Here is a 56,857-nt window from a genome sequence, read left to right on the forward strand (position 1 = left end):
AGGGCGTGGTCCGGGGAAAGACCGGGACCCTCACACAGCCCACGGGAGTCATCTCCCTGACCGGCACGCTCACCACAGCGGCCGGCAGGCAGCTGATCTTCTCGCTCATCAGCAACGGCCACACGACAGGTCCTGAGGCGGTGGAGACGGCGATGGACGAGGTCACCACGGCCGTGTCGCTGTGCGGCTGCTGATCGTTCGGTGCAATGGGGCTCCTCTCCGCCGTTGCATTCGGCTGGTTCCGATGATGCACCGGTGAACCTGAAGCCACGCTGAAGCCGCCTGAAGACGACTTCAGGAAGCGGAGCGGGAACGCTGCGGGAGACGTGAACAGGGCCCCGGGCATCAGCCCGGGGCCCTTTGCGCCGCTTGGGATCAGGCGGTGTTCCAGGTCTGCGTGAGGTCCAGGCAGCCGGTGGCGGGCACCGTGGCCGTCCGGTTGCCGATGGACTCCCACGTGTAAGCGCCGGAGGCCCGCACGATCACGTACTTGTACTGGAAAGTGGTGCCGGCGGGGACGCTGATCGTGCCCTTCCACACCGGGTACGACGCCCCCGACAGGTGCGCCGAACTGACGGCCGTCCAGTTGCCCAGCTGCGGGATCGAACCGACGACGTACACCTCGTCCCCCACGTTCGTCCCGGTCACCGTCGCGTTCACGGTGACGCAGTCCTTCGTCCCGCCGTTGCCGCCGCCCGAACCGTTGCCGACGTAGATCGCCAGCGCGGTCTTCGCTGCGACCGTGGCAGTGAAGGCGCCGCCGGAGACGGTGACGGTGCTGCCGGAGATGACGTCCGTGTACGAGCCGTTCGGCAGTGCGGTGGTGAAGGTCCGGGTGATGGCGGACGCGCCGGCGTTCACGACGACGTGGCCGGTGTCGCCGCGGCCGAAGGCGAGCGCGTCGCCCGAGCCCCAGGTGTTGACGACGGCGTCGCCGGCGGTGGCGGCGCGGAAGCCGGCCATGCCGCTCAGGTACGGGGAGCGGTGGAGGCACGTGAAGGCGCCGGGGCCGCAGACGGCGTCGGCGACGGTGCCGTCCGGGTTGAGCGGCGGGGCGGCGTGGTTGCTGGTGAACTCGTAGCCGGTGTAGGAGGCGGGGGTGCCGAAGGGGTGGGCGAGCATGAACGCCTCGGCGAGGAGGTAGTCCTGGCCGTACTGGTAGTTCATGGTCTGGGTGCCGCGTTCGGTGTCGTGGTTGGCGACGAAGACGCCTGCGGGTGCGGTGTAGCCCCAGCCGGTGCCGATGGTGGTGAGGTGGCGGGCTTCGGCGCCGCCGTTGATGTGGTTCTTGAGGTCGTAGGCGTAGCTGAACTCCTGGACGTCGCCGATGCCGGTGTACTCGGCTTCGGTGATGGGTTCGCCGGGGGCGCCGATGACTTCTTGGACGATGTAGGGGTCGCCGTCGACGAGGTCCATGATGGCGGCGAGGTCCGTGGCGGCCATGTGTTTCGCGGCGTCGACGCGGAAGCCGGCGACGCCGAGGCTCTGGAGGTCGCGGAGGTAGGCGGCGATGGTCTCGCGGACGTCGGCTTGGGAGGTGTCGAGGTCGTTGAGGCCGACGAGGTGGCAGTTCTGGACTTCGTTGCGGTCCTGGTAGTCGTCGATCTCGCAGTAGGCGCTGCCGGTGTTGTGGAAGTCGGAGGCGTCGTATCCGGCGGCGGGGTAGTCGAATTGGCGGTAGCTGCTGCCGGCCCAGCCGGTGCGTGCTTCGGTGGCGGAGCCGGCGGCCATGTGGTTGATGACGACGTCGGCGATGACGCCGATGCCGTTGGCCTGGCAGGTGGCGATCATGTGCTGGTATTCGGCGCGGGTGCCGAGGCGGGATTCGATCTTGTAGCTGACGGGCTGGTAGTGGATGTACCAGGCGTCTGCTTCGCCGGGGGTGGTGTCGTCGCCGCGGATGTGCTCGTTGGGCGGGGAGGTCTGGACGTAGGTGTAGCCGGAGTCGGCGAGGGGGCCTTCGCATTCGGCGGCGATGGAGTTCCAGTTCCATTCGAACATGTTGAGGATGGCGTCGCCGCCGGTGAGGGCGGCGGCGGGTGCTGCTTCCAGGGGTGCGGGGTGGTCGTCGGCTTGGGCGGTGGGGACAGCGGCGGCGATGAGGGCCGCGAGGGCGGTGGCGCCGAGGGCGGGCAGTGCGCGGCGGCGGAGGTGGTGAGGCATCGTTGCTTCCTTTGCAATTTCTGCCCGCAAATGCTGCAAGATGTTGCGGACTTGAGAAGAACGTAGCATCGGCGGTCCGATAATTTCAAGATGCTCGATATTTGAATTCATACGGTTACGCGGCGTGCGCCGCGGTGCGGGCGAACCGCCGCAAACCGATCCGGTGAACCGCACCGCCCACGCGGTGCCCGGCAACGCGGCAAACGCGCGCGCCCCTCCGGAAACCCCAGGTCCGGTACGCGGCGGTTCGCCCCACTTGCGCGGGACAGTGGCGCGGCCGTAGCGCTATGGATAGGCTTGGCCGATGGCGCCGCCCGCAGGAAACCCGATGCTGCCGTCAGTCGACTGGCAGACCGCCGCCTCCTGCTCCCGGGCCTTCAGCCGCGGCGGCCCCCGCATGAGCCCCGAAGGCGCCCTCGACGTCGTCGCCGACCTCCACCGCCACGCCCGCACCGCGATCGACCTGGTCACCGACTACACCGGCCTCGTGCCCGCCACGACCGTCTCCGTCGACGTGGTCGACCGCATCCGCTGGAGCCGGATCAACATCGCCGGGTTCCGCCGCCTCCTCGTCGAACTCGGCGCCGAGGACCCGGCGCCGACCGCCCCCGTCTCCGCCGCCGCCAAGCTCACCGGCGTCCAGACCGGCGCGGTCCTCGCGTTCCTCTCCTCCCGCGTGCTCGGCCAGTTCGAGACGTTCTCCACCGACGCCGGCCGGCTCCTCTTCGTCGCTCCCAACATCGTCGAGGTCGAACGCCGCCTGCGCCTGCCCTCGCGCGAGTTCCGCCTCTGGATCGCCGTCCACGAAGCCGCCCACCTCACCCAGTTCACCGCCGTCCCGTGGATGCGCGGGCACTTCCATCACCTCATCCACGCGTTCTTCGACGCCGCCGAACCCGACCGGTCGACCGCCTCCGGCCTCGCCCGCGCCGTGCGCCGCGCCCTCGCCACCGCCCGCGAGGAGGAGCAGCACGGCGGCCCGCGCGAGGAGATCCCCGGCACCGACGTCATGTCCGCGGTCACCAGTCCTGAACAGCGCGAAGCGATCTCGCAGATCCAAGCGCTCATGACCCTCCTGGAGGGCCACGCCGAAGCCGTCATGGACGGCGTCGGCCGCACCGCCATCAACCACGTCGCGCTCCTGCGCCGCCGCTTCGACCGCCGCCGCGCCAACCCGACGACGCTGCAGCGCTTCCTGCGCCAGCTCCTCGGCCTCGACGCGAAGATGCGCCAGTACGCCGCCGGCCGCCGCTTCGTCGACCAGGTCGTCGCCGAGCACGGCGTCACCGGCTTCAACCGCGTCTGGGAACGCCCCGAGCACCTGCCCACCGAAGCCGAGATCGACCGCCCGGAGCAGTGGATCGCCCGCGTGCTGCGAGGCCAGGACCTCGCGCCGCAGCGGCTCGGCGCCGGACGCGGCTGACCGGCATGGCGAAGCTGCCGCCGTCGGTGGCGCGCCTGCGCGTCGCCGTCCGCGACGCCCTCGCCGACCTCCCCACCGGATCGCTCGCACTCGCCGCGTGCTCCGGTGGACCCGACTCGCTCGCACTGGCCGACACCCTCGCGTTCTGCGCCCCCCGGATGGGGCTGCGCGCCGGCCTCATCACGGTCGATCACGGACTGCAAGCGGGTTCGCACGAACGCGCGGCCGAGGTCGTGGCGTGGGCCAGGAGCGCGGGACTCGAACCCGCGCTGTCAATCGTGGTCGCGGTCGGCGCGGCCGGCGGACCCGAAGCGGCCGCCCGGACCGCCCGGTACCAGGCCCTCGACGACGCCGCGCAGCACCACGGTGCCAGCGCGATCCTCCTGGGGCACACCAGGGACGACCAGGCCGAGACGGTCCTGCTCGCGCTCGCCCGCGGCGGCGGGCCGCGCGGCGTCGCCGGGATGCGCGCGGCGCGCGGGATCTACCGGCGTCCGCTGCTCGGCATCGCACGGACCGACACGCACGCGGCCTGCGCCGAGCGCGGCCTGAAGCCCTGGACCGACCCGCACAACACCGACCCCCGGTTCCTGCGCTCAGCGCTGCGCCCGGCGATGGACGTGCTGGTCGCGACCCTCGGCGAGGACGTGGTCGCGAACCTCGCGCAGACGGCGGCACTGGTCGGGGCGGACACGGACTACCTGGACGGCCTGGCGGGCGAGGCGCTGGAAGCGTGCCGGGCCGGGAGTGGGACGGTCGCTGACGGCGCGGTCGGCGACGGCGCAGCGGCCGGAACCGCGATCGACGGGGCCGATGCCGGCGGCGGTGCGGTTGCCGGGGCGATCGCGGACGGCGGCAAGGCGACCGGTCTCGGCGCACTGGACGCGAAGCGGGTGGCGGCGCTGGCCGGGCCGGTGCGGCAGCGGGTGCTGCGCGCGTGGGTGCTCGAGGCCGGAGTCGAGGGCGCGGAGCTGAACCACCGGCACCTCGACGCGGTGGACGCGCTCGTCGCGCACTGGCATGGCCAAGGTCCGACATTTCTGCCCGGCGGGATCGAAGTGCGGCGGAGCGGTGGTCGGCTCACGGCGCGGCCCGGCGACGGCTCGACCGGCTCCCCCGAAGCGCAACCACTGCAGAGCTAAGCGGCGGCACGGTCGGTCACGGCGCGGCCAGGCCCCGAACTCGCTCCTCTCAGAAGGAATCGAACGACGGCGGAACGGTAGGGCGGCTCACCGCGCGGCCCGGCGACGGCTCGACCGGCTCCCGCGAAGCGCAAGCACCGCAAGGATGACAGCCCCAGCGGGGCGCGGTCGGTCACGGCGCGGCTTGAACGGGGGCCGGCAGCCAGCGCCCGGCGCTCCCGGTCCCCGTGCGGCTCCGACAGGTCTGGGACGCTCCCGATCCGGGCGAACCTGCGGCCCGCCGCAGCGGCATCGGCGGGTCGGCCTGCCGCTTTCGGCTGTGCTGGTACGCAACGGGAGTCGCGGAAGCCGCGGGGGCCACGGTCGGCGCTCGAGTCGAGGTGGCTTCGGCGCGGCAAATTGGTCGGATCCGGCCCACAGATCGGTCGCGAGGACCACGTGCCGCGAACACCGTCGCAGTAGCGGTGGGGCGCGGTCCGCTCCGGTGAGGGTCGCGGGCCGCCGCTCGGACCGCTGCCCGAGATGAGCGGATCGCGGCCATCGCTGAACCGGGCGCCGCGGCGGCATCGGTGACGTGCTCAGCGCGCGGGTGGTTTGATGCGGGTCACGGCCGCCGATCGGGCCGGGCCCGGGAGGCCGGATCGCGGGCATCACTGAGCCTCAGGCGCCCGCGTTCTCGGCGCCCCCGGATCGAACCCTGACCGACGGGTCCGACAATCCACGGGCCCTGGCGATGCCGTTCCGCTTGTAGCGAAATAAACAAGGTGTGATGCGCGCAGAACTCGGCCTGGAACGAGGTGCTGGGCGGAGGAACTCAGCCGTGGAACAAGGGGCGGGGTACCGAAAACGACGTCCTGAAACTGGTGCGCGAGGCGGCGAAGAACGCCGCCCGGGACGCCCCGCACGGCGACGAAGACGGCCCGCGCATCGGCGCGGGCCGTCGGGGACGGGGGTTCGGGACTCGGGGTCCCGGGTGCTTATTTCTGGTAGACCGCCGGGTTGAGCACACCGATGAACGGCAGCTCCCGGTAGCGCTCGGCGTAGTCGAGGCCGTAGCCGACCACGAACTCGTTGGGGATGTCGAAGCCCAGGTACTTGACCGGGATGTCCACCCGCTGCACGCCCGGCTTGCGGAGCATCGAGACCACCGCGACCGAGGCCGGGTGCAGGCCCTCGAGGTACTTCAGCAGCCAGTCCAGGGTGAGACCGGAGTCGATGATGTCCTCCACGACCAGGATGTGCTTCCCGGCGACATCGGAGTCGATGTCCTTGAGGATGCGCACGGTCCCCGAGGAGGTCGTGGAGCTCCCGTACGAGGAGAGCGCCATGAACTCCATCTTCACCGGCACGCTCAGCGCTCTCGCGAAGTCGGCCATGAACATGACCGCCCCCTTGAACACGCCCACGAGCAGCAGCTCGTCGCCGCTGCCGAGCACGCCGTCGGCGTAGTCGGCCGAGACGCGCGCACCGAGCTCGGCGACCTTCGCCCGGATCTCGTCTTCGGTGATGATGGTGCGCTCGATCTCCTCGGCGTACCACGAATCAGGATCGAACACCGCGTCCCGCGCTGCAGCGGACGGGACTGAAGGTGGGCTGGCTAGCTCCGACGTCATGTAACAAGGGTGCCACCCGATCGCCGGCGGCGCTGGCTTGGGTGGGCGAACTCAACCCGCCCGTGGTACTAATTACGGTCTATCAGCGGGCGGGGTAAGGGCGGTATCCGTCGCGTAGGGCCAGGGGTGCTGACGCTGCGGGTCGTCGAACCTCCGCACCGTGTACGTTCGAGTTGTCTTCGCCCTGCAGCCCAGGAAACCCTGTGGGGCCACGGCGAACCACATCGCCGCGACAAGGACAGCATCGCTCTCGAAACGCGAATTACGCAGGAGGAAACGAGTGGTCGACGCCGGGAGACCCACACCTGAGCGGAAGCGGTTCTTCCGCAGGCCGCTCGTCTGGATCGTGCTCATCGCCCTCATCGCGGTCCTGATCGGCAGCTTCTGGTCCGGCGGCTCCGACTATGACGACGCGAAGACCTCCGAAGTCCTCAAGGACATCAACGACGGCAACGTCGAATCGGCGATCCTGCTCGACAAGGAGCAGCAGGTCCAGATCACCAAGGACAACGGCGACCAGGTCCAGGCCTTCGTCCCGACCGGGATGATGGAGCCGCTGGCCACCGAGCTGGAGACGGCCGGCGTCGAGTTCGACACCGAGGTCAACGAGACCTCCGTGTTCGTCTCGTTCCTGCTGAGCCTCCTGCCGATCGTGCTCATCGTCCTCCTGCTGCTGTTCTTCATGTCGCAGATGCAGGGCGGCGGCTCGCGGGTCCTCAACTTCGGCAAGTCCAAGGCCAAGATGGTGTCCAAGGACACCCCGAAGACCACGTTCGACGACGTGGCCGGCGCTGACGAGGCCGTCGAGGAGCTCCGCGAGATCAAGGACTTCCTCGAGGACCCGAAGAAGTACCAGGAGCTGGGCGCGAAGATCCCCAAGGGCGTCCTCCTGTTCGGCCCTCCCGGCACCGGCAAGACCCTCCTCGCGCGCGCCGTCGCCGGCGAGGCCGGGGTCCCGTTCTACTCGATCTCCGGCTCGGACTTCGTGGAGATGTTCGTCGGCGTCGGCGCCAGCCGCGTCCGCGACCTGTTCACCCAGGCCAAGGAGAACGCCCCCGCCATCGTGTTCGTCGACGAGATCGACGCCGTCGGCCGCCACCGCGGCGCCGGCATGGGCGGCGGCCACGACGAGCGCGAGCAGACCCTCAACCAGCTGCTCGTCGAGATGGACGGCTTCGACACCCGCGGCGGCGTCATCCTCATCGCCGCGACGAACCGCCCCGACATCCTCGACCCGGCCCTGCTGCGGCCCGGCCGCTTCGACCGCCAGATCCCCGTCGACGCCCCCGACAAGGAAGGGCGCCAGGCGATCCTCTCGGTCCACGCGAAAGGCAAGCCGTTCGTCCCGAACGTCGAGTTCGAGACCATCGCGCGCCGCACGCCGGGCTTCTCCGGCGCCGACCTCGAGAACGTCATCAACGAGGCCGCGCTCCTGACCGCCCGCCACAACCAGAAGGCGATCTCGGCCGACGCCCTCGAAGAGGCCATCGACCGCGTCATCGCCGGACCGGAGCGCAAGGGCCGCGTCATGGGCGACGCCGAGAAGAAGATGACCGCCTACCACGAGGCCGGCCACGCGCTCGTCGCCCACGCGCTGCCGCACGCCGCGCCCGTCCACAAGCTCACGATCCTCCCGCGCGGCCGCTCGCTCGGCCACACGCTCGTACTCCCCACCGAGGACAAGTACACGCAGACGCGCTCGGAGATGATCGACACGCTCGCGTACGCGCTCGGCGGCCGCGCCGCCGAGGAGCTGGTCTACCACGACCCGACCACCGGCGCCTCGAACGACATCGAGAAGGCCACCAAGGTCGCCCGCGCGATGGTCACCGAGTACGGCATGTCCGCCAAGCTCGGCGCCATCAAGTACGGCTCGGGCGGCTCCGAGCCGTTCCTCGGCCGCGAGTACGGCCACCAGAAGGACTACTCCGACGAGGTCGCCGCGCTGGTCGACGCCGAGATCCGGGCGCTCATCGAGATCGCCCACGACGAGGCGTACGCGATCGTCACCGAGTACCGCGACGTGCTCGACCAGATGGTCACCGAGCTGCTGGAGAAGGAGACCCTGAATCAGGAGGACCTCGCCCGCATCGCGACCCGCGTGGTCAAGCGCGCGCCGATGGCCCCGTTCAACGGCACCGCCTCCCGCCGACTCGGCGAGCCGCCCGTCTCCACCCCGAACGGCTCCAGGCCCGCCGAGGGACCCGAAGAGGGCATCGAGATCGGCCCCGCCACCGAAGGGCAGTCGCCGCAGCCGTAAGCGGACGTGAAACATTTCACGGGCCTTCCCACCTGCTGGTGGGGAGGCCCGTTTCGCGTCCGCGGAAGGGTCACGTGGTGGCGGAGCACACTGGGCGTGTCAGGGGGAAGCCGTAAGCTTGTGCGATGGCTGAACTCGACAACCTGGCCGCCCGACTCATCGACGGCCGCATCAACGGCAGCCCCGTCGAAGGCGCGGTGGACCTGGGCCGGATCGAAGCCGCCGTCAGGGAGATCCTGACGGCCATCGGCGACGACCCCGACCGCCCCGGCCTCCAGGAGACCCCTCGCCGCGTCGCCCGCGCCTACGCCGAACTCTTCGCCGGGCTGCGCGTCGACCCCGCCGAGGTCCTCAAGACCTCCTTCGACGAGAACCACAACGAACTGGTGCTCGTGCGCGACATCGACGTCCAGTCCTTCTGCGAGCACCACCTGCTGCCGTTCACCGGCGTCGCCCACGTCGGCTACATCCCCGGCCCGGCCGGGAAGATCGTCGGCCTCTCCAAACTCGCCCGGCTCGTCGAGGTGTACGCCCGCCGCCCGCAGGTGCAGGAGCGGTTCACCAGCCAGATCGCCGACCAGCTGTACGACTCCCTCGAAGCGAGCGGCGTCATCGTCGTCGTCGAATGCGAGCACACCTGCATGTCCATGCGCGGCATCAGGAAGCAGGGCTCAAGGACCATCACGTCGGCGGTGCGCGGCCTCATGCAGTCCGACGCGCGCACCCGCGCCGAGGCGATGGCGCTCCTGCGCGGCACCCACTGACAGGGCGACCGGAGCGCCGCGCCCGGACATGCGAAGAGGCCGGATGCGCTGCATCCGGCCTTCGCTATGAGGCGAGCGAGCCTAGGGGTGTCCAGGCATCGGAACGCTCGGTTGTTAGATGACCTGACCGGTCTGCGACTGGAAGGAGTCGCCCTCCGGCACGGCCTCGGTGTAGGCGGTGTCGAGGAAGCCGTCCTCGTTGCTGTCGCTGAGCACGGTGTCGGCGACGCCGTCCGCGTCCGAGTCGATCGAGACCTCGTCCACAAGGCCGTCGGCGTTGTAGTCGGTGATCACGGTGTCGGCGTAGCCGTCGTTGTTCGAGTCGGTGGCGACCGAGTCGATGTAGCCGTCCGAGTTGGAGTCGACCGAGACCTGGTCGGTGACGCCGTCGCCGTCGGTGTCCGACTCGAAGGTGTCGAGCATGCCGTCCTCGTTGGTGTCCGAGGCGAAGGACTCGATGGTGCCGTCGCCGTCGGCGTCCACCGACAGCTCGTCGGAGATGCCGTCGCCGTCGTAGTCCACGGCCATGCCCTCGGCGTCGCCGTCGCCGTCGGTGTCGATCAGCGTCACGCCGTCGGTGGTGATGGTCTCGTCGGCGATGCCGTCGCCGTCGACGTCGAAGGTCTCGGTGACCGTGGAGACGGAGGTGTCGTCCTCGGCGTAGAGGTCTTCCTCGGCGGTGTAGTCGGTGGTGGCCTCGTCGGTGTAGGTCTCCTCCTCGGCGGTGTAGTCCTCGGCGGCGACGTCTTCTTCGACCGTGGCGTCTTCGTACTCGCTCATAGCTCTTCCATCCTTAGTTCGAGAAGTGTTCCGTGCTTGTGAAGAGAACTCTACGATCCCCGCGAGGGCCGTGAATCCCCAGAGTGTGCCAACCCCCTATGCTTTCCTCCGGTCCCCCTGGCACCCGCACGTCACACCATGTCTGGAGTTCCCATTGGGCCTGTCCGGCAATGCCTTCGACGTCCCCGAGCCGCCTCCGTCCCTGGTCCCGGTGCCCGCGACGCGCGCGTTCGACCTCCACTCCTCCCGGGTGATCGCGGGCGCGGCGGGCTGCGGCTGGCAGTTCGACCTGCGGGCCGACGACCCGGTGACGCGCGACGGGACGCTGCTGGTGCCCTTGATCGCCGAGGCCGACTACTACCGGGCGGTCGACGGCGACGGCGACGCCTACGCGAGCCTCGTGCCGGCCGCCGACGTGTACGTGCAGAAGCCCGAACCCGGCACGGGCGCACCGCGACCGGGCTACCTGATCGAGCGCCTCACCGACCCGGACTCGCCCCCGATCCGCCGCCCGTACCCCGCCTCGGACGTGCCCGGCCTGATCGGGCAGCGGGTCTGGTACTGGACCGACAGCGGGTTCCGCGACGACTTCCGCTGCGTCTCAGAGGCATTCGAGCTCGACGGCGACTTCTGCGTGCGGGTCGTCGAGGAGCGCGCCTGGTACCGGTGGCAGCGCACCGGCACGGTCCCGAAAGCGCAGGACGCGTTCATCCAGCACCTGTGGACGCAGTGACTAGCTCTGCCAGAGCCTCGTCATCATCGCCTCGACCGCGATCCGGGGGCGGACGTTCGCTTCGATCGCCTTGCGGCACTCCAGGATCGCGTCGATGCGGCGCAGCAGGGACTCGGCGCTGAGCTTCGCGGCCGCCGCCCTGGTCGTGTCCGCCATGTCGATGTGGATCGGGTCGACGCGCGCGCCGAACCCGGCCGCGAGCGCGTCCCGGTAGAACGCCGCGAGGTCGACCAGGGCCCGGTCGAGCGAGTCGCGCTGCGCCCGCGTGTCGCGGGTCTTCTGGCGCTTCTCCAGCTCCTTCAGGGCCGACGCCGAGCCGCGCGCGGCCTTCGACGCGCCCTTCCCGGTGCCGCCCTTGCCGAGCGCGGTCTCCAGCGCTTCCTTCTCCGCCGCCGACTGGTCGGTGTAGACGCCCGAGGCCTCGGCCTCGGCGGCCTCGATCAGCTCGACCGCGGCCGTGAAGCACGCCCCGAGCCCGGTCAGGCGGCGCGGGATCTGCAGTACGTCGTGGCGTTTCGCCCGCGCCTCCGCGTCGGTGGCGAGCCGCCGCGCCCGGCCGACATGGCCCTGCGCCGCGGCGGCGTACAGCTCCGCTTCGCGCCTGTCGAGGCCGTCGCGGCTCACCAGGAGGTCGGCGATCGCCCCGGCGGGCGGCTGGCGCAGCCCCAGGACGCGGCAGCGGGACCGGATCGTCACCGAGACCTCGGCCGGGTTCGTCGAAGGCGCGCACAGCAGGAACACGGTCCGCTCCGGCGGCTCCTCGACCGCTTTCAGCAGCGCGTTCGCCGCGGCCTCGGTCAGGCGGTCGGCGTCTTCGACGATGAGGACCTGCCAGCGCCCCTGCGTGGGGGCGCGGCTCGCTTCGAGGATGAGGCGGCGGACCTGGTCGACGCCGAGGGTCAGGCCCTCCGGGATGACCCTGGTGACGTCGGCGTGCGTGCCGCCGAGGACCGTGTGGCAGGTGTGGCACTCGCCGCAGCCCCGGTCGGCGCATTGGAGTGCGGCGGCGAACGCGACGGCGGCGGTGGAGCGGCCGGAGCCGGGCGGGCCGGTGAAGAGCCAGGCGTGGGTCATGCCGACGCCGCGGGCGGCGTCGGCGAGGATCCGCTGGGCGTCGTCCTGCCCTACGAGCTCGCGGAAGACTCCGGCGACGGTGGCGTTCACGGGCGGCCGGCCTCCTCGGTGAGGGTGTCCCAGCCGTAGTCCTTGGTGGATTCGGCGGCGGGCCCGGCCTCGGGCTCGGCGGTGCCGTTCTGCACGGTGCCGTTGCCTGCTGCCGCAGTGCGTTCAGGGCCGGTGCGTTCGGTGTCGAGGCCGGGCCAGCCGGTCTCGGTGCGGGAGGTCTGGGTGCGGATGTCGAGGCGTTCGGCGACGGCGTCGCGCACGCGGGCGGCGATCTCGTCGGGGGTGCCGCCGGCTTCGATGACGAGGTACCGGCCGGGCTCGGCCGCGGCGAGCTGGAGGAAGGTCTCGCGGACCCGCTCGTGGTAGTCGAGCTGCTCCTGCTCGAGGCGGTCGCCGTCGCCGCCGGCCTTGGCGCGGTGGAGGCCGCTGGCGGGGTCGACGTCGAGGAGGACGGTGAGGTCGGGCTTGAGGCCGCCGGTGGCCCAGGTGGAGACCCACGCGACCTCGTCCTTGCCGAGGGCGCGGCCGGAGCCCTGGTAGGCGATCGAGGAGTCGATGTAGCGGTCGGAGACGACGACGGCGCCGCGTTCGAGGGCGGGGCGGATGACCTTCTCGACGTGCTGGGCGCGGTCGGCAGCGAACAGGAGCGCTTCGGCGCGGGGCGCGGGCGCGGAGTCGCCCCCGGAGTCCAGGACGAGGGAGCGGATGCGCATGCCGATGTCGGTGGCGCCGGGCTCGCGGGTGAGGACGGCCTCGTAGCCGCGGAGTTTGAGCCACGCGGCGAGCTTGACGGACTGCGTGGACTTGCCGGCGCCCTCGCCGCCTTCGAAGACGACGAAGAAGCCGGAGCCGGCGACCGGATCGGGGGCCGTGAGCGGGCGGCCGCGCAGGGAGGACCAGAGGTCGGCGAGGACGGGCACGCCGGGCTTGTCGTCCATGGACTTGAAGGCGGTGACGCCGAGCCAGACGACGAGGGCGGCGGCGACGAACAGGAGGATGCGGCTCATCGAGAGGGGCACTTCGGCGAAGCCGAGGTCGAGCCGCCGGGCGGCCTGCCAGCCGGCGAGCGGCGCGGCGATCGTCATGGAGAGCATGAGGATGACGCGCGCGGAGACGGCGATGAACGCGAACATGCGGCCGCGGATCTCGTCCTCGGTCTCGCGCTGGAGGAGCGTGATGCCGGCGAGGAACGCCATGCCGGCGCCGAGGCCGATGACGAGCGAGCCGATCACGGAGAACACCATGTGCGGGGCGACCGCGTCGAGCGCGAGGCCGCTGCCGGCGAGGACGATGCTCATGCCGAACCAGCGCAGCCGCGAGAGCTCGCCGATGAGCTTGGGCCCGAAGGCGATGCCGCCGCCGAGGCCGAGGAAGAGGAACACCGCGAGGGTGTAGAACGCGGCTTCGCCCGCGCCGAGGGTGGTGGCGTAGACGGTGCCGACGCCGATGAGGATGCCCGCGCCGCTGAACGCGCCGAGCATGCCGACGATGAGGCCGCGGACCCGCTCGGAGGTGCGCAGGTAGGACCAGCCTTCGACGAAGTCGTGCCAGACGCTGGTGGTGCTGCTGCCGACCTTGCCGATGCGGCCGGAGATCTGCGGGATGAAGAAGTAGACGGTGACGGCCAGGATCGCGAACATCGCGGCCGTGAGGTAGAGCGCGATGACCATCGGCTCGGCCCAGGTGCCGAGGTTCGACCAGACCGCGGAGCCGCGTTCGAGGATCGCGAGGACGGCGAACGCGAGCGGCGGGGCGATGCCGTACGTGGTGGCGAGGCTGAGCTGGTTGGCGGCCTCGTACTTCTCCGGCGGGAGGAGGTTCGGGACGGCCGCCTCCTTCGCGGGCGACCAGATGAGGACCGCGCCCTCGATGCACAGCTGGGCGATGGCCAGCCAGGCGACGGTGACGGCCGTGTTGTCGGTGATGAGGTACACCGTCGGGACGGAGGCGATGAGCACGAAGCGGGCGGTGTCGCAGGCGGCCATGGTCTTGCGCCGGTCGAACCGGTCGGCGAAGACGCCCGCGACCGGGCCGAGCACCAGGGACGGCAGGAGCCGCAGCACGATGGTGGCCGAGAACGCCGCGCCCTTGGCCGCGGGGTCGTCGAACAGGGACTGGGCGAATCCGGCGGTGGCGAAGATGGCCAGCCAGTCGCCGAAGGAGGCCAGTCCGAGGACGGTCCAGAGGCGTCTGAACGGGCGGATCCGCAGCACCGTCTGGATATCGCCAAGCGTGTTCGCCATGCTGCTCCTCGAAAGTCAGAGACCGCACCGGGTCGACTACGAGACTAGTCGGCCCAGTGCGGTCAGATGCCCCGGCGCGGTGGTTTGAGTGGCCTGGGACCCTCCTTACGGAAGGCGGCGTCCGAGGTAGTCGCAGACGACGTCGGCGGCTTCGGCGATCGAAGCGGAGCAGCCTTCGGGGTCGCGGCGGAAGGCCAGGCGGACCAGGGCCTGCCCGGTCTCGACGGCCACGGTGACGGTCTTGTTGAGCTCGTCGTCGCCGCCGATGCCGAAGCGCTGGGCGAGTCCGGCGAGGATCTGGTCGGCGATCACGTCGCCGCCGGTGGTGACGGCGTCGGCCCGGCCCGGGTCGATGGCGTCGGCCAGGTGGAGCACGCGGAAGCCGGGCGCGGTCCGGTACATCTGGACGTACTCGTCGATGGCGGCCTCGACCCCGCCGCGCCAGTCGGCGGGCGGTTCGGCGTCGAAGCGGGCGGCGAGGCGCTCGAAGTACAGGTCGATGTAGCGCTGGCTCAGTGCCTCGGCAAGCGAGCGCTTGTCCCCGAAGAACTGGTAGACCGAGCCGATGGCGACGTCGGCGCGCTGGGCGATGGCGGTGGTCGAGAGCCGGTCGTAGCCGACCTCTTCGATCAGGTCCGCGGCGGCGTCCAGCATCCGGCGCACGCGCGCGGCCGAACGCTCCTGGACCGGCAGGCGCCGCAGCGAATGCGTGGCACCGAACTTGGACACCGGTGACATCGTGGGCTGCCTTGCGGCCGGCACGGTAGCAGTGCTCATGGTGTTGTCTCCCCCCTGTGATGACAAGTATCCCCATCATGGACGACTTGCCCGGATTTGAGGCTCATTCCCGGTCGTGTCGCGAGGGAAATTCCAACTTCACCCCGCGAGCGACGATCAGGCGGTCTCGACCGTCATGTCGCGAAACGGCTTGACGAAATGCGGAGTTCATCACTCTCACGGTTGCGGCGGTTGTGCGTGAACACCCGGACACGGAAGGATTGCGAGGGTTTTGCGCGTTGCTTCAGGGGACAAGCAGGCGCAGGAGAGGACAACCAGATGCAGCAGCGGCGCACGCCGGCCTTCAGGGCACGATGCCGAAAGCAGAACGTCCGTCGCGTGGCGATGGTCTCGGTGCACACCTCGCCGCTCGCGCAGCCCGGCACGGGCGACGCGGGCGGCATGAACGTGTACGTCCTCAACACCGCCCGCGAACTCGCCCGCTCGGGCGTCGAAGTCGAGGTCTTCACCCGCGCCACCAGCTCCGACGAGCCCCCCACAGTGGAGGCGGCGCCCGGCGTTCTCGTCCACCACCTCCCCGCCGGGCCTTTCGAGGGCCTGTCCAAGAACGACCTCCCGACGCAGCTGTGCGCGTTCACCGGCGGGCTCCTGCGCGCCGAGGCCCACAACCGGCCCGGCCACTACGACCTCATCCACGCCCACTACTGGCTCTCCGGCCAGGCCGCGTGGGTCGCCGCCGACCGGTGGGGCGTGCCGCTCGTCCAGACCTTCCACACCCTCGCCAAAGTGAAGAACGCGCAGCTCGCCGCAGGGGACTCCCCCGAGCCGATCGGCCGCGTCGTCGGCGAGGAGCAGATCACCACCGAGGCCGACCTCCTCATCGCCAACACCGCCGCCGAAGCCGAAGAGCTGCACCGCTACTACGGCGCGGACGAGCGCCGCGTCGAGGTCATCCACCCCGGCGTCGACCTCGGCGTCTTCCGCCCCGGCGACCGGTACACCGCCCGCCAGGCCCTCGGCCTGCCCCAGGACGCCCTCGTCGTCGCGTTCGTCGGCCGCATCCAGCCCGCGAAAGCGCCGGACGTGCTCCTGCGCGGCCTCGCCCGCCTGCGCGAGACCGACCCGCAGCTCGCCGAGCGCATCGTGCCCGTCTTCGTCGGCGGGCCCTCCAACACCGACCTGTACTGGCTCCCCAAACTCGCCGGCGAGCTCGGCCTCGGCGACCGGGTCCAATGGCGCACCCCCCGCTCCGGCGAAGCGCTCGCCCAGGTCTACCGGGCCGCCGACGCCGTCGCCGTCCCCAGCTACAACGAGTCGTTCGGCCTCGTCGCCCTCGAGGCCCAAGCGGCGGGCACTCCAGTTCTCGCCGCGAAAGTCGGCGGCCTCACCACCGCCGTCAGCGACGACCGCTCAGGGCTCCTCGTCGACTCCCACTCCTCCGACGACTGGGCCGCCGCCCTCGGCCGCCTCATGGGCGACGGCGGCCTGCGCGAACGCCTCGCCGCCGGCGCCCGCGCCCACGCCGCGCGCTTCTCCTGGCAGTCCACCGCCGAAGGCCTCAGCGGCGCCTACCGCCGCGCCCTCCTCGCCCGCTCCCAGGCGATTACCCTGAACCGGTGATCGAACAGCTCCACGCCGCACTCGAGGCGATCGGCGCCGACTACCGCGCCGACACGCCCCGCTCGGTCGTCGTCAGCCTCCCCGGGCAGCGCAAGCTCACCATCACCTGCGGGCTCGTGCTCGAAGACCACGCCCTGCGCGTCGAGGCCTTCGTCGCCCGCAGGCCCGAGGAGCAGCACGAGCAGGTCTGGGCGGAACTCCTGCGCCGCAACGGGAAGCTGTACGCCGTGGCGTTCGCGGTCGACGAGGAGGAGGACATCCACCTCGTCGGCCGCCTCCCGTTCACCGCGATCACCGCCGCCGAGCTCGACCGCGTCCTCGGCCAGGTCCTCGAAGCCGCCGACACCGCGTTCAACGTCATCCTCGAACTCGGCTTCCGCACCTCCATCGAGGAGGAGTGGCGCTGGCGCCTCGCCCGCGGCGAGTCCACGAAGAACCTCGCGGCCTTCGAGCACCTCAAGCCCCGCGAGTTACAGGCGCCCGGCCGCCAGGATCTCCTGCGCCCGCACCTCCATGTCCTGCGCGCGCTGATGGAACGAGTAGAACGCCTCCTCGTTGCCGCTCACATAGGCGATCAAGTACTCCCAGAACACCGCGACCTGCACCTCCTCCAACCGCGACTCGGCATGGCACGCCGCGTCGTCCTCGGCCGTCGCCAGCACCTCCTCCGCCAGCGCCGCCTCGGCCTCCTCAAGGGACATCGAACCGTCGATCTGCCACGCGGCCTTGAGGTCCCCGGCCCTGGAGAACAGGGCGCTGCGCAGATGGATCGGCTCCCCGTAGTCGTGGCCGCGTGCGTCCATGCAGTCGGACCAGGCGTTGAGCGCCTCGGCCACCCGCTCGTCGGTCGCCCAGTCGGTGCCGCCGCGCGCGCCCGCGAGGCCGGCGTGGTTGAGGTAGTCGGGGTACGCGCCGTCGGCGAGGGCGTCCTCCGCTTCGCGCATGCACCCGCCGGCGGCGCGCTCCGATTCGCCGACGTCGGGCAGCAGCACGGTCTCGGCCGCCATGCCCGGCGAGCCGTAGTACGCCTCGAAGTAGGCGTCCTGGTCCGCTTGCGGCAGTGCGGTGAACGGGTCGGGCTCGGTGTACACGCCCTCCCCGTCCGGGCCCTCGTACATGAGGGTGATGGCGGGGTCGTCGACCCGGATGCCGTAGACCTCCTCGGGCGGCAGGGCGGGGTCGGGCGCGGAGTAGACCCAGGTGCCGAGCAGGTCGCGGATGCCGGCGGCCTCCTCGTACTCGGCCGCGACGGGGTGCACGGTGAAGCCGAGGTTCTCGACGCACAGCTTCGCGACCCGTTCGAGGGCCTGCTCGACCTGGTCGGCCGAGGCCATGTTGTCGGCGAGCACGGCTTCGGCGGTCGCGCGGTCGATCGGTTCGGGGGGTTCGGCGCAGCCGGTCAGGAGCGCCGCGGCGAGGAGGGCCGGGACGCCGAGGGCGGCCCGGCCGTGCAGGCGGTCAGGCATAGGTCCACTCGGCGTGGCAGCCTGAGCCGCAACCCGAGTGCCAGGCCTTGTCGACGCCGTTGCGGTAGTACCGCACCGTCACCGGGTTGCCCACCGTGGCCGAGCTGGTGGACCGCTTCTTGCCGGTGCTGCCGGCGCCGCTGGAGTTGGAGTAGTAGACGTTGACCCAGGCGTAGTGCTCGCCGCAGGACGTGAAGCGGGATTTCCAGCGCATCGTCTCGCCGTAGTCGTCGCCGTTGGTGGTCGACACGCCCGACCACCAGTCGTCGCAGGTCATCGTGTAGTTGACGCCGCCCGCGGTCGCCGGTGACGGCAGTGCGGCCGCGCCGGCGGCCACGAGGACGGCCATGGCGGCCGCCGCTCCGATCCGGCGCAGCACGCGGGCTAGAGTGGACCGAGGTCCCCTGTTCATTCGGACTCCTTCCAGTGCAGGGTGATTCACGGCGCGCGGTCATCTCGGTTGGCGCCTGTGACCGCGCGCTGACCAGACGCTATCGGCACCTGCAACAGTCCACAAGGCCCGGAAGTCGATATGGCACACCGTCCCACAACGTGGACCATCCGGTATCAACCGGCACAACGCGGCCGGCGGGCGTCGTCCGAGGCCGCGGGCGCGGTCCGGCCCCCGGACGGCGACGCCCGCCACACCCGTCCGCCGACCGGGCGGCAGGGCAGGGCGCGGCACGGCAGGATAGGGGCCATGACCTACACTCTCGTGCTGCTTCGCCACGGCGAAAGCGAATGGAATGCCAAGAACCTGTTCACCGGGTGGGTCGACGTCAAGCTGACCGAGGCGGGCGAGGACGAGGCCCGCCGGGGCGGCCGCCTGCTCGCCGAGGTCGAACTGCTGCCGGACGTCGTGCACACCTCACTGCTGCGCCGCGCCATCACCTCCGCCGAGCTCGCGCTCAACGAGGCGAACCGCGCGTGGGTCCCCGTCAAGCGGCACTGGCGGCTCAACGAGCGCCACTACGGCGCGCTCCAGGGCAAGGACAAGGCCGCGACGCTCGCCGAGTTCGGCGAGGAGCAGTTCATGACCTGGCGCCGCTCCTACGACACGCCGCCGCCCGCGATCGAGGCCGGCACGGAGTTCTCCCAGGACGGCGACCCGCGGTACGCCGACCTCGCCCCCGAGATCGTGCCGGCCACCGAGTGCCTCAAGGACGTCCTCGAGCGGATGCTCCCCTACTGGTACGACGGCATCGTCCCCGACCTCAGGGCCGGCAAGACCGTCCTGGTCGCCGCGCACGGCAACTCGCTGCGCGCCCTCGTCAAGCACCTCGACGGCGTCTCCGACGAGGAGATCGTCAAGCTGAACATCCCCACCGGCATGCCCCTGGTGTACGAGCTGGACGAGACCACGCTCAAGCCCGTGGTCCCGGGCGGCAAGTACCTCGACCCCGAGGCCGCCGCCGCCGCTGCCGCCGCGGTCGCCTCGCAGGGCCAGAAGCCCGAACCTGACGCCGCTGCCGCCGCCGCGGTCGCCGCGGAAGGCAAGAATTAAGCCCGAATGTGCACTCTGCGTTAACGCGGGGTGACATCGGTTACGGCCCGGCGTTCGACGCCGGGCCGTTTCGGTCCTAGTCTGGGGGGCGTGGCCCACAATGATTCGTCGCCGCCGCTCGCCGCCCTGCGCCAAAGCGCTGGTCGCGTCCTCACCGGTCTGGCCGCGGGAGCCGCTTTCGGCGCCGCCGCCTCCGCGCTCCTGCGCACCCGGCACCGCGGCACTCCCCGCCCTGAAGTCCGCACCGCCCCCGTCGCCGACTCCCGCCCCTGGGAGGCCGCGACCGACCTGCTGCGCACCGGCGTGTGCCTGGTCGACGACCACAACCGCGTCCTCTACACGAACCGGGCCGCCCGCGACCTGGGCCTGGTGGACGACCATGAGATCGTCTCGCTGACCTTGCGCGCGCTACTGGCCCAGGCCCGCCGCTCCGGCCGCTACCGGGACGCGGAGATCGAGGTTCCGAAGCAGGTCATGGGCGAGCCGAGCGCTGTGAGCGTGCGCATCACGCCGCTGCCCGACGGCGTGTCCGTGGCCGAGTTCCAGGACATCTCGGAGCTGCACCGCGTCGAGCGGGTGCGCCGGGACTTCGTCGCGAACATCAGCCACGAGCTGAAGACCCCGGTCGGGGCCATGCAGATCCTCGCCGAGGCGTTGAAGGACGCCGCGGAGGACCCGGACGCGTCGGCGCGGTTCGCCGCCCGCATCCAGTCCGAGTCCAAGCGGATGAACCACCTGGTCTCCGACCTTCTGGAGCTGTCGCGGCTGCAGGGCGCGGAGAAGCTGCCCGACCCGGAGCCGGTGGAGGTGGACCGGATCATCGCCGAGGCCTTCGACCAGACCCGCATCGCGGCCGAGGAGAAGGGCATCGAGCTCACGTACTCGGGGGTGCGCGGCGCGGAAGTGCTCGGTTCGGAGTCCCAACTGGTGACCGCGGTGAAGAACCTCGTGGGCAACGCCATCTCCTATTCACCTGAGCACACGGCCGTCGAGGTCGCCACCTCCATCGCCTCCCCCACGGGGCACCTGGCGGGGGTCAAGATGGTGTGCATCGCGGTGCGTGACCAGGGGATCGGCATTCCCGCGGAGGAGCTCGACCGCATCTTCGAACGCTTCTACCGCGTGGACGCGGCGCGCTCGCGTTCCACGGGCGGCACCGGCCTCGGCCTGGCGATCGTCAAGCATGTGGCGGTCAACCACGGGGGTAGGGTGGAAGTGTCCAGTATGCCCGAAGCCGGATCAGTGTTTACCTTGATGTTGCCTGCTCGTTCCCTTCCGTCCGACGCCACGGCACCGGAATCGGATGCAATCGGAACATCCCAGCAAGCCGGCCTGTAGAAAGGTTCACTCGTGACCCGCGTGCTCGTAGTTGAAGACGAGGAATCGTTCTCCGATGCCCTCTCCTACATGCTCCGCAAGGAGGGCTTCGAGGTGGCCGTCGCCGCCGATGGCGACGCCGCCATCAAGGAGTACGAGCGCGCCGGGGCCGACGTGGTCCTGCTCGACCTGATGCTGCCCGAGAAGTCGGGCACCGAAGTGTGCCGTGAGCTGCGGGCGAACTCGAACGTGCCGATCATCATGGTCACCGCCCGCGACTCCGAGGTCGACAAGGTGGTGGGTCTGGAGCTGGGCGCGGACGACTACATCACCAAGCCGTACTCCTCCCGCGAGCTCGTGGCCCGCATCCGCGCGGTGCTGCGCCGCTCCGCCGAGCCGGACGACCCGATCGTCACCGTGCTCGAGGCCGGCCCGGTGCGCATGGACGTCGACCGCCACACGGTCACCGTGAACAGCAGTGACGTGCAGCTGCCGCTCAAGGAGTTCGAGCTGCTGGAGATGCTGCTGCGCAACGCCGGGCGCGTGCTCACCCGCGGCCAGCTCATCGACCGCGTCTGGGGCGCGAACTACGTGGGCGACACGAAGACCCTCGACGTGCACGTCAAGCGGCTGCGCTCCAAGATCGAGCCCGAGCCGGGCAAGCCCCGCCACCTCGTCACCGTGCGCGGCCTCGGCTACAAGTTCGACCCCCACGCGTAGGCCCCCAGCGCGCTTCACCCGCCGTTCACCCCGCCCCGGATCCTATAGGATATATGGTATAGGCCTCTCGGTATGCGATTGCCGAGGCGGGTCGGCGGCACCGATGGATAGGCTGCACCAGTGACTTACCTTCCCGCGGACGACCGCTACGAGAAGACCATGCAGTACCGCCGCTCCGGCCGCAGCGGCCTGAAACTCCCCGCGATCTCCCTCGGCCTGTGGCAGAACTTCGGCCACACCCGGCCCCTGGAGACTCAGCGGGCCATCATTCGCCGCGCGTTCGACCTCGGTGTCACCCACTTCGACCTCGCCAACAACTACGGCCCGCCCGCCGGCAGCGCCGAGGAGAACTTCGGCCGCGTCCTCGCCGAGGACCTGCGCCCGTACCGCGACGAGCTCGTCATCTCCTCCAAGGCCGGCTACCACATGTGGAACGGCCCGTACGGCGACTGGGGCTCGCGCAAGTACCTCGTCTCCTCGCTCGACCAGTCCCTCGCCCGCATGGGACTGGACTATGTGGACATCTTCTACCACCACCGGCCCGACCCCGAGACGCCCCTCGAGGAGACCATGGGCGCGCTCGACGCGATCGTGCGCTCCGGCAAGGCGCTCTACGTCGGCGTCTCCAACTACAACGCCGAGCAGGTGCGCCGGGCCGCCGCGATCCTCAAGGACCTCGGCACGCCGCTGCTGATCGACCAGCCGTCGTACTCCATGTTCAACCGCTGGACCGAGCGCGACGGCCTCTTGGACGCGCTCGAGGAGGTCGGCGCGGGCTGCATCGTCTTCAGCCCCCTCGCCCAGGGCCTCCTCACCGACCGGTACCTCAAGGGCATCCCCGAGGACTCGCGCGTGCGCACCAGCGTCTTCCTCAACGAGGACGCGCTCGAGGAGACCAAGATGGCGCGCGTGCGCGCCCTCAACGACATCGCCGCCGGCCGCGGCCAGAGCCTCGCGCAGACCGCCCTCGCCTGGGCCCTCCGCGACGAGCGCATGACCAGCGTCATCATCGGCGCCAGCAGCGTCAAGCAGCTCGAGGACAACATCGGCGCGCTCGGGAACCTCGACTTCAGCGACGAGGAACTCGCCGCGATCGACGAGCACGCCATCGGATAACGGCGGCCGCAGGGCCGCCGCGAGCGCCGTTCGACGGCGTCTGTTCCGGCGGCCCTGCGGTACCCCGGTAGGACCCGGGCCGTGAAAGATCCGTCCCGAGTCGGAAGTCCGGTCCGTCACGGGAAACTACGATTCGGGGCATGACCACGTCAAGAACCATGCTGCGTCCGCCCCAGCACCAGTTCGACCCCCGCGTGATGCCCTGGTGGCGGGTCCAGCTCGCCATCGCCACCGCCGTGCTCGTCGCCCCGCTCACCGTGCTCGGCCTCCTCATCGCCCCCGCCCGCCCCTGGCTCCTCGGCCCCGCCGCCGCGATCGCCCTGATCGGCCTCGCCTCCCTTGCGGCCCTGCCGGTCTGGTGGCACCGCGTCCACCGCTGGGAGGTCACCGACACCGCCGTCTACACCCTCACCGGCTACTTCTGGCGCACCTGGCGCATCGCCCCGATGTCCCGCATCCAGACCGTCGACACCACGCAGGGCCCGCTCCAGCGCTCCTTCGGCCTGTCCACTCTGGTCGTGACGACCGCGTCCTCCGCCGGAGCGATCAAACTCGAAGGGCTCGAACAGGACCAGGCCGCCGCGCTCGCCGAACGCCTCACCGAGCTCACCGACGCCACCCCCGGGGACGCGACATGAGCGACCTCCCCGCAGGCGCCGGCAACGCCGCCGCAGAACCCGAGACCCCCTGGCTGCGCCTCCACCGCGACGGCCTCAAAGCCACCGCCCTCTACATGGCCGGCGTCATGGTCGGCGCCGGCACGCCCGCCGCGCTCGCCATCGCCTCGGGCACCTCCTGGCCGATCGCCCTCGCATGGGTCGTGCCCGGCGCCGCGCTGGTCATCGGCGCGGTCGTCGCGTTCGAGGCCGTGCGCCTGCGCACCACCCGCTACCGCGTCACCGGGTCCCGCGTCGAGATGCACACCGGCCTCCTCTTCAAACGCCGCCGCTCCCTTGCGCGCGAACGCATCCGCTCCGTCGACCTCGCCGCCAACCCGCTCGAGCGGGCCTTCGGGCTCACCAAGGTCAAGGTCGGCACCGGCGAGACCGGCAGCGGATCGGGCTCCACCACCGAGCAGACGCTCACGCTCGACTCCGTCCACCGCACCGAGGCCGACCGGCTCCGCCAGGAACTCCTCCGCCGCAGCGCCGCCGCCTCCGACCTCGACACCGAAGGGCGCCTCGCCACCTGGGAGCCCGGCTGGCTCAAGTACGCGCCGCTGTCGTTCCTCACCCCGATGCTCGCCGGCGTCGCGGTCGGCGCGGTCTTCCAGGTCGCCGACTGGTTCGGCAGGGGCGGCCTGCCCGTCGAGGTCACCGCCGACATGGTCGGGGCGTACGGCGCGTGGACCGTGCTCGGCGGCGGCCTCGCCGCGCTCCTGGTCCTCGGCGCCATCGCGAGCCTCGTGCTCCAAGGCGAGGCCTGGTGGAACCACCGCCTCGACCGCGAACCCGGCGGCACCCTGCGGGTGCGCCGCGGCCTCATGATCGCGCGCTCCTTGAGCCTCGAAGAGGAGCGCATCCGCGGCATCGAGATCGTCGAACCGCTCGGCGTGCGCACCGCGGGCGCCGGACGCCTCGACGTGGTCGCGATCGGCCTCAAGACCGACCAGGAGGGCTCCGACCTCAGCACGCTGGTTCCCGCTGCGCCCCTTGACAAGACGATCGCCGCCGCCGAAGCGGTGGTCGGCCCGCTCGCGACCGGCCTCACCGCGCACCCGAAGACCGCACTGCACCGGCGACTGCGCTGGGCGGCCGTGACCGTGCTGGTCGTCGCAGGACTGGCGACCGCGGCGCACCTGCTGTGGTCGATGCCCGCGCTGCTCAGCGCCGCCGTCGTCCTGGCCGCCGTCGCGACCTCGGCGTTCGCCGTCTGGACGGCCTTCGACGCGTACGCGTCCCTCGGCCACACCGCCGGCCCCCGCTACCTGGTGGCGCGGCGCGGCAGCACCCGCCGCGCCACCGTCCACCTCGACCGCGCCGGGATCATCGGCTGGCGCCTCCAGCAGTCGGTGTTCCAGCGGCGCATGGGCCTCATGACGCTGGACGCCACCACCGCCGCGGGCAAGGGCCACTACGCGGTCATCGACGCCGACGAGCACGAGATCCTCGACTTCGCCGACGCCGCCGTGCCGGACCTGCTGCGGCCCTTCCTGGTCAGGGACTCAGCGGAATGACTGCAGGTCAGCCGTGGTCGGCGGTTCGGGCGCGCGGATGATCGCCTCGATCTCGGCCATGCGGTCCCACGTGTTCACGGCCATGCCCGCGAGCACCCGCCCGGCCTTGGTCCAGAACGCCACGAACTCGAGCGACTCGAGGGAGCCGGAGACGACGACCTCGTCGTAGGCGTCCGGGCCGGCCACGAACCCGAGGTACTCCATGCCGAGGTCGTACTGGTCGGTGAAGAAGTACGGCAGCTTGTCGTAGGGCGCCTCGTCGCCGAGCATCGCCTTCGCGGCGTGCGGACCGGATTCGAGCGCGGTCTGCCAGTGCTCCACCCGGATCGGCCGTCCGTAGTGGACGGACGGGATGCTGGCGACGTCACCCGCGGCCCACACGTCCGGGCCGCTCGTGCGCAGCGTCCCGTCCACGGCGATCCCGCCGCCGAGCTCCTTGGGCCGCAGATTGATCCCGGCCTCGACGGCGAGCCCGGTGTTGGGCGTGGCCCCGACCGCGAGGAGCACGACGTCGGCCGCGACCGTGCGGCCGTCGTCGGTCGCGACACCGACCGCGCGACCGTCCTCGCCGAGGATCTTCGCGACCTGCGTGCGCCGCAGCAGCTCCACCCCGTGGTCGGTGTGCAGGCGGGCGAACACGAGCCCCATCTCCGGGCCGAGGACGCGTTCCAGCGGCTGCGCGCCGAGCCCGAACACGGTGACCTCGCGGCCCAGCTGCCGCGCCGAGGCGGCGACCTCCATGCCGATCCAGCCGTCGCCGACGATCGCGACGCGCTCGGCGTCCTTGATCGCGGCGTGCAGCAGGTCGGACTGCTCGACGGTGCGCAGCAGGTGCACGCCCTGGAGGTCCGCGCCGGGGATCGGCAGCGGCCGGGGGCTGGAGCCGGTGGCGATGAGCAGCTTCTTGTAGTCGAGGACGGACCCGTCGGCCAGGGTCAGCCGCCGCCGGGCGGGGTCGAGGCCGGTGGCCGGCTCGCCGGTGCGCAGCTCGGCGTTCTGGGCGTACCAGTCCTCGTCGACGGTGAACACGGACGAGCGGTCGGCCTCCCCGCGCAGGTAGTCCTTGGAGAGCGGCGGCCGCTCGTAGGGGCGGTGGGCCTCGCCGGTGACGACCACGAGATCGCCCTCGAACCCTTCATCGCGCAGTGTCTGCGCGGCCTTCGAGGCGGCCAGGCCGCCCCCGACGATGACGTACGGCGCATTACTCATTGACGTCTCCCCAAGTGTCGACGAGGCTCACGATCGCCTCCGGCTCGATAGGCGGCGGGTCGGCCCCATTCTCCCGCGTTCAGGCGCAGGCGGGCCCGTTCAGCGGATTCCCGCCGCCACCGCCCGCAATCCCCCGAACGAGCGAATCTCGCTCGCGCCCCGCACCGGTTCTTGGCAAGCTGGCCCCATGACCGAGCACCCGACCCACACCGAGCACGGCGACGCCGCGATCGCCCGCAGCGGCGAGATCCTGCGCACCGAGGTCGGCTCGGGCCTGCACGGCATCGCGATCGCCGGGACCGAGGACCACGACGAGATCGGCGTCTTCATCGAACCGCCCGAATGCGCCGTCGGCCTGCGCGCCCCGATGGACCACTACGTGTGGCGGACCCGGCCCGAGGGCCACCGCTCCGCGCACGGCGACACCGACCTGGTCATGTACTCGCTGCGGAAGTTCCTCAAGCTCGCCATCGCGGGGAACCCCACGATCCTGCTGCCGCTCTTCGCCCCCGAAGCGTCGGTCTACGTGCACACCGACCTGGGCGCGGAGCTGCGCGCGCTCGCGCCCGCGTTCCTCTCGCAGCGCGCGGTCGAGCGCTTCGTCGGCTACCTCGACGGCCAGACCGACCGCCTGCTCGGCCGGGGCCGCCAGGGCTCGCTGCCCAACCGTCCCGAACTGGTCGAGCGGTACGGCTACGACGTCAAGTACGCCTCGCACGCGCTCCGCCTCGGCCTGCAGGGCCTCGAGATCGCCGAGCACGCCCGGCTCACCCTGCCGATGCCCGACGCCGACCGCAAACGGGTGCTGCGCGTCAAGTCCGGCGGGGTGCCCGAACTCGACACGGTGCTCGCCGAGATCGACGCGGTCCGGGCCCGCATCGTCGCGCTCCTCGAAGCGGGCGCCACGGCGCTGCCCGCCGAGCCCGACACCGACCGCATCTCGGCCTGGTCGATCGACGCCCACCGCCGCCACTGGCGCGCGAACCACGGCTTCTAGCCCCTGGAAATCGCCCCGGGGGCTTACGAGAGGCCGAGGCATTCGCTCACGCGTCGGACCGAGGCCTCCTCATCGAGGGCCGCGTCAACGGTAAGCGCCTGCAGCCCGAGGTCGCGAGTCTCGTTGCGGAGCCGCTCGACGAAGTACCGCTCGCGGGCGGCGAGGTTGCGCATGGCGCGCTCGGGGTCGCTGGTCCGGTGGACGAACCCGGGCCGGTTCGTGGCCTCGGCCCGCTTGTCGACCGCGTACGCGCGGAAGTCCGGGCTCGGCAGCAGCCACACGGCCCGGCGGCGATCGGCGAGGAGCGGCGCGACGAGCGCCGGCAGCAGCCGGAACCCTTCGACGACGATCCCCTGCTCGGGCGGCATCGCCAGCAGGTCCTCGATGATGAGGTGGAAGCCTTCGCCCCTGAACCAGTGGAACGTCTCGAACATGGTCTCGGGCGAGCGGAGCAGCCAGCGCTCGTCCATGCTCATCGCCATGAACTCGTGCAGGTGCGGCGCTTCGGCGGCGGTGGTCCGCCGGGCGTGGTCCTGCATGGACGCGTCGGTGCCGTACAGCCTGAGCCCGTACCGTTCCGCCAGCGCCGCGGCGACAGTGGACTTCCCGGCCCCGCTGCCGCCCCCGATCCAGTAGACGTGCCGCAGCCGCTCCCGGATCTCGGCCTCACTCGCCATGTCGATACCGCCCGACCGCATCGGTGGAAAAGCTCCATGCTCTCAAGGCCTGCCCGCGGGCCGCAGTGGCACTGCGATCGTGGCGACGAGCAGCTGTTCGGTGGACTCCGGAGACCGGGCGCGGCCGCTAAGCTCGATGGCACCCTTCCCGACAACTGAAAGCGCTGCCCCATGGGAACCTCTCGACTCCTCCTGCCCCTGTGGCTTGCCGCGCTGGCGCTGCACGGCGTGGTCGGCCTGTACTGGTATTCGATCGGTCCTGGTGACTACCGGTTCCCGACGCCGGCGGCGTCGGCGCTGTTCGGGGCGGGTATCGCGGCGCTCGCGTGGTGGTGGGTCCGGGCGAGGGCGATGATGTCGGAGCGGGAACGGGAGCTGGTCTCGACCAGGGCGCAGGTTCGGTACCGGCGGCTGGTACTGCTCGTCTCGTACGCATTGGGTTGCGCCTCAGTGGCATTCGCGGCCGGTGTCCAGGGGGACGACGAGGCCTGGCAGCGGTTCACGGACGGCGACCCGCAGATCCACCGGGCGGTCGCGACCGAGATGACCGACTGGGAAGAGCACTCGGAGACGGGTTGGACCGCGTACTTCGACGGTTACGCCACGATCGACGGCGTGCGCTACCCGTTCCACTCCGAGCCGGTCGAGTTCGGCGACGACGAGGAGGTCGACACTGCGGTCGACATCGCCCTGGTCGAAGTGTGGGCCGTGTTCGATCCGGAGGATCTGGACGCCGGGATCGTCGTGCGGCACGCTCGCGACGACGCCGAGGCGCTGCTCGAGGAGCCGATGGTGCCGTTGCTGCCCTTCGTGCTCGTGATCGCGGCCTGCTGCTGGGCGGTGCACTGGCTCTGCGTGCGCCGCAGGAACTACGCCGAGCGGCACCTCGATCCCTTGCAGCGGACGTCCGACGGGTACACGTGGGTGCTGGTCGCGGTTCCCGTGCTCCTGTGGGCGGTCGGGATGGCCTGGGTCGCGTCGCTGTCCGGTGCCGACGAGTCCTACCAACCCGCCGGCGACCTGGGGGTGAACGGTCTGATCGTCCTGTGGATGATCCTCCTCGGGCCGGCCGCGCTCTGTTTCGGCCTGTGCTTCAACGAGCTCGCCGCGAAGCCCGTCACCCGCTTCGGCGGTCTGTGGAGCATCAGGAAGACCGTCGGCCGCTGAGACACCGCCATGCGGGGTTGCATCCTGCCGTCGAACGTGTCGGGCTCTAGGCGCTCGGCCGGGGATCCGGCGGAGGCCATGCTCGTGGCTTCGCGGCGGGCTTCGTCGGCGGACGCGAGGGTTGCGGCCACGGCATGGAGGACAGCGGCGTGAACGCTGCCGCGGTCGCGAACAGCGGCGCGGAGCAGCTCGAACCGGAGGTCCGCGGGGAACTGCAGTCCTTGGGCGGCAGCGTCTCCTGGCGAGAATGCAAGGACCACCGCCAGGTGGTCAGGGAGTTCACCGGACTCGAGGCGCCATCCGCAGGCCGCATTGATCTCCTTGATCCGGGCCAGCTCGTGGCCGCGTCGTCGTGTGTCGCCGGGCGCGGCCTCCATTCTGTTCGATCTCCGTGATCGGCAGAGGCCAGTTGGAGATTTTTGGACGGATATGTCCTGAAGGGGGTGCATCGGAGATATTGCGGCTGCGCTGGATTCGGCCGGGCCGGGATCCGATTACTCCTCGCGAAGGAACAGGGGCGGGCCGGTATCCCTCTCAAGGCGGATGAACGAGCCGAACAGGCGACCTAGGGTGAAGCCATGCTCGAAATCAAGGACCTCCACAAGCGGTTCGGCGACACCGTTGCCCTCGACGGCGTGTCGCTCACCGCAGCCCCCGGGGAAGTGGTCGGATTCGTCGGCGCGAACGGTGCCGGGAAGACCACCACCATGCGCATCGCCATGGGCGTGCTCGCCGCTGATTCCGGCCGGATCGTCTACAACGGTGCCCCGCTCGACGTCGAGGCGCGCCGCCGCTTCGGCTACATGCCCTCAGAACGCGGGCTGTATCCCAAGATGAAGACCGCCGAGCAGATCGCGTACTTCGGTGAGCTGCACGGCATGAGCCGCGCCGAGGCCAAGCGCTCCGCCGCCGCGCTCCTGGAGCAGCTGAACCTCACCGAGCGCTCCGGCGACTTCGTGCAGGACCTCTCGCTCGGCAACCAGCAGCGCGTCCAGCTCGCGGTCTCGCTCGTGCACGACCCCGAGGCGCTCATCCTCGACGAGCCGTTCTCCGGCCTCGACCCGCTCGCCGTCGACGTCATGGGCACCGCCCTCAAGGACCGCGCCGCCGACGGCGCGCCGGTGATCTTCTCGAGCCACCAGCTCGACCTCATCGAGCGTCTCTGCGACTCCGTGGTCATCATCGGCAACGGGAGGATCATCGCGGCCGGCTCCGTCGAGGAGCTGAAGGCCAAGGAGGTCAAGCAGCTGCGCGTGAGCGTGCAGACCGCCGAAGACCTCACCGGTGCGCTCCCCGGCACCGTCACCCGCGACGGCGACGACTACCTCGTGGAGGACGCCGACGACCAGGAGGTGCTGCGCATCGCCGCCGCCGCCGGGCGCGTCACCCACTTCGCCTACGACCAGCCCACCATCGCCGAGATCTTCCGAGAGGCCGTGACCCGATGAGCGCCCAGACTCCCGAAACTCGGGCCCCCGAGACCTCGCGGATGCGGGGCCTCATGCTCGTGGCCGGACGCGAGATCCGCGTCCGCGGCCTCTCCAAGGCCAACCTCGTCAGCCTCATCGTCACCGTCGTCATCGTCGGCGTGCTCGCCGCGCTGCCCACGATCCTCGGCGGCGGCGACGACGAAGCCGAGAAGATCGGCCTCGCCGGAACCAACGCGACCGCGATGGAGAGCCAGCTCAACGCCATGGGCGGCTTCGACATCACCATGTACGACTCCGCGGGCGAGGCCGAGCAGGCCGTCGAGGACGGCACCGTCGACACCGCTGTCGCCGACGGCACGCTCTACAGTGAGGAGAACCCCGACCAGGGCCTCCAGACGCAGCTCGAGGCCGCCTGGCAGGCCGCCACGGTGCAGACGAACCTCGCCGAGGCCGGACTCAGCGACGCCGAGATCGCCACCGCGCTCACGCCGCAGCCGTTGGAGACCGTCACGCTCGCCGAGGGCGAGAGCGACCCGGTCACCAGCTACTTCACCGGCCTCGTCATCTCCATCATCATGTTCATGATGCTCATGACCCCCGTCCAGTACATCGCCATGGGCGTGGTCGAGGAGAAGTCCAGCCGCATCGTCGAAATCCTCCTCACCAGCCTCAAGCCCTGGCAGCTGCTGGGCGGCAAGGTCATCGGCCTCGGCGTGATCTCCCTGGTGAACCTGGTCGCGATGGTCGCGGTCGGCCTCGGCGTCTCCGCCGCCACCGGCGTGCTCGCCGACCTGCCGCCGGGCACCGCCTCCGCGGCGGTCTCCACCATCGGCTGGTGGCTCATCGCCCTCGTCCTCTTCGGGACGCTCGCGGGCGGCGTCGGCTCGCTCGTCTCCCGCCAGGAGGAGTCCGGGTCGGTCCTGACCCCGCTCATCATGTCGCTCACCTTGAGCTACATCGGCGCGATCTTCACGCTGAACGCGCCCACGAGCACGTTCGCGCAGGTCCTCTCGATCGTGCCGCCGTTCTCGGCGATCACGATGCCCACCCGCATGGCCATCGCGACGGTGCCGACCTGGGAGATCCTCCTCTCGATCGGGCTCCTCGTGCTCGCCGCGGCCGGGGCGCTCGCGCTCGGCGCGCAGCTGTACAAGCGCAGCGTCCTGTACACCGGCTCGCGCCTCAAACTGACGGAGGCGCTGCGCCGCGCGGCGTAGCCTGACACGGCGAAAGGGCCCGGGGGGCGAACCCCCGGGCCCTTTTCGCTTGCCGCGCTTACTCGGTCAAGAAGAGGAAGTACCCGATCGAGGCGAGCATGAGGACCCACGCGATCGGGTGCACCTCGCGCCAGCGGCCCTTGGCGGCCATCATGACCGGGAAGAACACCAAGCCCAGGGCGATGCCGTTCGAGATCGAGTAGGTCAGCGGCATCACGGCGACGATGAGGAACGCCGGGATCGCGTACTCGAGCTCGTCCCAGGCGATCTTGCCCAGCGCCTTGGCCATGAGCACGCCGACGACGATGAGCGCCGGCGCCGTCACCTCGGGGTTGTTCGCGACCAGGCCGAACACCGGGAACGCCACCAGCGAGACGAGGAACCAGAAGCCGGTCGTCACGGCGGTGAGGCCGGTGCGGCCGCCGACCGAGACGCCCGCCGTGGACTCGATGTACGCCGTGGTGGTCGAGGTGCCGAGCACCGCGCCGGCCGAGGTCGCGATCGAGTCGGTCGCCAGGGCGCGGCCCGCGCGCGGCAGCTTCCCGTCCTCCTTGACGAGCCCGGCCTGCCCGGCCACCGCGAACAGCGTCCCGGCGGTGTCGAAGAAGTCCACGAACAGCATGGTCAGGATGACCGCGATCATGTGGACGGTGAACGCGTCCTCGAAGCCGGTGAAGGCCGCGCCGAACGAGTCGAGGTTCGGGGTGAAGCCCTCGGTGAGCTCCAGGTCGATGACGCCGGTGGCGATGCCGAGGCCGAGCGTGGCGAGCATCCCGTAGAAGACGCCGCCCTTCCAGCCGAGGACCATGAACACGGCGGTCACGATGAGGCCGAACACGGTGAGCAGCACGGGCCCGGAGGTGAAGTCGCCGATGGTGACGAGCGTGGCCGGGGAGTCGACGACGATGCCGCCGCCCTTGAGGCCGATGAACGCGATGAACAGGCCGATGCCCGCGCCGACCGCGAGCTTCAGCTGCGCCGGGATCGCGTTCACGATCGCCTCGCGGGCGCCGGTGACGGCGAGGATGAAGAAGAGCACGCCGGAGACGAGCGTGCCGGTGAGCGCGGTCTGCCACGGGATGCCGAGGGTGAGGACCACGGTGAACGCGAAGAACGCGTTCAGGCCCATGCCCGGTGCGGTGGCGATCGGGTAGCGGGCCCACAGGCCCATGACGAGGCAGCCGAGCGCGGAGGCCAGCGCGGTCGCGGTGAAGACCGCGCCCGGGTTGGGGGCGTCGACCCCGGCTGCGGAGAGACCGAAGCTGAGGATGCCGGGGTTGACGGCGAGGATGTACGCCATCGCGAGGAAGGTCGTGGTCCCGGCGAGGACCTCGCGCTTCCAGTTCGTCTTGTTCTCGGTCATGCCGAAGAACTTGTCGACGCCGCCGGGCTCCGGCGCGTCCTTCTTCTCTTCTGCTGTGGCTTCGGTGGCCATGTGGCGGGCACTCCTGTGCAGGCGTGGTGCGATGCCGGGCAGCTGGCACCTCGGGAAACAGGGTAACGGGGCGGGTCTGAACCTGCGGGTAATGTACCGGGTCCGCCACGGCGAAGACAGGGATCGGGGCCTGCGAATGTGAGTTTTACGCACCCGATATGAGCTGGAAAACAAGCGACGCCCCGGAGCCAAGGGGGGGACGGCTCCGGGGCGTCGACTCAGGGTCGGGCCCCCGGTGGCAGGATTCCGGGGGCCCGACAAGGACCGCACCGTCAAGCAGCGGGCGGTAGTCGCGGTGTCTCCTACCCGACGAATCGGGCGTCCTGTCCTGAGACAACTGCTAAACGCGATGGCGACACGGCCGGTTGCATAACGTTTCGATAACGGGCCGGATTTCGGTGCGGGAACCCGCGGGCCCCGCACCGACTCCCAGGTCAGGCGCCTTCGGCGTTCTCGGCGCGGCGGCGCTGCACCACGAGCAGGGCGATGCCCGCCGCGAGGAGCGCCCCTGCGCCGAGGGCGTAGGTCAGGGACGAACCCGTGGTGGGCAGCGAACTCCCGGCCGGGGAGGTCGAGGCCTGGCCGGGCGTGGAGCTCGACGGCGCACCTGACGACGGCGCCTGCGAGGACGGCGCCTCGGACGACGGCACCGCGGAGCTGGACTCGGCGGGGCTCGAAGGCTCCTCGGTGGGACTGGAGGGCTCCTCGGTGGGCGAGGAGGGTTCCTCAGTGGGCGAGGAAGGCTCCTCAGTCGGACTGGATGGCTCCTCCGTGGGCGAAGACGGTTCCTCGGTCGGCGAGGAAGGCTCCTCGGTAGGACTGGACGGTTCCTCAGTCGGGCTCGAAGGCTCTTCCGTGGGCGAGGAGGGCTCCTCGGTCGGGCTCGAGGGCTCCTCCGTGGGGCTCGACGGTTCCTCGGTCGGCGAGGAAGGCTCCTCCGTCGGGGTCTCCTCGCCCGGCGGCTGCTCCGTCGCGGGGCAGGTGTGGGTCAGGTTGAAGAACGGCTCCTTGCCTTTCCCGTCGTCCTCCTTGAGGGTCACCCGCGCTTCGGCGTCGATGAGGGTCAGCCCGGCGGGGGTGATGATGTACGCCTTGTTGTCCCCCGAGCCGGAGACGATCCCGCCGTCGTCCTCGGTGTTATAGCGGATGACGTTGCCGTCCTCCTCGAAGACCGCCTCGATGTACTCGAAGTTGCCTTCGGCGCCGGCCGACTTGGGCAGGACGAAGACCCAGCCGTCGAGCCAGTCGGCGGTGCCAGCGGGGATCTGGTCGCAGCTCGGGGGTTTGAAGTCGGCGGCGGTCGTGGGCACGTTGCCTTCGTTGATCGGGATGAGCGTGCTCGCGCCCGCGAGCGCGGGGACGGCGAAGGCGAGCGCGACGGCTCCCGCCAGGCCCGCGGCGACAGAGGCCCCCGCGATCTTGTGGCGGCGTGTGAGTTTCATGGGATTGCACTCCGTGATGGGTGGCCGGAGGAATCGAACGTGCCGGTTTCGATTACGCCTGTTGTTTCGTGAGTGACCGGTCCGGGCGGGCCGACTCGGGAACCGCTGGGCCCGGTGATGGGCAATGCATTCACGTCCATACCGGAGGCCGCGTTGCGTCGCATTCGGATGATCGTGGATCGGCCGAACGGCTGACCTGCGCAAACGGGGTGAACTCGGGCGGGCATGACGACGCCCCCGCAACGGGGGTCGCGGGGGCGTCGTCAAGGGCTGTCCCGGGTCGGCCTGTGGGGACCGGCCCGTCGTGACCCGTTGGCGGGCTCACGGATCGCGCGCCTGCCGTCGGTCCTCGAACGGCAGGCGCGAGGTCGTAAGGCCGCCGGTCGGACTACCAGTCCTGGGCTTCGCGGCGGCGGCGCATGATCATGAACAGCGCGGCGCCGCCCGCGGCGAGCGCGGCGGCCGAGACCAGGGCGATCGTCAGCGGGGTGCCGGTGGTCGGCAGGTTCCCGTTCCCGGCGGGGGAAGTGGCTTCCTCGCAGGGGGACTCGGAACCGGCCGGGGTGCTCGGGGACGCGCTCGCGGAGGCCTCAGGGCTGCTGGGCTCCTCGCACACCGGGCTCGACTCCTCGCCGGGGCTGCTGGGCTCTTCGCCGGGGGACGAGGGCTCCTCGCCGGGAGAGGACGGCTCTCCGGACGGGGTATCTTCGTGGTCCTCAGGGCAGGTGTGCGTCAAGTTGAAGAAGGCACCTTCGCTGGGGTTCTCCACTTCAGCGGTCGCTGCAACGAGAGTCAAACCCTCGCCAGTAACGATGTACGCCTTGTTGTTCCCCGATCCTTCGATGATTCCGCCATCGGGATCCACGGCCTCGTAGGTGTACTCGTTGCCTTCGGCATCCTTGAAGGTCGCCTCGACGGAGATGAAATTGCCGTCTGCACCCGCAGACGAGGGCAGGACGAACACCCAGCCCTCGAGCCCGTCGTTCGGGTGCGCGCCCATGGTGGGCACCTGGTCGCAGCTGTGGTTTTCGAAACCCGCGGCGGTCGTGGGGATGTTGCCGTCGTTGATGGCGATGGTAACGACCTCAGCTTGCGCCGCCGAGGCGATGGCGAGTGAGCCGGCCAGGCCCGCCGCGGCTGCGAGGCCGAGGAGGCCGGCTTGTTTGAAGGATTGCTTGAGTTCCACTTGGGGAGGCTCCGTTTTCCGTCTGCCAAAGGAAACGAATGTGCCGGATTCGTGATGGGCACTGCCATCACGCGCACGGGCGGTGCTCGGTTGCAGCGCGATCCGGTAACGGAGAAGAACCGGGGTCCGGGCCCGGACACGGCAGCGCCCCCGCGGGAACCCCGCGGGGGCGCTGCCGAGCTCGGCGCCGCTGAGGTGGTGGGCCTCGCGGTGCCGCGTGACGCTAACGCGGCGAAGGCATCCCGCCGCGCGGCTTGCCAGGGCAGGTGTGCGTCAGGTTGAAGAACGCGTCGTCGTCGGGGTCTTCGACCTCGGCTTCGGCGTCCACGAGCGTCCAGCCCGGGGGCGTGATGATGTAGGCCTTGTTGTCGCCCGATCCGGAGACGATGCCGCCGTGGTCGTCGGTGTTGCGGATGCGCTCGTCGCCGTTCGCGTTCTCGAAGGTCGCGGTCACGGAGATGAAGTTGCCTTCGGCTCCGGCGGACGCGGGGAGGACGAACACCCAGCCGTCCTCGGTCTTGGAGATGTCGTCCGGCGGAATGTTGTCGCAGGACTGGTCTTCGAAGCCCTTTGCGGTCGTGGGCACGTTGCCGTCGTTGATCGGGATCGTCTCGACCGCGGCCAGCGCGGGCGAGGCGAGCGCGAACGAGCCGGCGAGGACGCCGGCGCTGACGAGTGCGGATGCGGTCTTGCCGAAATGTTTCAATTTCATAACGGAGACCATAGATGTTCCATACGCGGCTCGGGCCGAATAGGACGGATTTGTCGGAGGATCGAGGATCCGCTGTCGACTTCGGGCGGTGCGACCCGCGGCGAGGAAGCGCCCCCGCGGTTGGACCGCGGGGGCAATGCAGTGGGTATCGCGGGCTAGGAGTCGGCTTGGGCCCGGCGTCGCAGGAACATGAACAGCACGACGCCGCCGGCGGCGAGGACCAGTCCGAGCCCGAGCATGATGCCGGTCGAGCCGCCGGTGGTCGGCAGGCCGTTCGCGGAGGTGGTCTGCTCACCAGGCGCCGAGGAGCTTCCCGGCGAGGTGGTGCCGTTGCCTGGCGTGGTGGTGCCGTTGCCCGGCGTGGTGGGCTCCTCTCCGGGCGTGGTGGGCTCCTCCCCCGGCGTTGTGGGCTCCTCTCCCGGCTTGCCGGGGCAGGCGTGCGTGAGGTTGAAGAACGCGTCCGGCTCGGGGTCCGTGACCTGGGCCTCGGCGTCGATGAGGGTCCAGCCCGCCGGTGTGATGATGTAGGCCTTGTTGTCGCCCGATCCGGAGACGATGCCGCCGTTCGCGCCGGTGGTGTACACGTGCTCGTCGCCGTTCTCGTCCTCGAAGGTCGCGGTCACCGAGATGAAGTTGCCTTCGACGCCGGCGGAATCCGGCAGGACGAACACCCAGCCGTCCTGGTCGTTGCCGATCTCGTCGGCAGGGATGTTGTCGCAGGAGATGGTGCCGGCGCCTCCGGCGGTCGTCGGCACGTTGCCCTCGTTGATAGGGATCGTCACTTCCGCGGCCAGCGCGGGCGAACCGATCGCCATCGATCCGATCAGCGCCGCAGTGACCGCGAGCGCGAATCCTGATGCCGTCTTGCTACTTGTATTCCACGTCATATCGGTGACCATAATTGTTCCGGCGGCGATCGGGAGTCATTGAAACCGATTCAATGTGGATATTTCCAATCGCCGCGGAGCAATGCCGAGGAAACGTCGCAATTGGGGTCGAGGGCGGCGGTCGACAAGCCCATCGACCTCCGACGCCTATATCCTATAGGATATAGGCATGGCAGTGGCATTGAAGCTCACGTACGACACCGCTCCCGGCGCCTGGCATGAAGGCCTTCCCATCGGGGAGGGCCGCATCGGCGCGATGCTGTGGGGTCCCCGCATCGAACTCAACGAGGACGGCTTCTGGGCGGGCGACGGCTCCTGGAGCGTCCCCGAAGGCGCCGAAGGCCTCGCCGCCCAAGCCGCCGAAGCGGTCCGGCGCGGCGACTACTTCGCCGCCGACCAGCTCGCGTCCGGCATGACGGGCAAGGAGCCCGACGCCTACCAGCCCGCCGGCGCCTTCGTCGTGACCCACTCCGGCGACACCGAGACGGACGCGGCGGAGAGCCGGCCATCGGCAGAGCGGCGCGAACTCGACCTGCGCGACGGCGTCGCCACGGTGACGCGCGGGCGCGTCGAGCACCAGGCCTTCGCCTCCGCCGCATACCAGGTCATCGCCCTGCGCTGGAGCGCCGCAGCACCGTTCGACCTCGAACTGCGCTTCGAGTGGCCCCACGAAGGCGGCACCGCCGCTTCGACCGCGACCGCGTTCGACTTCACCGGCTGCGCACCCGTCAGCGTCTACGGCGGCAACCCCGACTACTCCAGCACCGAAGGCGTGCGGCGGCTCGGCCTCGACGCCCAGCTGCGCTCCGACGGCGAGATCACCGAAACCGAAGGCGGCCACCGCATCAGCGGTGCCCGCAGCATCGAGGTCTACGTCGCGCTCCGCTCCGACTTCGACGAGCGGGCCGCGCTCGACACCGCCCAAGGCGAGGCCCTGCGGGCCGCCGCCGAAGGCTGGTCCGCAGTCAAGGACGCCCACGTCGCCGCGCACCGCGAGATCATGGACCGCGTCAGCCTCGACCTCCGTCCACAGACCCCTGTGGACAACGCCGCTGCGCCCGAGACGACGACCGCCGAACGCCTGCACCGCCGCGCCGCCGGCGGCAGCGACGAGGACCTCGCCGTGCTCGCCTTCCAGTTCGGCCGCTACCTCCTGGTCGGCTCCTCGCGGCCCGGCACGCAGGCCGCGAACCTCCAGGGCATCTGGAACCACCACGTCACCCCGCCGTGGAACAGCGACTACACCACGAACATCAACGTGGAGATGAACTACTGGCCCGCCGAGACCTGCGGCCTCCCCGAGTTCCACGAGCCCCTGTTCGACCTCGTCGGCGACCTCGCGCGCACCGGCGTCGAGACCGCGCGCCGCCTCTACGACGCGGGCGGCTGGTGCTGCCACCACAACACCGACTACTGGCGCACCACCGTCCCGGTGCAGGGGCGCGCGTGCTGGCAGAACTGGCCCATGGCCGGCCTATGGCTCTCGATGCACCTCGCCGAGCGCTGGCGCTTCAGCCGCGACGAGGAGTTCCTGGCCGAGCACCTGCCGGTCGCCTTGGGCGCGGCCCGGTTCGCGCTCGACCGCCTCTCCGAGGGCAAGGACGGCACGCTCGTCACCAACCCGGCCACCAGTCCCGAGAACGAGTTCGTCACCCCGCAGGGGAACTCGGCGGTCGACGAGTCCACCGGGATGGACGCGACCCTCGTGCGCGAGCTCTTCGCGTTCGTCCTCGAAGCGGCCGACGTGGTCGCCGAGACCCTCCACGGCGACGACCTCCACCTCGTCGCGGGCATCAAGGCGGCCGTGCCGCGCCTGGCCGGACCGAAGATCGGCGCCGACGGGCGCCTCCTCGAATGGGCCGAGGAGCGCGAGGAGGCCGAGCCGAACCACCGGCACGTCTCGCACCTGTACGGGGTCTACCCCGGCGGCTCCTTCGCGGACTCGCCCGAACTGCTCGACGCCGCCAGGAAGAGCCTCGAAGCGCGCGGCGACGCGGGCACCGGCTGGTCCCTGGCGTGGAAGACCGCGCTGTGGGCGCGCCTGCGCGACGGCGACCGCGCGCACCGCCTGCTCGGCGAGTTCCTCACGCCCGTGGGCTTCCGCGGCGACGGGGCGGAGTACGCGGACGGCGGGGTCTACGCCTCGCTGCTGTGCGCGCACCCCCCGTTCCAGATCGACGGGAACTTCGGCACGACCGCGGCGATCGCGGAGATGCTCGTGCAGTCGCACCGCACCGAGGACGGCGCTCCGGTGATCGAACTGCTGCCCGCGCTCCCGAGCGCCTGGCCCGAAGGCGAGGTCCGCGGCCTGCGGGCCCGCGGCGGTGTCACCGTCGAGCGGCTCGTCTGGAGCGGCGGCGAGGTGACCGAGGCGACGCTGGTGTCCACATGCGACACCGTGGTGCGGGTCCGAGGCGAGGCGGTCCGCCTGTCACGCGGCCAGAGCTTGACCCTCAAGTACTAAGGGACGCAGGGGAGCGGCCGGAGCCATGAGGCTCCGGCCGCTTGGGTATGAAGAGCGGACCGCCGGTCAGCAGTCGAACGACTCCAAGGTCGCTCCGACGGCGACGCCGCAGACCGACCAGTGGAACGCTCCGGTCGCGTCCGCGTTGACCAGCGCGATCCCGCTGTCGGATCCCACCGGCGTTCTCGGGCCCTGGATCGAGTTGTCGCACTCGGCGGCCTCGGCCGAGGCCGCCACCGCGATGCCGCAGACCTGCCACTTGGCGAAGTCCCGCATGTCCGCGTTGACGACGGTCGGCATGCCCCCGTGGTCCCACGGGGCCTCCGGCAGCGGATACCCGTAGGTCTCCGCCTCGTGCGCGGTGTCGGCGCTGAGCAGTGTCGCGCAGGCCGTGTCCACGAGCGGACCGGTCTGGTCCCTCTCGCACAGCACGGGCAGCATCGAATCGTGCTCGGTCTCCACCGTGGCGATCGTCAGCCAGTCGGGAGTCGAGGCCGAAGCCGCTCCTCCTGAGAGCGCCGCTGCGGCGACAGCGGCGGCCGAGACCGCGGCCATGGAGGTGTTGCCCATTGTTCTCTACCTTTTCTCGACCTGGCCCGAGCGTGCGGCGGGCTAGTAGTCGCCCTGGTCGTGGCCCTTGTCCGGGTACCCGTCCTCGTCGTCGATGTGGTCGGTGTTGTCGCAGACCTGGCCGAAGGACTGGGTCAGGACGTTCTGGCCGCAGATCTGCCAGTGGAGCGCGCTCGAGAGGTCCGCGTTGACGCCCGAGACGTCGCCGGCCCAGACGCCGGACTGCGGGCCGTCGCCGATGTGGTCGCGGTTGTCGCACACCTGGCCGTAGGACTGGGCCAGGACGTTCTGGCCGCAGATCTGCCAGTGGGCGAGCGAGGACGCGTCGAGGTTGACGAGGCTCACGTCGCCGGCGTGGACGCCCGAGTTCTGGGCCATCGCGGGCGAGGCGGCGGCACCGAGGACGGCGACACCAGCTGCAGCGAACGCGGCGGTTGCGGTGATCTTGCGCATTGCGTGTGTTCCTTTCGAGTTCGGAAGGGCGGGCCCGTCGGGCCCGCCCCGTGATCGACCTACTGCGCCGTGTTGGGCATGTGGTCGTAGTTCAGGCACTGCTGGTCCAGCGACGGCGAGACGCCGATGTTCTGGCCGCAGATCTGCCAGTGAGCCGCATCCGAGATGTCCAGGTTGGCCAGGGACGTGTCGCCGGCCCAGACGCCGGACTGCGGGCCCTCGCCGATGTGGTCGCGGTTGTCGCACACCTGGCCGAAGGACTGCACGAGGACGTTCTGACCGCAGATCTGCCAGTGGGCGGCGCTCGACGCGTCGATGTTCAGCAGGCTGGTGTCGCCGGCGGTGACGCCGGAGTTCTCGGCCATGGCCGGCGAGGCGACGGCGCCGATGGCGGCGACGCCCGCAGCGGCGGCGATGACGTAGGTGGACTTGCGCATTGGAGTTCCCCCGAATCGTTGTATTTCGAAACCGTCGGGGCGGGACCTGGCCCGCCCCGACGGGACTTGCTCGACCGCGCCGTTACTGGGCGTCGGCCGACAGGTGGTCGTAGTTCAGGCACTGCTGGTGCAGCGACGGCGAGACGGCGATGTTCTGGCCGCAGATCTGCCAGTGCAGCGCGCTCGAGACGTCGCCGTTGACCAGCGAGGTGGCGCCGGCGTCGACGCCGGACTGCGGGCCCTCGCCGATGTGGTCGCGGTTGTCGCAGACCTGGCCGAACGACTGGGTCAGGACGTTCTGGCCGCAGATCTGCCAGTGGGCCAGGCTCGAGGCGTCCAGGTTCACCAGGGAGACGTCCCCGGCGGTGACTCCGGAGTTGTTGCCACCGGCCATGGCGGGAGCGGCGGAGAGAGCGGCGGCGCCGGCGGCGACGGCGGCAACAGTGAGAACCTTGCGCATGAGTTGCGTTTTCCTTCTAGGTTGTGCGCCCGGAAGGCCCGGGCGGCTTTGGGTTCGTCTTCCCGCCCCGTTCGGGGGCGGTGGTGCGAGTGACTTCCGCGCGTCGGAGCGCCGGAGGGCGTGGGATGCGAGACCCCAAGCACTGCAACCGGAGGGAGAGTTTGAAGGCGGACTTCAAGTTCCCCGCGCACCGACGCGCGGAGGCCCTAGTCTGGGGCGACGGACAGCTCGGCGGCGCGGTCCAGCGGCCGCCCCAATTCCCCGATCACCGTGCGGGAGAGTGACACCTCTTCCCCCGCGGCGGACGGGGAGGCGCAGACAGCGGTGTGGCCGCTGTCGACGCTGACACCTACGGTCGAGCCTGTGGCTCCACCGGGGATGATCTTCAGGTCAGGCAGTCCGGGGCCGTCGTACAGCCACGGCCTGGCCGAGGTGCGCGGCACGCCGCGCACGTCCTCGACAGTGGATCGTTCCGTCCCCCGCTCGTGTTCGGCGGAGCACTCGGCGGCGGCGGCCGGCCGGCCGCTGTTCGCTCCGTGGAGCGACGCCGCCACCTCGTTGGAGGCCTGATTCGCCGTAAGCATGGTGAAGCTCGGTTGTCCTGCGGCACCGACGGGGACGCTCCCGGGCGTCGTCCCGTCGCCGAGGCGCAGGCCATCGGTCACCAGTCGCGCCAGTACATCGACCGGTTCGGTCGAGGGCGCGACAGTCTCGTAGACACCGGGCACCGCGGAGGCCGGGCCGTCCGCAATGGAGGCCGTTCCCTTCACCAGGTTTCCTACCAGCGGTGCCACTACTTCGGCAGTGCGGTCTCCGACGGACTCGTCGTCCAAGTCGAGTAGGCCAGGCACGGCATCGCCCTGCAACACAGTGCGTACGGCCCCGCCCGTCTCGACCACCAGGGAGTCCACCGGCTCGTCAAGGCCCGACACCAGCCCCGAGACCTCCCCCTGCCCCGCCGTCGCCCGATGTCCCAGCTGGTTCTGCGGGACCAGTCGCGCGGCCAGGCGCGACATGTCGGACACCTCTGCGGAGAGGGGGTCGGTCATCGCGGCAAGGCCCTGCGATGCTGCGGAATCGTCTGATGCCCAAGCGGATGCGGCCAACGCGAAGGCCCCCAAGAGCAGGGACCCGAATGCGGTGAGCGCGGCGCCGAGGAGGAATCGGACCACGCTGAAGCGGCGAGTGACCTCGCTGCCTCCGGCGATGCGTCCCATCGTCTCCCCCGTCGTCCTGAACCTGAGCGCGAGCGTTCTCGCCGCTCGCAACTGTTAGAACGAAACGGGACGGATCAGGGATACGGGGTGAAGGATATTTTATCGCCGGAAATAGGGTGAGTCGGACTCATGGCGCCTGGTCTCACTTACCGCCGACAACAGGACGCACAGCGCATCCCTGCTCACCCACAGCAGCGGTTAACAGACTGTTTACACGACTTCAACGAACGAGAAATTGCCCTTTGGGAGCGTGGCAGCACAGCTTCACGGCTCGCGGCTCACCTTTCACGGCGCGGTTCGGGCGAAGCTGCACCCGCGTCACCGTTCGAAGGGCTCCTACCTGATGGCTATCAAGGCCGAGTACATCTGGATCGACGGCACCGAGCCGACGGCCAAGCTGCGTTCCAAGACCAAGATCCTCGACGAGGGCCAGGAGCCCCCGATCTGGGGCTTCGACGGCTCCAGCACCAACCAGGCCGAGGGCCACTCCTCCGACTGCGTGCTGCGCCCGGTCAAGGTCACCCCGGACCCGATCCGCGGCGGCGACTCGATCCTGGTCCTGTGCGAGGTCCTCGACACCGACTTCACCCCCCACCCCACCAACACCCGCGCCAAGACCGCCGAGCTCGCCGAGCAGTACGCGGGCCAGGAGTCCTGGTTCGGCATCGAGCAGGAGTACACCTTCATGGTGGGCTCGCGCCCGCTCGGCTTCCCCGAGAACGGCTTCCCGGCCCCCCAGGGCGGCTACTACTGCGGCGTCGGCGCCGACGAGATCTTCGGCCGCGAGATCGTCGAGAAGCACCTCGACAACTGCCTCGCCGCCGGCCTGCCGATCTCCGGCATCAACGCCGAGGTCATGCCCGGCCAGTGGGAGTTCCAGGTCGGCCCGGCCTCCGCGCTCGAGGTCTCCGACGCCCTGTGGCTGGCCCGCTGGCTGCTCTACCGCACCGCCGAGGAGTGGAACGTCTCCGCCACGATCGACCCGAAGCCCGCCAAGGGCGACTGGAACGGCGCCGGCTGCCACACCAACTTCTCCACCAAGGCCATGCGCGAGGACTACGAGCCCATCATCGCCGCGTGCGAGGCCCTGGGCCAGGACGACAAGCCCGCCGAGCACATCGCCGTCTACGGCGACGGCATCGCGGACCGCCTCACCGGCGCCCACGAGACCGCCCACTTCACCCAGTTCTCCTACGGCGTCTCCAACCGCGGCGCCTCGATCCGCATCCCGTGGCAGGTCGAGAAGGACAAGAAGGGCTACCTGGAGGACCGTCGCCCCAACGCGAACATGGACCCCTACCTGGTGACCGGCAAGATCGTCGACACCGTCTGCTCCGCCCTGGAGAAGAAGGGCCTCGTCTAACCCCGAGGACCGCAAGAGCGAGCAAGGGCGCCGCGCTTCCGCGCGGCGCCCTTCGCCGTGCCCGGACCAGTCGTCGAAATCACCTGGAGCAGCCCGTTATCGCAGCTCAAACCCCTGGAAGCCGACGTATATAATGGCCGGGCCACTCCCCCGGAACCCCATGCAGAACGGTCAAATGCGCATCGACAACCCAGCCGCGACCTCGGAGATGACCCGGCGCGCGCTCGCATCAGGAAAACCCGCCTCCATCGGGCGCATCTACGAGTGGGGCCTCTACCACCGGTCGAAGCTGGCCGTCGACGTCCTCGCGCGACTCGCGCACCCCGACGACCCCGGCGTCTTCCGCGACCTGCCCGCGGGCGCCGACCGGATCGACCGCGACCGCTGCAACCTCAGGGCCGTGACCGCCCTGGGCGCCTACCTCACGCTCATGGCCCGCGACAAGGACGAGTACGCGTGGGCCCTCGAAGTCTTCGAGCTCGCGCGCCGGCTCGGCCCCCGCCGCCTCCCGGTCGAGCACCACGACATGTACGTGATCGCCGCCCATCGGGCCGGGCGGCCCGAGCGGGCGCTCGAGCTGCTGAACGAGCTCAGCGGCGTCGGCAACCCCCTGCGCCGCGGCCTCCCCGTCCTCGCGGCCCATCCCGAGCACGGCGGCTCACCCCAGGAGTACCTGCGCCGGTTCAAGCAGTTCACCGGCTGGTCGGACCTCCTCGACCTCCCCGAGGGCGAACCGCTCGGCATCGAGGCGCTGCAGACCGCTCCCGTCAAACCGGTCGAGCACGGCCCGCTCATCTCGGTCGTCATGTCCTGCTACAAGCCCGGCCCCGCCCTGCTCAGTGCCGTGCGGTCCGTCATCGCGCAGAGCTGGCAGCAGTGGGAGCTCCTGCTCGTCGACGACGGCTCCGGCCCCGAGTACGAGGCGCTGCTGCTCGAGGCGGTAGGCCTCGACCCGCGGGTGAAGCTCCTCGTCCAGCCCGAGAACGCCGGGACCTACCAGGCCCGGAACCGCGCCATGGCGGTCGCCGCAGGCGAGTTCCTCACCGGCCTCGACTCCGACGACTGGGCGCACCCGCTGCGGCTCGAACGCCAAGTGGCCGCCATGCTCGACAACCCCCGCGTCGTCATGGTCGAGTCCCGCAGCCTCGCCGTCCGCGACGACCTCGCGCTCATGGTCGACCCCGAGGTCGCGCTCATCGCCTCCCGCTCCACGCTCGTCATGGTGCGCACCGAGGCGATCAGGGAGCACATCGGCTTCTACGACGAGGTGCGCAAGACCGCCGACTCCGAATTCCGGATGCGCGTCAAGGAGCACTTCGGCCCGCGCTCCTGGAAGCGCATGAAGGGCGAGCCGCTCACCCTGGTCCGCTACAGCGGCACCACGCTCTCCAGCGGCGAGGTCGGCCGGTACTGGATGACCACCAGCCGCCTCGCCTACCACTCCGGGTTCACGCACTGGCACCACCGCATCCGCAGCGGGCAGGCCCCCGCGTTCCTGCACTCCTACCCCCGGCCGCGGCCGTTCCCCGTGTGCGAGGACATCACCCTCCCGAACTCGCAGCTGAAGAGCACCGTGCACGACCGGGTCTACGCCGCCGACTGGTGCCGGCTCGACACCGCGCGCTCCGCCCTGCTCGACGCCGCGGCGGCCGACGCCGACGCCGGACTCCGGATCGGCTTGGCGCACTGCCCAGAATGGCAGCAGGTGGACGGCGAACGCGGCCTCATCCACCCCGCCGTGCTCGAGACCGCCGCCGCCAAGGGCCTGCGGTTCACCGACGACACCGGCACCTCCCCGGTGGTCGTCCCCACCGACGCCTACCGGGAGCTCTACCTGTTCGAGCGCCCCGAGACCGACCCGGCGCTGGTGCAGTCCGCCGGGCACGCCGAAGCGCCCGCCCCCGACCACCCCGTCGTCCCCCGCGCCCGCTTCGACCGCGCGGCGCCCCTGCGTGAGGCCGTGCGCCGCCGCGACCTCGCCGCCGCCGCGCTCGGCCTCGGCGCCGTCGCCGCGGAAGCGGCGGTGACCTGGGCCGTCGCCCCCGCCCTGACACCCTGGGCGGTCGCCGCGGGCGCCGCCGTCTGGATCGGCGCCTCATGCGCGGTCCTCACCTGGAAGACCGCCGGCGCCCTCCGCCCGTGAACGTCCACTCGAACCGCTCCCCTGGGAAGACACGAATCCGCGCATCATGAGATTGATCCGAACGTTCAAGAAGGCGCTCCGCCAGCCCCTGTGGCTGGCCGCGGCGGTACTGCCGCTGGCCCCGCTGCTGGTGCTGCCGTTCGGCGGCGGCGCCCCGGCGATGCTCGCCATCGCCGCCGCGGGCCTCGTCCCGCTCGGGTCGCTCACCGCGCTCACCGTCTGGCACACCGGGCGGCGCATCCGCGAGCAGACCGCGCGCCCCACGCTCAGCCCCGCCGTCAGGACGGGCACCACGAGGCTGCCGCGGCCCCGCCAGCGGGAGCTGGACCGGTGGCGGGCCCGGCTCGACGGCGGATGGGCGATCACCGCCGGCGCCGAGCTGCTGCGCGCCGCCGAGGACGAGGAAGAGCACTCCGAGTACCGGGTGCGGGCGCTGACGGCCCTCGCCGAACACCACGCCGCCAGGCGCCGCGAGGCGAGGGCGCCCCGCCACCACGACCTCGACATCGTGATCGTCTCCGCCATGAACCTGCTGGGCGGCACCACCTCCGCGAACGAAGCCGAGATCCTCGCCTACCGCGGCGCCGGCCTGCGCGTCGGCGTCGTGCACCACCCGGTGTACGACCGGGCGCTGGACCGGCCCGTGCACGACAAGATCCGCTCGCTCATCGACGACGAACGGGTCGTCGAGGTGCGCCCGCACGACTCGGTGCGGTGCGACCTGCTGATCGTCAGGTTCCCCACGGCGATGGAGCGGCTCATGGACGAGCTGCCGCAGATCGACGCCGGCCGGTCCGTGCTGCTGGTGAACCAGACCCCGCACGAGGAGTACGGTCCGGCGGGCGGATACGGCACGTCCTGGAACATCCGCGACGTGCACGCGAACCTCACCAAATGGATCGGCCCGCACACCTGGTACGCGATCGGGCCCGCCGTGCGCGACGTCCTGCGGACCCACCACGCCCACGACATGGCGGACATCGACCTCGCGGCCGACTTCTGGTACGAGACGATCGACCTCGCCGAGTGGACCCCCGCAAACCGGCGGGTGCGGGGCCCGAACGACCCCGTGCGGGTGGGGCGGCACAGCCGCGACCACGTGACGAAGTTCCCGAACATGGCGAAGCAGCTCCTGGACGCCTACCCGGCCCGCGACGACATCGAGATCCACGTCCTGGGCGGTGAGCACGCGCTGCGCCGCATCGTCGGCGGGCCGCCCGCCGGATGGGTGTCGCACCCGTTCGGCGCGATCACGCCCGTGGAGTTCCTCGGCGGGATCGACGTGCACTCCTACTTCATCGACCACCAGTACATCGAGGCGTTCGGCCGCTCGCCGCTGGAGGCTATGGCCGCGCGCGTGCCGTGCATCCTCCCGCCGAGCTTCGCGGAGCTGTTCGGCGAGGGTGCGGTCTACTGCGAGCCCGCGGAAGTCGAGGCCCATGTCAGGCGGATCGCGGACGACCCCGCGTACCGGGCGGCCCGCATCGAGGCGGGCCTGCGGGTCATCGAAGAGCGGTTCTCCCCCGCGGCCCTGATCCGCCGCGTGCGGGGGCTGGGCGCCACCGGCGTCCGGCCGTCAGTCCCGACCGACACCGAGCAGATCGTGAGCGCAGCCTAGTGAACCTCTCCGTGACGTCCCTGATCGGGCGCGTGCGCCGCTCGAAGCGGCTGAGCGCCGCGGGCGGCGGTGCCGTGCTCGCGACGCTGGCCGCCGCCGCGCTGGTCCTCCTGGTCCCGCCGTGGGCGGGGCTGGTGCTGACCGCGCTCGTGCTCGCCGTGCTGGCGACCGGGGCGGTCGCGGGGACGCGCCTGCTGCTCAGGCTGCACCGCGACCGCGACGCCGAGACGCTCATCGGCGACGACGCCGCACCCGACCTCGCCGGCGGCACGGCCGCCCGGCGCGCCGCGAAAGCGCGCGAAGCGCTCGCCGGGGGCTTCCCCGACAGCGCGCTCGAGATCGCCAAGGAGACCGCCGCCGACGCGGGCGTACCCGTCGACCGGCGCATCGAGCTGATGCGGACGGTCCTGGACTGGTACCGCGACGACGAGCGGGCGCGCCGCGAGGGGCCGCGCCGGTCGCGGCTGGACGTGGTGGTGGTGTCGCATTTCGGCCTGCCGGGCGGGAACACCTCCGCGATCACCGCTGACATCCAGGCGTACCTGGAGCTGGGACTCAGCGTCGGCCTCGTGCACCACCCGGTGTTCGACTGGCGGATCGACGCACCGATCAGCGAGCGCGTGCTGCAGCTCGTGGACGGTGAGCGGGTGCGCCTGCTCGGCGCCCACGACGAAGTCGAGTGCGAGCTGGCGGTGGTGCGGCTCCCGACGGTGCTCGCGAAGCCGCTCGAGTCGCGGCCCGCGGTGATCGCGCGGTCCACTGTAGTGATCGCCAATCAGACCCCCTACCGGTTCTACGGGCCCGACGGCCCCCGCGAGCAGGCCTGGAACATCGCCGATGTCGAAGCGAGCGTGAGGGATTGGCTCGGCCCGCACACGTGGTACGCAGGGGGTCCGGCCGTGCAGCGGATCCTCGAGCGCCATCACGCGGAGGCGTTCTCGGGGCTGGAGCTCGCCGACGAGCCGTGGAACGAGTGCATCGACCCCGCCCACTGGCGGCAGGAGAAGCGCCGCGCCGGCGACGGCCGCATCCGGATCGGCAGGCACTCCCGCGACCACCGGGTCAAGTGGCCCGAGCACGCGTCGGTGCTCCGCCAGTGCTACCCGGAGGCCGACGGCTTCGAGATCCACGTCCTCGGGGGCGCCGAGACGCCCCGCCGGATGCTCGGCAGGCTCCCGTCGAACTGGACCGTCCACCAGTTCGGCGCGGTCGCCTCCAGCGAGTTCCTGGCGGGCATCGACGTCTTCTCGTACTACATCGCGAGCGACGGCGCCGAGGCGTTCGGCCGCGCCCCGCTCGAGGCGATGGCCGCGGGCGTGCCGGTGATCATGGACCAGGTGTTCGAGCCGACGTTCGCCGACGCGGCGCTGTACCGCGCCCCGGAGGACGTCGCGTCGACGGCCCGGCGCCTCATGGACGACCCCGACTGGTACGCGTCGCGGCAGCAGGCGGCCTGGGCGTTCGTGGACGAGCACTGCTCGCCGCGCTCCCTGGCCGAGCGGCTGTCCCGCCACGGCGTCGGAGCGCTCAGCGCCTGAGCCCAGGGGGCGGATATACGCTTTCCTCACCGCGGTCCGCGCACCCCTGCACGCGGAACCCCGCCGCGCTGATGAGAGGAACATGATGAGTCAGCCCCGGGAGCAGGGCCGCCATGCGGCGCAGCGCCTGCCGAACGACACGGCCGAACGGGAGTTCGACGTGGTGATCGTCTCCGATCTCACCCTGCCGGGAGGGACGACCGCCAGCAATATCAGCGAGGTGCGGCTGCTCGCGGCCGGCGGGCTGACCGTCGGGCTGTTCCACCATCCGCGCCGCGACTACGACCCGCCGCGCTCGATCAATCCCAAGGTCCTCGAACTCGTGGACGGCCTCGGGGTGTCGCTCGTCGAACCGGAGGCGAAGGTCCGCTGCGGCCTGCTGCTCATGCGGTTCCCGCCGTTCGCCTCCAACCTGGGGCCCGGGCTCCCCGCCATCGAGGCGAAGCGGAAGCTGCTGGTCGTCAACCAGACGCCGGTGACGCACTACGGCGGGGCCGAACCCGGTGCCGACGTCTGGGACGTCGCCGGCGTCCACGCGAACCTGCGCGCCTGGATCGGCGATCACGAGTGGATCGCCGCGGGGCCGCGGGTCAGGGAGGCGCTCCTGGCCCATCACGGCGCTGCGATGCGGGACGTCGCCCTGGAGGACTGGTACTGGTACCCGATCATCGAGACCGGCGATGCCCCCGCGCGGACCGGCCGTCCCGTCTCCCGCCCCGTGCGGATCGGGCGCCACTCGCGGGACGACATCACCAAATGGCCGGCCTCGGCGGCACTGCTGCGAGCCTGCTACCCCGACGACGACGCCTTCGAGGTGCACGTCCTCGGCGGTGCGGTCGCGCCGCGGCGCATCCTCGGGCAGCTGCCCGAGAACTGGACGGTGCACCAGTTCGACGCGATCGCGCCGGGCGAGTTCCTCGCCGGCCTGGACTTCTTCGTGTACTACCCGGACCCGTCGATGCTCGAGGCCTTCGGCATGGCCCCGGCCGAGGCGATGGCCGCGGGCGTTCCCACCGTGCTGCCACCGATCTTCGAGCCGCTCTTCGGCGCGGGCGCCGTGTACGCCGAGCCCGACCGGGTCCGCGACGTGCTCCTCGAATTGGCGGACGACCCGGCGCGGTACGCCGAGCTGCGGCGCGAAGGGCCGGCCGTCGTCCGCGAGCGGTTCGGGACCGCCGCCCACCGGGCGCGGTTCGCTGCGGTGGGCGTGCCGCTCTGACCGGAACCGGGGGCAGGCGTCCCCGGCGGTGACGCCGGCCTCGAGCGGGCCGGGACCGAGCATTGTGGCCTGCATGGCAGCAGCCGAACCGGGTACGCTGGATCGACGCCCGATCGAGGAGACTCGAAAGGCCGCACCCCGCGATCGCGACACCCTGCCCCCGTCGCCGACGCTCCCTCGGAAGGACGACATGCCCACCACCGACGACCCCTCGGACCGTGAGGAGGTGCTCCGGTCCAACCTGCGCCAGTTCCGGCGCGGCGGCGTCAGCAACCGCGCCGTCATCGCCTCCATCCTCAGGTCGGGCTCCCGCGAGGCCCGCGACCTCCTGGCCTTCCGCGCGGTGCACCCGCGGCTGCCGCTCGAGGCGATCGCCGCCGCCGCCGCCGACGACCCGGCCGCGTTCACCGGCCACCGGATCGACCTCAACTGGATGTCGGCGCTCGCCAGGGTCCACCTCCTCGGCAACACCTCCCGCGAGGACCAGCTGCTCGGCCTGCGGCTCTACGACCTCCTGCTGGCGCACTGCCCCGCGGAGAAGATCGCCAAGCGGGACAAGGAGGTCCACCTCCAGGCCAGTGCCGCGCTCGGTGCGCCCGAGAGGGCCGCGGACCTGCTGCGGCAGTACCCCGACGTGCACCCCGAGGTCGCGTACGGCGTGCGCGCGGACCTCGCCAACCCGTGGACGGGCATCACCCCGTCCGAGGACTGGCTGCCCGAATTCGCGGCGCTCTTCCCCGGGCCGCCGATCCGCTTCACCGACGACGCCGGGGCGGCCCCGTTCGACCGCATCACCGCCGACCCGCTCCCGCCGGTCGACGCCGGGCCGACGATCGCGGTGATGGTCACCTGCTTCCGGCCCGACGAGACGATCCTGACCGCGATCCGCTCGATCCTCGCCCAGACCTGGCGGAACCTCGAACTGCTCCTCGTCGACGACGGCTCCGGCGACGAGTACGCGGAGCTGCTCGAGCGGTGCGCCGGCCTCGACAGCCGCGTCACGCTCATCCGCTCCCCCGAGAACCGCGGCACCTACCACTGCCGGAACCTCGCCCTCGACGCGACGAGCGCCGCCTTCGTCACCACCCACGACTCCGACGACTGGATGCACCCGCAGCGGCTCGAGCTCCAAGTCGCCCCGATGCTCGCGGACGATGCGATCACGGGCACCAGCTCCGACTGCGTCTTCACCACCGACCGCCTGGAACTCAACCGGGTCGGCCGCCTCCACCGCTCGCTGTGCACCGCGGCGCTGATGTACCGCCGCCCCCGGGTGCTGGAACGCCTCGGCTACATGGACGCGGTGCGCAAAGCCGCCGACACCGAGTACTTCCGGCGCATGAGGGCGGTGTTCGGCGCGGACGCCTTCGTGCACCTGCCCCAGAACCTCACCCTGGTGCGCACCAGGGCCGACTCCCTGTCGGGCGGCGACTTCCGCGCCGGGTGGATCCACCCGGCCCGTGCGGTCTACCGCTCCTCGTACGAGGAGTGGCACCGCGCGATCGCCGCGCAGGACGCCTCGCCGTACCTGCCGCGCGGCGAGCGGGGCCCGTTCTACGCCCCCCGCCAGTTCCGGCTGGCGCCGCCCGACCCCGAAGCCCTCGACGTCGTGTTCGCCGCCGACCTCACCTCGACCGGCACGCCGCGGCTCTCGTTCCTGAACGATCTGCGGGCCTGCGTCGAAAGCGGGCTGCGCGTGGGCGTCATGCACCTGCCGACGCTGCGCTTCGCCGACATCCGCCGCCAGCCGCTGCTCGCTCCGGTCCAGGCGCTCGTGAACGCCGGCAAGGTCGCCCACGTGCTCTTGGAGGACCAGGTCGACATCGGCGTCCTCGTCGTGCGCAACCCCTCCGCGGTCCAGTACCCGCCGCACGCGGTCAGCCGGGCGCGCATCGGCCGCCTCGCACTGCTCGCGGGTTCCTCGCCCGCCGCGCCGTTCGGCGAGCTCCACTACGACCCGTCCCGGTGCGAGGCGCTCGCCGAGCGGCTCTTCGGGCTCGCCCCGGTGTGGGTGTGCCGGAACGAGTCCGTCCGCGAATCGCTGCCGTTCCTCGGTGCCGCCGCCGACCGCGTCGCCGACGCGCTCCTGCCGGAGGTGGCGCGCCGCGACGGCCCCGTACTGCCCCGCTCGGGCTTCCGCGGCGACCTCCCGGTGCTGGGCCGGTTCGACTACTCCGAGGGGCACCGCTCCTGGCCGTCCACTCCCGAGACCCTGCTCGGCGCGTACCCGGCCGACCCGCGCGTGGACGTGCGGCTCATGGGGAACCTCCGCGTGCCGCTCGAGCGCCTCGGGCGCACGCGGCTGCCGGCGAACTGGACGCGGTACGACTTCGACCCCGCCGCCGTGCGCAGCTTCCTGCACCAGATCGACTTCTTCGCCTGCTTCCCGCACGAGGACGTGTCCTCGATCCCGGCCGCGGAGGTGCTGGAGGCGCTCGCCGCCGGATGCGTGGTGCTCATGCCGGAGCGGCTGCGCGGCGTGTTCGGCGAAGGCCCGGTGTACTGCGAGCCCGCCGAGGTCCTCGACGTGGTCGCCGAATTCCGCGCGGACCCGCCGCGGTTCGCGGAGTACTCCCGCAAGACCCAGCAGGCCGCGCTCGAGCGGCACGGCCCGGCGGACCTCGCCGCGGGCCTCCTCCGGCTCGTTCCGACCCCGCACCACTGACTTCTGAGGAGATTTCCATGTCGCAGCCCCGCAAGGGCCCCGGTCGGACGGCGCGTCGAACGGCCGGACTGCTCGCCGCCCTCCTCGTCGCGGGCGGAGCCGCCGCAGCCCTGCTCGGCCGCAGCGAACTCGCCCTGACCGCGCTGGTCGTCGCGAACGGGCTGGTCCTCGCCGGCCTGATGCGCCTCGACCGGAGCGCCGTGCGGCGCGGGGAGCTCGCTGCGCTCGCCGCGCAGGTCCGTGAGACCACCGATGCCGCGGGGCGGGTCGAGCAGGACCTGGACGCGCTGCGTGAACGCGCCGAATTCGCCGACCAGCGGCTGCTCGCCCTCGTCGAGCGCGAGCGCCTGGTCGCCGAGGAGCGCCACCACGAGCTGATGCGCTCGCTCGGCGGCGCCGCGAACAGCGACGCCGCGCCCTCGGACGAACCGGTGCGCGGCGTGCGTTGAGCTCTGCGGTAAGCCCTAGGCGCCCCAGGTCTCGGGGACCGGCAGCGACTCGGTCAGCGACATGCAGGCGGTCTGCACGGCCTGGCCGCCGCCGCCCGCACCCCACTGGCAGGAGATCTGGATGAGGTGGCGGCCCGAGAACAGGTAGTAGTAGTGCCCTTCGCGGAATCCTTCCGCGTCTTCGGCGTAGAAGTACCGGTGCAGGCCCTGCTCGCGGTGGACCAGGGCGTCACGGTAGTTGTCGGCCCGCGAGGTGTTCCCCAGTTCGGCGTCGTGCGGCTGGACCAGCGCGATCTGCCCGGCGCGGTCGGCCGTCCCGGCGTCCTCGGGCAGGTAGTAGGAGCTGACGATGATGAGCTCCGATTCGGTGCCGCCCGTGAGCTGGAAGACCCAGTCGCGGTACTCCGGAGTCACGTGGGCGGGGCGCTCGGCGCCGTCGAGGGCTTCAAAGCCCGTGGGCGCCGCGAGTTCGAGTTCGTACGGCGCCTCGGGGGCCGCCTCGGCGGCGGGCGTCTCGGTGCCGTCGCCGGCGCCATCGTTCGACGCGGTGCAGCCGGCTGCAAAGGCGAGCACTCCGGCCAGCGCGATCAATCGCTTCATTGTGAACTCAGGTCTCCGTGTGTGTTCCGACTTCGGGGGTCGCTCGGGGCCGTTCCATCGTATAGCACCCCCGCTGCGGCCGGTGCCCGCGAAGCGGCCCGCGGGCGCCGTCAGAGCTGCGGCAGGGCCGCTCCGAGCACGTCCGCAAGGGACGTGGCGTAGGGCGTGGTCATGTGGTGCTTGTCGCGGTACACGAGCAGGTTCCCGACGACGACCGGGCACTGGTCGTCGACGCAGAACCAGGCGCTCGAGTCGATGACCGTGGCGCCCATGCCCTGCTGCACCTCGACGCCGGTCTCGCGCCGCTCGGTGAACTCGATGCCGTAGTCGTCGTTGCACTCCGTCAGCGGGTTGATCGAGACGCAGTCGGCCGCGGCGTCGCCGAAGCTCCACGGGGTGTCGGTGAGCGTGGCGACCTTGGTGGCGTCGGGCATCTCCTCCAAGGTGTCGGTCCAGCCGTTGCGCCACCGGCCGAGCCCGCCGCCTTCGCTCGCGTCGATCACCGACGCGGCGTCCGAGCCCGCGATCAGCACCAGGGCGGGCTGGACGGTCGCCAGTTCCTCGAACACCTTGTCGCGCCAGTCGGCGCATTCGGTGTACTCGCGGTCGAGCGAGGAGTTGTCGACCGCGACGGTGACGGGGGTGCAGGCGCTCTTGGTGCGCGGCACGAGCTTCCAGCCGTTCTCGACGGCGAGGGCTTCCATGGCCGGGAACCATTGGGCGGCATGGGAGTCGCCGAAGAGGTAGACGGTGGTGTCGGAGTCGGGGTCACCGTAGACGCAGCCGCTGGGGAGGTCGATGCCGTCGGTGCCGACGTGGCAGCCGTCGGCGTAGATCACCGGCTCGTCCTTCACGATGTCGGCGAGCGGCGGGGTGAGGTCCGCGGGGGCCTCGGTCAGTGCCAGTGCGGCGGTGAGCTGCTCCGTGACCTGGTCGTCGTCCTCGACCTGCTCGACGGCGCCGAGGTCCACGGGATCCTGGTCCTCGGGGACCTTCGAGTAGACCGTGGTGAACGCCAGGAGCACCGCGAGGCCGGTGAGGGAGCAGACCACGCCGGCGCCGATGCCGGGGAGCGGTCGCGCCATCAGCTTGGCCTTGCGGAACGGCTCTTCGACGTACTGGTACGAGAACTGCGCGACCGCCACCGCGCCGAGGAGGAGCGTCGAGTTGAGCAGGATGCCCGATTCGGCGCCGACGGCGAGCGGTATGAGGATGAGGATCGGCCAGTGCCACAGGTAGAGGCTGTAGGAGATCTTGCCGACGAACTGGAACGGGCCGGTGCCGAGCAGTGAGGACGCGGGGTTCGTGCCCTTCGCCGAGCCCGCGATGATCACCATCGCCGTGCCGGCGACGGGCAGCAGCGCCGTGTAGCCGGGGAACGAGGTGGACTCGGTGTAGAAGGCGCCCGCGGCGATGATCGCGGCGAGGCCCGCGATGCCGAGCCCCCAGGCCAGGTACTTCGGGGTGCGCTTCAATGCGGGGAGGGACAGCGCGAGGAGCGCGCCGCCCGCGAGCTCCCAGGCCCGGGTGTGCGCGCCGTAGTAGGCGACGGGCTCGGACTGCTGGGTGACGTACACCGACAGGACCAGGCTGATCGCGAAGATGCCGCACGCGAAGGCGGTCGCGGTCGCGACGAAGCGGTCCGGGCGGCGCTTGATGAGCATGAGCAGGCCCACCAGGAGCAGGGGCCAGACGAGGTAGAACTGCTCTTCGACGGCGAGGGACCAGAACTGCTGGAACGGCGACGGCATCTGGTCGGCGTTGAGGTACTCGGTCTCCTGCGCGATGAAGCGGTAGTTCACCACGTAGACGATCACGGTGAAGGCGTCCTGGAGGACCGCTTCGAGCCTGGTGATGGGGAACCACAGCCACGCGCCGATGATGGTGGCGATCGTGACGACGCTCGCGGCGGGCAGGATGCGGCGGGCGCGGCGGGCGTAGAAGCCCGAGATGGAGATGCCGCCGGTGTCGTGGACCTCTTTCACCAGCAGCGAGGTGATGAGGAAGCCGGATACGACGAAGAACACGTCCACGCCCACGTAACCGCCTGCGGCGAAGCCGAATCCGGCGTGGGAGAGGAGTACCAGGACGACCGCGATGGCGCGCAGGCCCTGGATGTCGGGCCGGAATCCCATGCCCTCCCAGCGTTTGACGGTCGGCGGGGCGGCCGGGACCGGGGCCGGGCGGGGCGGGGTGCCGGCGGCGGGCGGCGGCGGCATCGGGGGGCGGAACGCCGGGCGGGGCGCGTAAGGGCTGGGCGCGGTGCGCGGGGGCGCGGTCGCGGCCGTGATGGTGGGCAGGTGGAGCGTCTCCTCGTTGACACCGTTCCCGGCTGCGGCTCGGGGCTGTGGCCCGGGGGGCTGGGGCGAGGTCATGGTGCAGGATTCTCCGTCTAGGGG

At 71.0% G+C, this 56,857-nt stretch carries 48 protein-coding genes and 1 pseudogene (1 of these 49 running past the window's edge); 27 read left to right on the forward strand and 22 right to left on the reverse strand.

Annotation, left to right across the window (positions count from 1 at the left end; all coding sequences use genetic code 11):
- A protein-coding gene (dacB, locus tag AB0I03_RS07900; protein ID WP_360408296.1) for a D-alanyl-D-alanine carboxypeptidase/D-alanyl-D-alanine-endopeptidase crosses the window boundary here: on the forward strand, positions 1 to 194 show its 3' end. Its footprint begins 1,246 nt before the window's first position; only the last 194 of its 1,440 coding nucleotides appear in the window; the start codon falls outside the window, past its left edge; it ends in the stop codon at positions 192 to 194.
- Positions 195 to 375: 181 nt separating this feature from the next.
- Here the strand turns inward: dacB and AB0I03_RS07905 are convergent, their stop codons facing one another.
- Positions 376 to 2,163, reverse strand: a complete 1,788-nt coding sequence (locus AB0I03_RS07905) for a carbohydrate-binding module family 20 domain-containing protein (RefSeq protein ID WP_360408299.1) — start codon at positions 2,161 to 2,163, stop codon at positions 376 to 378.
- Positions 2,164 to 2,491: 328 nt separating this feature from the next.
- On the opposite strand from AB0I03_RS07905, the gene AB0I03_RS07910 reads away from it, so the two are divergent.
- Together AB0I03_RS07910 and tilS are read left to right on the forward strand one after the other, a co-directional pair.
- Positions 2,492 to 3,586 carry a zinc-dependent metalloprotease gene (locus tag AB0I03_RS07910; protein ID WP_360408302.1) on the forward strand — a complete coding sequence of 365 codons (1,095 nt, stop codon included), beginning with the start codon at positions 2,492 to 2,494 and terminating at the stop codon, positions 3,584 to 3,586.
- Positions 3,587 to 3,591: 5 nt separating this feature from the next.
- Positions 3,592 to 4,728, forward strand: a complete 1,137-nt coding sequence (tilS, locus tag AB0I03_RS07915) for a tRNA lysidine(34) synthetase TilS (protein ID WP_360408305.1) — start codon at positions 3,592 to 3,594, stop codon at positions 4,726 to 4,728.
- 977 nt (positions 4,729 to 5,705) lie between these two features.
- Here tilS and hpt read toward each other — a convergent pair.
- Positions 5,706 to 6,284, reverse strand: a complete 579-nt coding sequence (gene hpt / locus AB0I03_RS07920; protein WP_360408308.1) for a hypoxanthine phosphoribosyltransferase — start codon at positions 6,282 to 6,284, stop codon at positions 5,706 to 5,708.
- A gap of 337 nt (positions 6,285 to 6,621) precedes the next feature.
- On the opposite strand from hpt, the gene ftsH reads away from it, so the two are divergent.
- Together ftsH and folE are read left to right on the forward strand one after the other, a co-directional pair.
- On the forward strand, positions 6,622 to 8,601 hold the full coding sequence (ftsH, locus tag AB0I03_RS07925) for an ATP-dependent zinc metalloprotease FtsH (RefSeq protein WP_360408311.1): 1,980 nt from the start codon (positions 6,622 to 6,624) through the stop codon (positions 8,599 to 8,601).
- 125 nt (positions 8,602 to 8,726) lie between these two features.
- Complete coding sequence (gene folE, locus AB0I03_RS07930) at positions 8,727 to 9,365, forward strand: GTP cyclohydrolase I FolE (protein ID WP_360408314.1); 639 nt, start codon at positions 8,727 to 8,729, stop codon at positions 9,363 to 9,365.
- A 114-nt stretch (positions 9,366 to 9,479) separates the two neighbouring features.
- On the opposite strand, the gene AB0I03_RS07935 is transcribed toward folE, so the two are convergent.
- Entirely contained in the window at positions 9,480 to 10,145 is a 666-nt protein-coding gene (locus AB0I03_RS07935; protein ID WP_360408317.1) for a hypothetical protein, read from the reverse strand.
- A gap of 154 nt (positions 10,146 to 10,299) precedes the next feature.
- On the opposite strand from AB0I03_RS07935, the gene AB0I03_RS07940 reads away from it, so the two are divergent.
- Positions 10,300 to 10,878 carry a hypothetical protein gene (locus tag AB0I03_RS07940; protein WP_360408320.1) on the forward strand — a complete coding sequence of 193 codons (579 nt, stop codon included), beginning with the start codon at positions 10,300 to 10,302 and terminating at the stop codon, positions 10,876 to 10,878.
- Here AB0I03_RS07940 and AB0I03_RS07945 read toward each other — a convergent pair whose 3' ends face one another.
- The 3 genes from AB0I03_RS07945 to AB0I03_RS07955 all read right to left on the reverse strand — a co-directional run bounded on the left by AB0I03_RS07945 (position 10,879) and on the right by AB0I03_RS07955 (position 14,975).
- Positions 10,879 to 12,042 carry a DNA polymerase III subunit delta' gene (locus AB0I03_RS07945; protein WP_360408323.1) on the reverse strand — a complete coding sequence of 388 codons (1,164 nt, stop codon included), beginning with the start codon at positions 12,040 to 12,042 and terminating at the stop codon, positions 10,879 to 10,881.
- Positions 12,039 to 14,246, reverse strand: coding sequence for a dTMP kinase (tmk, locus tag AB0I03_RS07950; protein WP_360408326.1), 2,208 nt, complete (start codon positions 14,244 to 14,246; stop codon positions 12,039 to 12,041). The genes AB0I03_RS07945 and tmk overlap by 4 nt, the downstream gene beginning before the upstream one ends.
- A gap of 105 nt (positions 14,247 to 14,351) precedes the next feature.
- Positions 14,352 to 14,975 (reverse strand): TetR/AcrR family transcriptional regulator, encoded by a 624-nt coding sequence (locus AB0I03_RS07955; protein ID WP_270117763.1) that lies wholly within the window; start codon positions 14,973 to 14,975, stop codon positions 14,352 to 14,354.
- A 393-nt stretch (positions 14,976 to 15,368) separates the two neighbouring features.
- Between AB0I03_RS07955 and mshA the strand changes: the two genes are divergently transcribed.
- Positions 15,369 to 16,604 (forward strand): D-inositol-3-phosphate glycosyltransferase, encoded by a 1,236-nt coding sequence (gene mshA / locus AB0I03_RS07960; RefSeq protein WP_360409948.1) that lies wholly within the window; start codon positions 15,369 to 15,371, stop codon positions 16,602 to 16,604.
- Positions 16,601 to 16,909 (forward strand): annotated as a pseudogene (locus tag AB0I03_RS07965) (YbjN domain-containing protein); the annotation flags it as partial. The gene mshA and the pseudogene AB0I03_RS07965, both read left to right, overlap by 4 nt.
- 165 nt (positions 16,910 to 17,074) lie before the next feature.
- Here the strand turns inward: AB0I03_RS07965 and AB0I03_RS07970 are convergent.
- Positions 17,075 to 18,070: a hypothetical protein gene (locus AB0I03_RS07970; protein WP_360408330.1), complete on the reverse strand. Its 996-nt coding sequence runs from the start codon at positions 18,068 to 18,070 to the stop codon at positions 17,075 to 17,077.
- Entirely contained in the window at positions 18,063 to 18,482 is a 420-nt protein-coding gene (locus AB0I03_RS07975; RefSeq protein ID WP_360408333.1) for a hypothetical protein, read from the reverse strand. Before AB0I03_RS07975 ends, AB0I03_RS07970 begins: the two co-directional genes overlap by 8 nt.
- 288 nt (positions 18,483 to 18,770) lie before the next feature.
- On the opposite strand from AB0I03_RS07975, the gene AB0I03_RS07980 reads away from it, so the two are divergent.
- The 6 genes from AB0I03_RS07980 (at position 18,771) to AB0I03_RS08005 (ending at position 24,903) form a co-directional block, all read left to right on the forward strand.
- Entirely contained in the window at positions 18,771 to 19,574 is an 804-nt protein-coding gene (locus AB0I03_RS07980) for a phosphoglyceromutase (protein WP_360408336.1), read from the forward strand.
- A 90-nt stretch (positions 19,575 to 19,664) separates the two neighbouring features.
- Complete coding sequence (locus tag AB0I03_RS07985) at positions 19,665 to 20,912, forward strand: ATP-binding protein (RefSeq protein ID WP_360408339.1); 1,248 nt, start codon at positions 19,665 to 19,667, stop codon at positions 20,910 to 20,912.
- A gap of 12 nt (positions 20,913 to 20,924) precedes the next feature.
- Entirely contained in the window at positions 20,925 to 21,611 is a 687-nt protein-coding gene (locus AB0I03_RS07990) for a response regulator transcription factor (RefSeq protein WP_270117771.1), read from the forward strand.
- Positions 21,612 to 21,731: 120 nt separating this feature from the next.
- The gene (gene mgrA, locus AB0I03_RS07995; protein WP_360408342.1) at positions 21,732 to 22,727 is read left to right on the forward strand and encodes an L-glyceraldehyde 3-phosphate reductase; all 996 of its coding nucleotides are present in this window, start codon (positions 21,732 to 21,734) and stop codon (positions 22,725 to 22,727) included.
- 140 nt (positions 22,728 to 22,867) lie between these two features.
- On the forward strand, positions 22,868 to 23,365 hold the full coding sequence (locus AB0I03_RS08000) for a PH domain-containing protein (RefSeq protein WP_360408345.1): 498 nt from the start codon (positions 22,868 to 22,870) through the stop codon (positions 23,363 to 23,365).
- Positions 23,362 to 24,903, forward strand: a complete 1,542-nt coding sequence (locus AB0I03_RS08005) for a PH domain-containing protein (RefSeq protein ID WP_360408348.1) — start codon at positions 23,362 to 23,364, stop codon at positions 24,901 to 24,903. The genes AB0I03_RS08000 and AB0I03_RS08005 overlap by 4 nt, the downstream gene beginning before the upstream one ends.
- Here the strand turns inward: AB0I03_RS08005 and AB0I03_RS08010 are convergent.
- Entirely contained in the window at positions 24,892 to 26,112 is a 1,221-nt protein-coding gene (locus tag AB0I03_RS08010) for an FAD-dependent oxidoreductase (protein WP_360408351.1), read from the reverse strand. The two genes, AB0I03_RS08005 and AB0I03_RS08010, sit on opposite strands and share 12 nt — an antisense overlap.
- Before the next feature lie 187 nt (positions 26,113 to 26,299).
- Here AB0I03_RS08010 and AB0I03_RS08015 point away from each other — a divergent pair, with 187 nt between their 5' ends.
- The gene (locus tag AB0I03_RS08015; protein WP_360408354.1) at positions 26,300 to 27,109 is read left to right on the forward strand and encodes a nucleotidyltransferase domain-containing protein; all 810 of its coding nucleotides are present in this window, start codon (positions 26,300 to 26,302) and stop codon (positions 27,107 to 27,109) included.
- A 23-nt stretch (positions 27,110 to 27,132) separates the two neighbouring features.
- Here the strand turns inward: AB0I03_RS08015 and AB0I03_RS08020 are convergent, their stop codons facing one another.
- The gene (locus AB0I03_RS08020; protein WP_360408357.1) at positions 27,133 to 27,786 is read right to left on the reverse strand and encodes a hypothetical protein; all 654 of its coding nucleotides are present in this window, start codon (positions 27,784 to 27,786) and stop codon (positions 27,133 to 27,135) included.
- A gap of 171 nt (positions 27,787 to 27,957) precedes the next feature.
- Between AB0I03_RS08020 and AB0I03_RS08025 the strand changes: the two genes are divergently transcribed.
- The 4 genes from AB0I03_RS08025 to AB0I03_RS08040 all read left to right on the forward strand — a co-directional run bounded on the left by AB0I03_RS08025 (position 27,958) and on the right by AB0I03_RS08040 (position 31,600).
- A complete protein-coding gene (locus AB0I03_RS08025; RefSeq protein ID WP_360408360.1) occupies positions 27,958 to 28,953 on the forward strand; it encodes a hypothetical protein in 996 nt (331 codons plus the stop codon).
- A 149-nt stretch (positions 28,954 to 29,102) separates the two neighbouring features.
- Positions 29,103 to 29,348 (forward strand): hypothetical protein, encoded by a 246-nt coding sequence (locus AB0I03_RS08030; RefSeq protein ID WP_360408363.1) that lies wholly within the window; start codon positions 29,103 to 29,105, stop codon positions 29,346 to 29,348.
- 183 nt (positions 29,349 to 29,531) lie between these two features.
- Complete coding sequence (locus AB0I03_RS08035) at positions 29,532 to 30,401, forward strand: ATP-binding cassette domain-containing protein (protein ID WP_360408366.1); 870 nt, start codon at positions 29,532 to 29,534, stop codon at positions 30,399 to 30,401.
- Positions 30,398 to 31,600: an ABC transporter permease gene (locus tag AB0I03_RS08040; RefSeq protein WP_360408369.1), complete on the forward strand. Its 1,203-nt coding sequence runs from the start codon at positions 30,398 to 30,400 to the stop codon at positions 31,598 to 31,600. Before AB0I03_RS08035 ends, AB0I03_RS08040 begins: the two co-directional genes overlap by 4 nt.
- 58 nt (positions 31,601 to 31,658) lie before the next feature.
- Here the strand turns inward: AB0I03_RS08040 and AB0I03_RS08045 are convergent, their stop codons facing one another.
- The 5 genes from AB0I03_RS08045 to AB0I03_RS08065 form a co-directional block, all read right to left on the reverse strand.
- Complete coding sequence (locus AB0I03_RS08045; protein WP_360408372.1) at positions 31,659 to 33,035, reverse strand: NCS2 family permease; 1,377 nt, start codon at positions 33,033 to 33,035, stop codon at positions 31,659 to 31,661.
- Positions 33,036 to 33,469: 434 nt separating this feature from the next.
- Complete coding sequence (locus AB0I03_RS08050; protein ID WP_360408375.1) at positions 33,470 to 34,477, reverse strand: LPXTG cell wall anchor domain-containing protein; 1,008 nt, start codon at positions 34,475 to 34,477, stop codon at positions 33,470 to 33,472.
- Between the two features lie 388 nt (positions 34,478 to 34,865).
- The gene (locus tag AB0I03_RS08055) at positions 34,866 to 35,663 is read right to left on the reverse strand and encodes a hypothetical protein (RefSeq protein WP_360408378.1); all 798 of its coding nucleotides are present in this window, start codon (positions 35,661 to 35,663) and stop codon (positions 34,866 to 34,868) included.
- Positions 35,664 to 35,886: 223 nt separating this feature from the next.
- The gene (locus AB0I03_RS08060; protein WP_360408381.1) at positions 35,887 to 36,375 is read right to left on the reverse strand and encodes a hypothetical protein; all 489 of its coding nucleotides are present in this window, start codon (positions 36,373 to 36,375) and stop codon (positions 35,887 to 35,889) included.
- Between the two features lie 155 nt (positions 36,376 to 36,530).
- Positions 36,531 to 37,262: a hypothetical protein gene (locus AB0I03_RS08065; protein ID WP_360408384.1), complete on the reverse strand. Its 732-nt coding sequence runs from the start codon at positions 37,260 to 37,262 to the stop codon at positions 36,531 to 36,533.
- A gap of 169 nt (positions 37,263 to 37,431) precedes the next feature.
- On the opposite strand from AB0I03_RS08065, the gene AB0I03_RS08070 reads away from it, so the two are divergent.
- Positions 37,432 to 39,726, forward strand: coding sequence for a glycoside hydrolase N-terminal domain-containing protein (locus AB0I03_RS08070; RefSeq protein WP_360408387.1), 2,295 nt, complete (start codon positions 37,432 to 37,434; stop codon positions 39,724 to 39,726).
- Between the two features lie 66 nt (positions 39,727 to 39,792).
- Here the strand turns inward: AB0I03_RS08070 and AB0I03_RS08075 are convergent, their stop codons facing one another.
- The 5 genes from AB0I03_RS08075 to AB0I03_RS08095 all read right to left on the reverse strand — a co-directional run bounded on the left by AB0I03_RS08075 (position 39,793) and on the right by AB0I03_RS08095 (position 42,863).
- A complete protein-coding gene (locus tag AB0I03_RS08075; RefSeq protein WP_360408390.1) occupies positions 39,793 to 40,296 on the reverse strand; it encodes a hypothetical protein in 504 nt (167 codons plus the stop codon).
- A gap of 42 nt (positions 40,297 to 40,338) precedes the next feature.
- Entirely contained in the window at positions 40,339 to 40,749 is a 411-nt protein-coding gene (locus tag AB0I03_RS08080) for a hypothetical protein (protein ID WP_360408393.1), read from the reverse strand.
- Positions 40,750 to 40,808: 59 nt separating this feature from the next.
- Complete coding sequence (locus AB0I03_RS08085; RefSeq protein ID WP_360408396.1) at positions 40,809 to 41,186, reverse strand: hypothetical protein; 378 nt, start codon at positions 41,184 to 41,186, stop codon at positions 40,809 to 40,811.
- 82 nt (positions 41,187 to 41,268) lie between these two features.
- The gene (locus AB0I03_RS08090) at positions 41,269 to 41,646 is read right to left on the reverse strand and encodes a hypothetical protein (protein WP_360408399.1); all 378 of its coding nucleotides are present in this window, start codon (positions 41,644 to 41,646) and stop codon (positions 41,269 to 41,271) included.
- Positions 41,647 to 41,852: 206 nt separating this feature from the next.
- A complete protein-coding gene (locus AB0I03_RS08095; RefSeq protein ID WP_360408402.1) occupies positions 41,853 to 42,863 on the reverse strand; it encodes a hypothetical protein in 1,011 nt (336 codons plus the stop codon).
- A 343-nt stretch (positions 42,864 to 43,206) separates the two neighbouring features.
- Between AB0I03_RS08095 and glnII the strand changes: the two genes are divergently transcribed.
- The 7 genes from glnII to AB0I03_RS08130 all read left to right on the forward strand — a co-directional run bounded on the left by glnII (position 43,207) and on the right by AB0I03_RS08130 (position 53,858).
- Positions 43,207 to 44,226 carry a glutamine synthetase GlnII gene (gene glnII / locus AB0I03_RS08100; RefSeq protein ID WP_270117811.1) on the forward strand — a complete coding sequence of 340 codons (1,020 nt, stop codon included), beginning with the start codon at positions 43,207 to 43,209 and terminating at the stop codon, positions 44,224 to 44,226.
- A gap of 175 nt (positions 44,227 to 44,401) precedes the next feature.
- Positions 44,402 to 46,369, forward strand: a complete 1,968-nt coding sequence (locus AB0I03_RS08105; protein ID WP_360408405.1) for a glycosyltransferase family 2 protein — start codon at positions 44,402 to 44,404, stop codon at positions 46,367 to 46,369.
- 46 nt (positions 46,370 to 46,415) lie between these two features.
- Positions 46,416 to 47,987, forward strand: a complete 1,572-nt coding sequence (locus AB0I03_RS08110; RefSeq protein WP_360408408.1) for a hypothetical protein — start codon at positions 46,416 to 46,418, stop codon at positions 47,985 to 47,987.
- Positions 47,988 to 47,998: 11 nt separating this feature from the next.
- Complete coding sequence (locus tag AB0I03_RS08115; RefSeq protein ID WP_360408411.1) at positions 47,999 to 49,525, forward strand: glycosyltransferase; 1,527 nt, start codon at positions 47,999 to 48,001, stop codon at positions 49,523 to 49,525.
- A gap of 82 nt (positions 49,526 to 49,607) precedes the next feature.
- Positions 49,608 to 50,744 (forward strand): glycosyltransferase, encoded by a 1,137-nt coding sequence (locus AB0I03_RS08120; RefSeq protein ID WP_360408414.1) that lies wholly within the window; start codon positions 49,608 to 49,610, stop codon positions 50,742 to 50,744.
- A gap of 190 nt (positions 50,745 to 50,934) precedes the next feature.
- On the forward strand, positions 50,935 to 53,409 hold the full coding sequence (locus AB0I03_RS08125; RefSeq protein WP_360408417.1) for a glycosyltransferase family A protein: 2,475 nt from the start codon (positions 50,935 to 50,937) through the stop codon (positions 53,407 to 53,409).
- Positions 53,410 to 53,426: 17 nt separating this feature from the next.
- A complete protein-coding gene (locus AB0I03_RS08130; RefSeq protein WP_360408420.1) occupies positions 53,427 to 53,858 on the forward strand; it encodes a hypothetical protein in 432 nt (143 codons plus the stop codon).
- A 15-nt stretch (positions 53,859 to 53,873) separates the two neighbouring features.
- On the opposite strand, the gene AB0I03_RS08135 is transcribed toward AB0I03_RS08130, so the two are convergent.
- Positions 53,874 to 54,458, reverse strand: coding sequence for a hypothetical protein (locus tag AB0I03_RS08135; protein WP_360408423.1), 585 nt, complete (start codon positions 54,456 to 54,458; stop codon positions 53,874 to 53,876).
- Positions 54,459 to 54,568: 110 nt separating this feature from the next.
- Positions 54,569 to 56,833, reverse strand: coding sequence for an acyltransferase family protein (locus AB0I03_RS08140; protein WP_360408426.1), 2,265 nt, complete (start codon positions 56,831 to 56,833; stop codon positions 54,569 to 54,571).
- Positions 56,834 to 56,857 lie beyond the last annotated feature (24 nt).

The organism is Glycomyces sp. NPDC021274, from assembly GCF_040641195.1.
GTDB lineage: Bacteria > Actinomycetota > Actinomycetes > Mycobacteriales > Micromonosporaceae > Glycomyces.

Excerpts from the sequence above, each read along its gene's own strand:
- AB0I03_RS07905 (WP_360408299.1), bottom strand. The coding sequence starts at position 2,163 with ATGCCTCACCACCTCCGCCGCCGCGCACTGCCCGCCCTCGGCGCCACC.
- AB0I03_RS07910 (WP_360408302.1), top strand. The coding sequence starts at position 2,492 with ATGCTGCCGTCAGTCGACTGGCAGACCGCCGCCTCCTGCTCCCGGGCC.
- tilS (WP_360408305.1), top strand. The coding sequence starts at position 3,592 with ATGGCGAAGCTGCCGCCGTCGGTGGCGCGCCTGCGCGTCGCCGTCCGC.
- folE (WP_360408314.1), top strand. The coding sequence starts at position 8,727 with ATGGCTGAACTCGACAACCTGGCCGCCCGACTCATCGACGGCCGCATC.
- AB0I03_RS07935 (WP_360408317.1), bottom strand. The coding sequence starts at position 10,145 with ATGAGCGAGTACGAAGACGCCACGGTCGAAGAAGACGTCGCCGCCGAG.
- tmk (WP_360408326.1), bottom strand. The coding sequence starts at position 14,246 with ATGGCGAACACGCTTGGCGATATCCAGACGGTGCTGCGGATCCGCCCG.
- mshA (WP_360409948.1), top strand. The coding sequence starts at position 15,369 with ATGGTCTCGGTGCACACCTCGCCGCTCGCGCAGCCCGGCACGGGCGAC.
- AB0I03_RS07970 (WP_360408330.1), bottom strand. The coding sequence starts at position 18,070 with ATGCCTGACCGCCTGCACGGCCGGGCCGCCCTCGGCGTCCCGGCCCTC.
- AB0I03_RS07975 (WP_360408333.1), bottom strand. The coding sequence starts at position 18,482 with ATGAACAGGGGACCTCGGTCCACTCTAGCCCGCGTGCTGCGCCGGATC.
- AB0I03_RS07980 (WP_360408336.1), top strand. The coding sequence starts at position 18,771 with ATGACCTACACTCTCGTGCTGCTTCGCCACGGCGAAAGCGAATGGAAT.
- AB0I03_RS08000 (WP_360408345.1), top strand. The coding sequence starts at position 22,868 with ATGACCACGTCAAGAACCATGCTGCGTCCGCCCCAGCACCAGTTCGAC.
- AB0I03_RS08005 (WP_360408348.1), top strand. The coding sequence starts at position 23,362 with ATGAGCGACCTCCCCGCAGGCGCCGGCAACGCCGCCGCAGAACCCGAG.
- AB0I03_RS08010 (WP_360408351.1), bottom strand. The coding sequence starts at position 26,112 with ATGAGTAATGCGCCGTACGTCATCGTCGGGGGCGGCCTGGCCGCCTCG.
- AB0I03_RS08015 (WP_360408354.1), top strand. The coding sequence starts at position 26,300 with ATGACCGAGCACCCGACCCACACCGAGCACGGCGACGCCGCGATCGCC.
- AB0I03_RS08020 (WP_360408357.1), bottom strand. The coding sequence starts at position 27,786 with ATGGCGAGTGAGGCCGAGATCCGGGAGCGGCTGCGGCACGTCTACTGG.
- AB0I03_RS08025 (WP_360408360.1), top strand. The coding sequence starts at position 27,958 with ATGGGAACCTCTCGACTCCTCCTGCCCCTGTGGCTTGCCGCGCTGGCG.
- AB0I03_RS08035 (WP_360408366.1), top strand. The coding sequence starts at position 29,532 with ATGCTCGAAATCAAGGACCTCCACAAGCGGTTCGGCGACACCGTTGCC.
- AB0I03_RS08040 (WP_360408369.1), top strand. The coding sequence starts at position 30,398 with ATGAGCGCCCAGACTCCCGAAACTCGGGCCCCCGAGACCTCGCGGATG.
- AB0I03_RS08045 (WP_360408372.1), bottom strand. The coding sequence starts at position 33,035 with ATGGCCACCGAAGCCACAGCAGAAGAGAAGAAGGACGCGCCGGAGCCC.
- AB0I03_RS08050 (WP_360408375.1), bottom strand. The coding sequence starts at position 34,477 with ATGAAACTCACACGCCGCCACAAGATCGCGGGGGCCTCTGTCGCCGCG.
- AB0I03_RS08060 (WP_360408381.1), bottom strand. The coding sequence starts at position 36,375 with ATGAAATTGAAACATTTCGGCAAGACCGCATCCGCACTCGTCAGCGCC.
- AB0I03_RS08065 (WP_360408384.1), bottom strand. The coding sequence starts at position 37,262 with ATGACGTGGAATACAAGTAGCAAGACGGCATCAGGATTCGCGCTCGCG.
- AB0I03_RS08070 (WP_360408387.1), top strand. The coding sequence starts at position 37,432 with ATGGCAGTGGCATTGAAGCTCACGTACGACACCGCTCCCGGCGCCTGG.
- AB0I03_RS08075 (WP_360408390.1), bottom strand. The coding sequence starts at position 40,296 with ATGGGCAACACCTCCATGGCCGCGGTCTCGGCCGCCGCTGTCGCCGCA.
- AB0I03_RS08080 (WP_360408393.1), bottom strand. The coding sequence starts at position 40,749 with ATGCGCAAGATCACCGCAACCGCCGCGTTCGCTGCAGCTGGTGTCGCC.
- AB0I03_RS08085 (WP_360408396.1), bottom strand. The coding sequence starts at position 41,186 with ATGCGCAAGTCCACCTACGTCATCGCCGCCGCTGCGGGCGTCGCCGCC.
- AB0I03_RS08090 (WP_360408399.1), bottom strand. The coding sequence starts at position 41,646 with ATGCGCAAGGTTCTCACTGTTGCCGCCGTCGCCGCCGGCGCCGCCGCT.
- AB0I03_RS08095 (WP_360408402.1), bottom strand. The coding sequence starts at position 42,863 with ATGGGACGCATCGCCGGAGGCAGCGAGGTCACTCGCCGCTTCAGCGTG.
- glnII (WP_270117811.1), top strand. The coding sequence starts at position 43,207 with ATGGCTATCAAGGCCGAGTACATCTGGATCGACGGCACCGAGCCGACG.
- AB0I03_RS08105 (WP_360408405.1), top strand. The coding sequence starts at position 44,402 with ATGCGCATCGACAACCCAGCCGCGACCTCGGAGATGACCCGGCGCGCG.
- AB0I03_RS08110 (WP_360408408.1), top strand. The coding sequence starts at position 46,416 with ATGAGATTGATCCGAACGTTCAAGAAGGCGCTCCGCCAGCCCCTGTGG.
- AB0I03_RS08120 (WP_360408414.1), top strand. The coding sequence starts at position 49,608 with ATGATGAGTCAGCCCCGGGAGCAGGGCCGCCATGCGGCGCAGCGCCTG.
- AB0I03_RS08125 (WP_360408417.1), top strand. The coding sequence starts at position 50,935 with ATGCCCACCACCGACGACCCCTCGGACCGTGAGGAGGTGCTCCGGTCC.
- AB0I03_RS08130 (WP_360408420.1), top strand. The coding sequence starts at position 53,427 with ATGTCGCAGCCCCGCAAGGGCCCCGGTCGGACGGCGCGTCGAACGGCC.
- AB0I03_RS08135 (WP_360408423.1), bottom strand. The coding sequence starts at position 54,458 with ATGAAGCGATTGATCGCGCTGGCCGGAGTGCTCGCCTTTGCAGCCGGC.
- AB0I03_RS08140 (WP_360408426.1), bottom strand. The coding sequence starts at position 56,833 with ATGACCTCGCCCCAGCCCCCCGGGCCACAGCCCCGAGCCGCAGCCGGG.